Here is a 47,797-nt window from a genome sequence, read left to right as displayed (position 1 = left end):
TTTGATTCCTCCGAGGAATTTTTTATTTCCTACCTGGGAAATAAAAATTCTCCACGTGGAGATTTCGAAATATCCACGTGGAAATCACTTTTCCCCGACATAGCCTCGTTTCGATATGTAGTCGGGCTTAAATTATTGTAACGAGTCGACGTTACATTTCCTCAGCCAGGGCTGACGCATTGTGCTACGACATTGCCCCCCTAATATCTAACCACTAATCTCTCAAAACTCTCCGCAGGAACTGGCTCCGCCGAGAGGAGTGCCGAGACCATGGTGAGGTAGCGTGGTGGATGCCCCTCCTGGCCCCACACCATTGGGATGCCAGCCAGTCGCTCTGTAGTGCCACTCAGGTCGAAGCCCCACGACTCGAGCGACGAACGCATCTGGTCGGGATGACGGCAAGGATCGCCGGCACTGCGTGTGCAGGCTTGTGGCTGGCAGAGCCGACAGCGACCAGCCGTAAAGAGCCGACTCCCCGCATGCTGTCGCTCTAGCTGATAGAGGAGCGGATCAATCAGATCCCGCACGGCACCCATCAGGCGAAAGCAGTAGTCCCCCACCTCATCAGGCAGACACGCCGCCCACGACTGTTTGTCAGGCGTGACACGATGCACGAGGATATGCGCATAGCGGTAGCGTTCCAGAGCCTCACGCACATCAAAGGCAAAGGGCGGGCAAGACCAATTGGTCAAGTACGTAGGACAATGCTCGCACAGGGCGAAGAAGCGATCTGGGTCGAAGTACTCCGCCATATAGTCCGCTAGAGGGAGCTGACGAAGCGTCCCCTCGATGTGATAAGTTGGCTCAGCGATGCTACCCATTGGTCTGCGACACCTCAATGCCATCCTTATATAGGTGTCTCTTGATGCTGCGCTTGGGAGACTTGATGAAGGGAGTCCTCTGCAGGACGAACTTAGTCACCATCTCGTAGGAGCCTAGCTTAGCATTGAGCTGCTTACGCTGATCTTTGATCTGCTCCCACGCCTCTTCGATAGTTATCCCCGCCTGCTTGGCTGCCAGTTCGTCGGGATAGACGAGTGCCTCGAGACGTCCACTCTTCTGATAGACCAGACTCTCCGCTACAAAGTGGAGGTTATTGAGCTTCGCCTCGATCTCTTCGGGGTAGATGTTTTGACCATTAGCCCCTAGGATCATCGTCTTGGAGCGACCGAGGATAAAGAGATTGCCCCGCTTGTCCAGACGCCCTAGGTCGCCCGTACGCATCCAGCCGTCTGAGGTGAAGAGGTGCTTATTGATCTCGGGGAGCTTGTTGTAGCCGAGGCAGACGTTGTCACCGCGTACCTGTATCTCACCAACGCCTGGAGCTAAGGGCTGGTCAAAGTCTTCTGGCACCTCGATGCGTATCTCCATGTGTGGCAGGGCGCGACCCGCAGAGAGTGGCGCCCAGCGGCGATGGTTGCTGTAAGAGATGAGCGGAGCGCACTCGGTCATGCCGTAGCCGACGGTGAGCGGGAAGCCGATACGATGTAGGAAGGCGGCGACCTCCGTAGAGAGTGGTGCCCCGCCGACGATCACCTCGCGGAAGTTACCCCCGAGCCCATCGGTGAGCTTCTTGCGGATCACTCGATAGACCAGCTTGCGTAGGAGCGGAATACGTAGGAATGTCTTGATGGTGGAGCGCTCTATGACAGGCACGATAGACTGCTTGTAGATTTTCTCCAAGATGAGCGGCACGGAGATGATCAGCACGGGGCGTATCTCGGCAAAGGCTTTCATCAAGATCTTTGGCGAAGGCACCTTGCCTAGTATATGCGTGTGGACGCCTATGTAAAGGGCTGCGAGCATGTTGAAGGCGCAACTGTACGTGTGTGCCAGCGGGAGGAAGCAGATGATCTGCTCGCCGCTATACATAAGGTCGAGCTTCTGCGCATAGAGGGCATTGCCCGCCAGATTGCCCGCAGTGATCAGTACCCCCTTGCTAAAGCCAGTCGTCCCTGAGGTGTAGTTGATCACGACCAATTCATCATTGCCCACCTCGGGATAGACAATGTCGGTACGACGAAATCCCTTGGGGTAAAAGCGTGCCACAAAGGGGGCGAAGGGGAGAAGCCGCTTGTAGTCGTAGGGCATGCCCGAGCGAGCATAGCGCCACGTGATCTTCTTGATGTCAAAGATAGTCTGCACCATCGGGAGATCCTCCTCAGGATTGAGCTTCGCCAAGATGAGGTCATCTATAAAGAGGAGCTTCGCCTCGCTATGATTGATGATTGTCTTGGCGTCCTCGACGTTGAAGTCCTGCAATATCGGGACGATCACAGCACCGTAAGTGATCGTGGCCATGAAGATGACGCACCAGTGGACCGAGTCGGCGCCCATCAGGGCGATGCGGTCGCCGCGCTGTATGCCGATCTCCTTATATACGTAGTGTAGGTGCGCTATCTGTAGTGCTAAGTCGCGATAAGATATGGTGTAGCCAGTGGCATAGTCCGAGAGAGCCGGCTGTCGGAAGTGCTCTCTGAAGCTCGCCTCGTAGGCTTTGATGAGATTGTCTGGATACATAGGTGCTACCTCCTGTTGTGGTTAAGCGTGTGGCGCAAAGTTACGAAATAGAACCCTAACCTAAGACTGTTGCAAAAGTCAACAGTCTCACCTAAGTTTCACCACAGATGAAAATAAAGTACCCGATACGTGCTAGAACTCTAGCAAGTATCGGGTACTCTGTATTGTGTACGCCTAGGCGATGTGGCACTCGTAGGCGAGGCTCATCAGCCGGCGTACAGAGATTACTCAGGCCGTTCGTTAGTCAAGTACTACCTTGTAACTCTTGCCTGCGATGCTGAGAATATAGGCTCCTGCAGGGAGTGCCTCACGGGAGATCTGTACCATCGGAGAGCGCAGAGAGTTGACCCTCGTCAGGAGCTGTCCCTGAGCATCAAAGAGCGTCACTGCCGTGCGTGGTGCCAGTCCCTCTACTCGTATAGCCGTCGGCGTACAGGTGATCTGTAGCTCGTCTGAGCCTGTTGGGGTAGCCACATGCGTAGGCGTTGAGCCCTCGTACTCGACAGGTGCGAGCATGAAGTCCTCTGGGTCAGCTCCATTGACATCGTAGGGTGTCCAGCCCATCTCCTTGAGCTTAGCAACCTGTAGGGTGTTGCACACATTGCCCTTTGGCGACTTAGTATTTACGATGTAGAGGGCTCCCCATAGCTCGTCGCCCTCGCCTTCGGGCATCTTCTTGCACTGTGGCATCTTATCTATGATCTGCTGCATAGCCTGCTCTGAGATGTTGTTCTCATAGATAGAGAGGAAGTGCAGTTCCTCAAGCGTAGAGAGGTCTAGTGAGGTGATCTCGTTGAGATGCAGCGTAAGCTCCTCTAGGATTGTATTTTTGCTCAGATCTAGCTTGGTTAGCTTGTTTTGCTCGACCTCTAGGATCTCTAGATTGGCCAGAGGGGTCACGTCTATCTCGTTGAGTTCGTTTTCGTAGATGCTTAGGTAGGTGAGGTTTGGCGTCTTGCTGAGGTCTATCTTAGTGAGATTGTTCGCTCCGATAGATAGCTCCTCTAGGTCTGGCGTAGGTGTGAGATCGATCTCTGAGAGCTGTGCCTTGCATAGGTAGAGGGATGCGAGTGCTGGTGTGAGGCTCAAGTCTACAGAGGGGATCATCGTAAAGGAGAAGTCTAGCTCCTCCATATCCTCACATCGATCCCGCTTGACGCTTCTGAGCTGCTTGTTAAACGATGCTACAAGCACCTTCAGAGTCTCAAAGCCTGAGAGGTCAAGCTCCTGAAGTGGTGTGTACTGTATGGTGAGGACCTCGCAGATGTTATTCTCTGGGGTTGGGAAGGTCACATCCTCCAGCTCTTCACACTCATAGATCCTGATAAACTTGAGTGTCGCTGTCTTAGATAGGTCTATCTTAATAGGAGCCGTATGTGTGTACGAATTTTCGAATCGAATAGCTTCGATCTCGCCATAGATATGTACCTCCCGGGTGTTTTCATCTAGGGCGAAGGTCTGCACCTCAGGCCCCATATAGTAAATGTCTGTATAGTCCTCTGGGCGTGCAGAGTCTCGTCCTAGTCGCTCGTTGTTTTGGCAGACACCATCGCCATTGATGTCGATCCAAGCGTTACCAGCTGGAGCAAAGGCACCGATGTTGATTTCCTTGTCTTTAGTCTCTGCGACCTCTATCGTGATGCTCTCGCCAGTCGTCGGGGCATCCGTAGTCTGAGCGCGTAGCTCAGGAGCAGCGGCAAGCGTCACGAGTGCTGCTGATAGAAATAGGGTATTCAGTCGTTTCATAAGTTATAGTGTTATATGAGTATAGTTAGTCGTGTAGTTAGTTAGCCATGGGCAATAGCCGATAGCTGTAAGAGGCTCCCGTGAGCGGGGAGACTATCTGTATCAGTAGTATGGAGCCTAGCGATGACTGCGGTATCTGATAGTGACCAGATGCAGAGACCACGCCCAGAGCTATGAGCTCACCTTGAGGCGTGTAGACGGCGATCTGATGATGCGCCATCTCGGGCATCTCTAGGAGCCCCTCGCTACTCACCCGCAGCTGGTGTGGCTGCGTGGGGAGTGGTGCCTGTATAGCTGTGTGCGCTCCTAGCGGATCGGTAAACTGTATATAGGAACCACGGAAGAGATACGGGTTGCTGAGATCGGGGCCAAAGAGTGCCAGCGTCTTACCATCTTGGCTAATGTAAGGCCATCCGAACACTATCTCACCATGATCATCTAAAGAGTAAAACTCTTCCATCGGTATCCCAGTGCGTTGCTTGATCCAGAGAGCGAAGTTCTCCTTTTCGCCACTCTTGGGGTCTATGCGATAGCAATGGTAGAAAGACTTCGCCTCCTCGATACAGAGTAGCGAGCCATCGTCAAGAGCTTCCGTCGCGGTGTAGCCCTCATACTTAGTCAGCACCTCACCACGCTGCTCTCGTAGATCCCAGTAGCCAGGCATCAAGACCTGATCTATGGCACCACTCTCCTGGTCTAGTACCAGCTGCCGAGCGGCAAAGAGGATACGCTGTGTCGAGGGCGAGTAGTAGCACCTCGTCGGGTCAAGCATAGGCTTCTTGCTGTAGGCAAGCAACGCATTCTCCCAGGCATCGTAAGCTCTCTCCCACGCCTGATCACTATCGTAGTCATCACGCTTAGGCTGAGGGCCAGGCTTCCTCTTATCTAGATTGAAGAAGAGAGACTCACCGGGGAAGGTATAGTCCGTAGCCACACTCTGCCCCTCTGGGATCGTCCACTGGATGAGTCGTGGGTAGTAGCTATCTGAGTTGACCTGTCGCCCTATCAGAGTCATCCCATCGGGCGAGAGAGCCAGCACAGAGGTGCCCTCAGGCTTTCCTCCGAGTGCATCTTCGGCAGGTGTAGGTAGCGGTGTGATTGCAAAGTCTCCCTGCGCCGTACGATTGGCCACAAAGGGACGCATATCTTTCTTCAGCGGATCTTGGGGCTTCATATTGCCCACCATACGATCCACCCGCTGTGAGACACCCGTGATCTCTATCATAGGGTAGTCGCTATCAGGAGAGGTGATGGCGACCTCCTGCCCCGTGTGAGAGATGCAGACCGTCGTCGTCCTATCCTTTTGATATACGATGTCCCCCTCATCGGAGACATACTTGATGTCTATCTCAGTGCCGGCATTGCTCTTTTGCCAGATGCACTTCTTTAGCTCAGTGTCATACACATAGGCTGCCTGATTATAGTAGTAGGCAGCCCATATATAGCGGCCACTGGGAGATACTCCTCTGACATACGCCTTGGTCTCTAGCGAGCCATCGACAGTCAGGTCCTGTGGAGGTGTTTTGACACCCTTATAGGCAGTCTGGGCTGAGAGACTCAGCGCAGAGGTCACGAGGAGTACGCCCCAGAGTAGCGAGCAGATAACCCGCTGCTGTAGTAATCTAGTCGTTTGCATATTTAGGGATTACGCTGGTGAGGAGCTTAAGACTCCTTGGGGAAGAGGTACATCTGATAGACGTAGTCATCCTGTCCTAGTCTAACGAGCGTCACGCGACAACGGTCTCCGTGGGCGTTGTAGACGTCTATGACGTTCTCGTCTGAAACGGTATAGTTCTTGTCAAAGCCATTCTTAGCCAAGTACTGCTTGAATTCTTGCGAACGCAGGTCTCGCTCACTAGAGAGGCAGAGGAGCTGAGTTATAATCAGACCAAAACCATCGGCCTCCTTGCTAGGTGCAACATAGAAAGCGTACTCAAGGTTCGTCTTCTGAACATTTGACTCCTCAGTGCGGAAGAAGAGGTGCGTATCCTTGGGCGACTCGTTTTGTCGATAGGTGCGTAGTGCGAGCTTCTCCTCAAAGGCCTTAAACTGCTCGATATCTTTGGTTCGTAAAGCGTCTAGAGAGGGGAAGTCTTTGACGTCAGAGAGTATCCCATGCTTTGCTTGCACTAGAGGATTGGTGTTAATTCGCTTAGCAAACTCCATAAACATGACTGTGCCGAGCTTTTCATTAGGCATATCCATCATCGAGACAGTCACACTAGGGTTACTTTTGAGCGTAGCACGCAGACCCTTCTTGACATCTCCGAGGTAGTTGCTCACCTCGGCCTCCTGTACTTCACCAAAGCCAAGCTGGTAGAGCATCGCCTTGGTGCGCTTGCAGTCAGTGACTGACTCCTTGCTATAGGCGAGGATTAGGTCAGCGTCATCGGCAATGCTTATACCATAGACCACAGCAGGAATGGTGGTCAGCCCCTCTCCGTAGAAGCCCGATGGACGATAGTCCACCTCTTGCTGGGTACGTCCTAGCTTTTGCTCGTACGCGATCACCTCAGCGTCTTCTATCTTTTCATAATCATTGAGAGGTATCCCGAACTTGAGCATCGGGAGCTCTTGAGGTACTTGTATAGGAGCCTCTTTGACAGTCACGGGGACGCTCTTTGTAGCCTCACCAGCCTGTACGATCACAGCGGTCTCTCCGACAGCGACACCGGTCACAAGCCCCTGAGCATCAACGGTTGCGATCGCGGGGTTCTTACTTTGATAAGTTACAGCGACCTCCTTAGGAGAGACCACTACAGAGAGCTGCTCGCTCTTACCCACGATCAGGGAAAGACTCTCGGGCGAGACCGTAATGGTGGTCTGCTTCGGCTCTGGCTTTGGAGGTGTGGGTGTAGGAGAACTACAAGCACTGATAAGTAGCGTCACGACAAGGGTGACGAGTAAAAGAGGTTGGTTTGATTTCATATAGTTTGTTGTTATTCAAATATGTAATTATCTGCCCGCTAAATTACTTCTTTTCTCTCAATCTGCGGAGGGTTTCCACGCATTTTCTAGACTCATTTTGTTTTTAGAGCGGCCAGAGGGCAGACCGGATGAACTATAAACAGCTTCCTCGTATGGCTCGAGATGCTTTCGCTTTAGGAGAAAACGATCTCCACGTGGCTATTTTCAAATATCCACGTCGGGAATAAAAAATCCCCACGTAGGCGAGAAATAAAACTTCGGAAGAATCAAATGAAACTTCGGAGGAATCAAATGAAACTTCGGAAGAATTTTTCCTTTCCTACGTGGAGAATAAAAAACATCCACGTGGAAATTTGAGATTTTCCCGTGGATATCATCTTGCAGAGTCGTCTGACGATGAAGCCCCCCGCCCCCTGTCGTAAGGGCGAGGGGTAGTCGCCGAGAGGTTAGTCTCTAAGGGTGCAGAGATGGAGGAGCTTGTAGAGGGCGAAGAGGCGTAGCGAGGGGTGACGTGAGGTGAGTTGTCGCCGCAAGAGGGGCTTGAAGAGCGGAGCTAATGCGCCGAGCAGCGGTACGAGCCTAGCGCGCTCTAGCCGCAGGTAGAGCTGGAGGAGACGTATCGGATAGGGTGCGAGCAAGGCACGATGTCGGTAGAGGTTCTCCACATAACGCTCGGTGGTGTCGAGGAATTGGTCGCTGCTCTCCTTGAGCGCATGGATGACGGGGTTGTCAATATGCATGATGGCGATACCCCGCTCGGCTAGTCGATAGCCGAAGTAAGCGTCTTCGTAACCCATACCCATCTGCGTGGGGAAGCCCTCCTCCAGAAAGATGCGACGAGGGATCATGAAGCTCATACTGACGAAGGCATCTGCCGGTGCCTGCTGTCGCTCGGCGAGGCTACGTGTCTCGACCTTGTGTCCATACTTATAGCGCAAGAGCCTGTCTCTGGAGGGTCGCTCGGTGGGATAGCAAAAGCCCCCTACCACTACCCTATCGCTATGGGCTGCTTGTAAGTAGTCCACGACGAAGCGGGCAGAGGCGGGCATCGTGTCTGAGTCGATGATGAGTAGCTGCTCGCCCTGGGCTTGCTGCGCTAGATAGTTGCGCATACGTCCCGCACCAAGATGTGTCGTGGGGCGGACAAGCCGTATGAGTCCCTCCTGCTGGAGGGTATCGTAGAGCTGAGCGTAGTGGGAGTCGGAGGAGTCGTCCCCGAGGATGATCTCGCCCTCTATGTGCGCCAGCTGCAACTGCCGATGCAGGGTCTCTACAAGTGGACGGCAGTCGTAGTTGCGCGTGGGGATCAGTATGGATATTTGCTTTGCTGGCATGAGAGAGCTAGAGGGAGATAGTTTCGTTAAGTAAGCGTGAGGCTCTCCACGAAAGTACTCATTTCAGGCAGTATAGCCCCCCACCAGTCGTGGCGTGCCTACGTCTAGTGCGCCACGACTACACGCCGGCTCCCCAGTACTGTGGTGAGGATGTATGTGCCACTGGGTAGATGTGCCAGGCTGAGCTGGAGCTGACCGCTGGCGGGTGTGACAGCTTGTAGCAGTCGCTCCCCCTGCAGCGTGTAGAGCGTCACGGGACTTGCGGCAGGTAGCCCGACCACTGTGAGCTGATCACGTACGGGCATAGGATAGAGCGTCCACTCCTCCTGCGAGGTTGGGGCATCGACCGCTAGGTAAGCGTTGCCACTCTGGTCGGTGACCGTCCAGCCACGCCGAGCTGCTAGCTTTACCTGCTCTGCTGTACAGACGTTGCCCTCTAGATCAGGTCTGGAGGTGTCGATGAGTGCTATGGTACCACGAGTGGTAGCGGAGCGATCGGGGAGGGACTGGAGCATCTCAGTCATTGCCTCGCCTTTTATCATGCTGTGGCATATAGATATATGCTGTAAGAGCGGGGAGGCGTGTGAGAAGTCAGCCTCGACGATTCCCGTGGAGTCGTACTTCTGATCGAAGTCTAGTGCAGTGAAAGCTCCGATGATAGCGGTTCTTCCCTGATCGACAGCTCCGTAGATATTATAGACTCCATCTTCGTGCGACAGGCTCATCAGTGTGATACCATAGAGGCGGATCATCTCGGGAGCCGCTACATCTACCATAAGAGAGTATGAGTAGTCAGATACCTTCTCAAAGGAGACGTAATGCTCCTCATCAATAGCTGGCGAGAGCTGGTCTACCGTAACTAGGGGTAGAGTTAACTCATACTCCTTCTCTCCGTAGTAGAACTGACCACCACGCTCTATGACATCAGATAGGCGTACTAGGAGGGAGTAGCCTTGTCCTTTGGACATTGGCATTGATCCCCAAGAAGATGGATCTATACTATACTCGACCGACCCATTAGCCTCTAGATCCTGAAAGACATTCTGACCTTTATCCCGCACATAGACCTCTCCATTCGCATGATGTAGGAGTGCCCAGTCCAGCACTAGATAGCTTCTCTCCTGATCACCATGATTGGTTATCTCGAAGTCTATAGCGGTCATCCCAGGGGCATACTCTATAGCACCCATCATGGATCGCCTAGCGAGGCACTTGATCGTGGAGAACTGGTCCACGGGAGCTGTCGACGGGAGTACCTCCAGACGCTTCGGAGAGCGTAAAGCGTAGCCACTATTGGAGCCGTCGACATTTAGATAGGTTCCCTTGAGGATGATATTGCCCTTGGTGCCGGCTGGGAGCGGCAGCTTGGAGATCTTTAGTGGCACCTGTTGCTGCTCCTGCGGGGTCATCAGAGCTGCAAGGGAGCCGATAGGGGTAAGATCGCCCTTCATATCCTCAAAGTAGCAGGTCCATGTGGAGTAGTACTCCTCTTTGCTAAGGTTGTCGATAGCAAGCGCGAGAGAGCTCTTGCTATAGCCTCGCAAGTTAGGATCTATAACATCTGTCAAAGCAAGCTGTGGCTCCAAGTTTGGCAATGGATAGCTAGCCTTGCCCTCAGCATCGAAGGTGACGAGCACCTCGGAGATACCTCCGTTGCAGTGCCGTACAGGGATCATCTTGCCGTCATTGCCCTCGTAAGCAAGGGTCACGACGTAGCTCGCACTCCGTGTGGGGAGTCCCAGGTCAGGTAGGTTAACGGATGGAATCTTGGATATATTCTTTTGAGAGTAGACATAGGAGCCCTGAAACTCTAGCTCTTGCTCATCACTAGCAGCCCCGTAGTAAGTCTGTGCGTCCTCCTTTGTAGGCGTTATGGAGAGACAGAACTTCGTCTTGTACCTCACTGCTGAGGTTAGCTCGAGGACCACGTTTCGGAGCTCGATGGTTGCATTGTCCTCACACGACACCTCTAGGGAGATGGCCGATATATTCTCACTGACGGTGCGCTCAGAGGAGCCATCACGGTCTGGCTCTATACCGACCATGATCTCCTGATAGTCATTGTACCCATCGTACGAAGTGCCACCACCAGTACCTAGCACATCGGGATTGATCGCATAGAGGAGGAAGTAGCCATTGGCTATGCCATCCCATCCGAGATTGATGTGGAAGTAGCCGTTTGGCTTATATCCATCACAGACGAAGGCGTGACCGACCGTACTACTAGCACCAGCGTAGTAGATGGGGCGTTCCTCGTTGAGCTCCTTGGCTATGATGTCCATCCAGTCCGCCATCTTGTAGTTCATACGACTGAGTAGCTGGATATTCTTCTTGTACTTAAAGTACTTCTGCAGACCCTCCTTGGGGTACTGAGAGTAGGTGCCACTACCCTGCGGGCTATACTGCATTTGTGATATGACCCCTACATGATAGCATAAAGTAGAGAGTGCCTGAGTGACGGCATGAGAGGAACCGTTTCTATTAGGCTGTCCAGGCATACGTGTCCAGTCGTAGGTATACTGTGAGAAGTCTACACGATGGTTGGTACCATCCCGCTCGGTATAGGAGCAGATGCCCTCGCCCTGATTAGGCCACTGGTGGTAGCGGATGATCTGTGCGAGTGCCGTCGCTACGCAACCCACGACAGATCGACCACCCTCCTTATTGGGACAAAGCGTATTGAAGGGATAGTCTTGCCCCCACTGAATATCGCCCAGGAGCGGAGCTACCCCCTCAGGGCGTAGCTGTGAGGTGCGTGGCATCACTACGGGCTCGCCACGCTCTACCAAGGCGTGCAGTGCTGCACGCACCTGAGCGAGAAACGACGCAATATGCTCTGGCTGCTCCTCGTCTGGAATAAAAGCGCCCTCGTCAGCATAAGCGATCACCTCAGGCAGAAGATCATCGCCCGAGATCATCACATAGCCTCGCTCGCTACCTATATTATATACGTAATAGGCGGAGGCGAGCGTCTGCACGACTGGAGCTGTCGTCTGGTGACGTACGACCACCCCACCAGCGTCAGTGGCTGGAGCTGACACGAGCGTCAGCAATGGCGTGGCAGCAGAGCGTAGCGCAGCCAGCTCGCTACGGCTCAAGTGCTGTATGGTATACTGCTCGGCTATGAGGCGAGCCTGCTGCTCTGTGCGCGGCTTAGCCCATAGTGTGCTCACACTTAGGATCAGTGCTAGGGCTAGGAAGGAGAAAAAGCGTTGGGTCATATCATTGTGGCATTTGTCCAGAAGACAAATGTAATACAATTTTGCTACACAGCAGCTTACCCGATCTCCTCAAGAGCTAACGCATAGCGCTGAGGCAGCCAGTACTAGACAGCTCTGATATCTTTAGGCAGAAAGGGCATTTCAGCCCTTTACAAAGGTGCCAATTGCCAAAGTCTGAGCCAGGGGCATTTGCTTTTGTCAAAATAATTGCGTTACTTTGCAGTCTGATTGCAGACCCACACCATGATGATGCTAATGGATGGGGCTGTGTCGATCTCAGAAACATCGTAGAAGTATAAAAGAAATACCACACCGTCATGTCTAAGATATGTCAGATCACCGGTAAGAAGGCTATGGTGGGCAACAATGTATCCCACTCAAAGCGTCGCACGAAGCGCACCTTTGACGTTAACCTCTTCCGCAAGAAGTTTTACTGGCCCGAGGAGGATCGCTGGATCTCCCTCAAGGTTTCAGCAGCTGGGCTCAGGCTCATCAATCGCGTAGGACTCAACGAGGCTCTGCGCCGTGCTAGCGATGCGGGCTACCTAAGCATCAAGAGCAAATAAACCACTCACTCCTTTAATCACACTCATTTACTATGTCTAAGAAAGGTAAAGGCGATCGAGTACAGGTAATACTCGAGTGCACAGAGCACAAAGAGAGTGGCATGCCAGGCACCTCTCGCTACGTCACTACAAAGAATAGAAAGAATACCACACAGCGTCTAGAGCTTAAGAAGTACAACCCTATACTTAAGCGCTACACACTACACCGTGAGATTAAGTAATCATCTCTCCCCTTCCTACTAACAAAATAAGAACTAAGTACAATGGCTAAAAAATCGGTCGCAACCTTTAGAACGGGCGATGGTCGCTCATACTCAAAGGTTATCAAGATGGTCAAGTCGCCTAAGACTGGTGCTTATACCTTCCAAGAGGAGATGGTACCAAATGACCACGTACAGGACTTCCTCAAGAAGTAACCTGAACAAGCTTATATAGAGACGCTACCATAGAGACGGGGGCTACAGAAGCACTCCATCTCTGCTCGGTGAGCGCACACCATACGGAGAGCATCGATACGACTAGTCGTGTCGGTGCTCTCTTGCTGTATATCCAAAGCACGCGCCACTCATACCGCCTCCCCCATAACCTAGACTCCGCAGATCGTTTTGTCGAGAAGAGCATCTGGGCAAATACAACATCGACTCGCTACAATAATTTAGAACCGACTACATATCTATACGGTGCCATGTCGGGGAAAAGTGATTTCCACGTGGATATTTCGAAATCTCCACGTGGATATTTTTTATTTCCCAGGTAGGAAAGAAAAAATTCCTCGGAGGAATCAAATGAAACTTCGGAGGAAATGAATCACGCCCACGTGGAAAATAAAAAATATCCACGTGGAGATTTGAGATTTCCCACGTGGATATTCGAGAAAGGAGGGAATCGGACGGATTTCCCCGTAAAGATATGTAAATAGAGACTAGAGGTTAGAAGTTAGAAATTAGAGATCCGATCACTCTGATGGTTCCGATGGCTCCGATAGCTAACAGCCAATAGCTAACAGCTAACAGCCAATCCATGGGTGGCACATTATATATAGTGACCTCATTGATGCCTCGCTTGTCGCTCATGTGTAGCCCCTGACGGAGCGATTACAATGAGACTGTTGCAAAAGTCAACAGTCTCACAATCTTGCTTGCAAGATTGTCCTGACTTTGCAGAAAGGATGAAGCGCAAGGCACTGAGGGTGAGGTCTGAAGGGAGCATACCTCCGTATGTGACCGAAGCCGAATCCCGAAAGCAACATAGCGATTCGCCTTTGTGCAACAGTCTTATAATGCGTCAGCCCTGCGCTCATAAGGTCTCTAATCTCTAAATTCGTACCTTTGTAGTCTGGGGTACAGGCTTATCAGCAGGTGGTCACACATGATCTGTGGATGGGTCGTGACGCTAGGGGAACGAAAACATACATTACGGAGTCAGGTGCACTGCTGGTGATGGTGCTTAAACTGACTCTCAGAGAAGAACGACTATGGAAAACGATCTTCACGGTAATAGTCTGAAGGCTGTCGGGACCTTTCTTTCAGCCTACGCGACACACATGATGGGCTGTGGCGTACACACCTCTCGTGTCGTGCGCTGTACGCAACGCATAGGCGAGAGCTACGGCTATACCGTTGTGACGATGATGGTGCAGAAAGGGGTCCTGATCAAGCTGTATGACCCTAAGAGCAATACACACTTTGCTATCGAGGAGGTGATACCTCCGCTACCGATCAGCTTCGAGCACAACGCTCGTTTGAGTGCCTTGAGCTGGGAGGTCGTCGATGAGCATCTGACGCTAGACGAGCTACGTGAGCGGTATGAGCAGATACTGGCTGCGCCACGTACCCATCCGCTGTTTGTATTGATCTTGGTTGGGCTGGCCAACGCCTCATTTTGTCGGCTCTTCGGAGGCGATCTGCCAGCTATGGGTATCGTCTTTTGGGCTACGGTCGTGGGGTTCATCTGCAAGCAGAAGTTGATCCAGGAGCATGTAAACCACTATATAGCCTTTATGGTGTCAGCCTTTGTGGCGTCGCTCTGCACGAGCATCTCTCTGATCTTCAATACAGACAGTGAGATCGCTCTGACGACGAGCGTACTCTACCTAGTGCCTGGAGTGCCACTCATCAATGGTGTGATAGACATCGTGGAGGGGTACATACAGACGGGCTTCTCCAGGCTTGTGGAGGCTTTCTTGTTGATAGGTTGTATCGGGTGGGGCTTTTCGATCACGCTCTTTATCTTTAGGAGTAGCTTGCTATGATGCTACTGGTCGACATACTTTTAGATGGTCTCTTTGCGGCGATGGCGGCGATGGGCTTTGGTGCGATCTCAGACCCTCCGCTGAGGGCTTACCGCAGTATTGCTATCCTGGCTACTGTGGGGCATGCACTACGCTTCGTCTTGATGACGGTGTGTGGGATCAATATCGCTATCGGCTCGCTCTGCGCCTCGCTGACGATAGGCTTTGGAGCGCTCTGGCTGGGGAAGCGGATACAGACGCCGATCACCGTACTCTCGATACCGGCTCTCCTACCGATGATCCCAGGGAAGTATGCGTACAATATGTTCTTTGCGCAGATCATGTTCCTCCAAAATCTAGATAATGTGGCGGGACAGCAGAGGTATATGGAGATGTTTTTCTTCAATAGCATCGTAGCCATCACGGTCATCTTCGTCCTAGCAGCGGGGGCTACACTGCCTATCCTACTCTTCCCTAAGCGGACCTTCTCTCTAACACGTAAGAAATAATAGGCGCTGAACTCTATGAATACCTTTTGGAATACAATCGCCCAGTACAATGTGGCGACCTGGCCGATACAGATACTCCTAGTCATCTCTGCCGTTGTGGTTCTGTACCTCTTAGTAAAGCAGCCATCACGTAGCAGCACGATCATTGCTAAGTCCTATCTGATACTCCTATATATATGGATCGCTGTGGCATACTACGCCATCTACTGTGCTGAGCGTAGCTACTCTATCCTACTCAGCATATACTGGGGCATACTGGCTCTGGCATGGGTTAAGGATCTCGTAGAGGATGATACACAGTTTGCCCTACGAGATAAGTTCAAGCCCTTTGGTGTCTTCGTGCTCATACTGCCACTGATGTACCCCCTAGCTTCGATTATGCGGGGACTATCCTTCCCCTATATCACAACGCCGGTGATGCCCTGCACGGTGGCTATCTATACGATCGGGCTACTGCTACTCTTCACAAGTCGGGTCAATATCTTTATCGTCCTACTCCTCCTCAACTGGGCTATGGTGGGCGTGACAAAGACTTGGTTCTTCGGAATACCAGAGGACTTCATCCTAGTACTCACGGCGATACCAGCTCTCTACATCTTCTTCCGAGAGTACTTCGCTCTAGACCTACATCAAGACTCGAAGCCACAGGCGAAGTATATCAACGCGCTCCTAATCTTAGTTTGCATAGGGGTTTGCATCGCACTCTGCTGGGCTCTCTTTGCGCAAATCTCTCAAGACTTATGAGATCTCCTCTGCAACTAGGTTGCGGCATCTCTGATTTTTTACTACTTTTGCTAAGTCCTCTCCTAAGAGGGCAGGGGACTACATCTAATAGATAAAGCATCTACAAACAAACACTCTATAGCTATGACACAGCACAACATTGATCTCTCCCAGTATGGCATCAAAGAGCCTGCTGAGATCATCTACAACCCCTCGTACGATCAACTCTACGAGGCTGAGCTACAACCAGACCTAACAGGCTATGACCGCGGACAACTCACCGAGCTGGGTGCCGTCAACGTGATGACGGGCGTCTACACGGGTCGCTCGCCAAAGGACAAGTTCTTCGTCCTCGATGACACCACCCGCGACACCATTTGGTGGACCACCCCCGAGTACCCCAACGACAACAAGCCTACCAGCCAGGAGACTTGGCGAGAGCTTAAGAAGATTGCCACCGAGGAGCTCTCGGGCAAGAAGCTCTACGTCGTCGACGCCTTCTGCGGGGCTAACCCCGACACGCGCCTCAAGATCCGCTTTATCATGGAGGTCGCTTGGCAGGCTCACTTCGTCACCAATATGTTTATCCGCCCCACCAAGGAGGAGCTGGCAAACTTTGGCAAGCCCGACTTTGTCGTCATGAACGCTTCGAAAGCTAAGGTGACCAACTACAAAGAGCTCGGGCTGAACTCCGAGACGGCTGTCGTCTTTAACCTAACAGAGAAGATACAGCTCATCCTCAACACCTGGTACGGTGGTGAGATGAAGAAGGGTATGTTCTCCTATATGAACTACCTCAACCCGCTCCGTGGCAATGCCTCGATGCACTGCTCGGCCAATACGAACCAAGATGAGACAGAGACCGCTATCTTCTTCGGGCTCTCTGGCACGGGCAAGACGACCCTCAGCACCGACCCCAAGCGCAAGCTGATCGGCGACGACGAGCATGGCTGGGATGACAATGGTATCTTTAACTACGAGGGAGGCTGCTACGCTAAGGTGATCAACCTGAGCAAAGAGTCCGAGCCTGATATCTACAACGCTATCCGCCGTGATGCACTCCTAGAGAATGTAACGGTAGATGCCAATGGTAAGATCGATTTCTCTGACAAGTCTGTCACGGAGAATACACGTGTCTCCTACCCTATCTACCACATTGACAACATTGTCAAGCCAGTCTCTAAGGCAGGTCATGCCAACAAGGTGATCTTCCTCTCGGCAGACGCTTTCGGTGTCCTACCTCCTGTCTCGATCCTCGATCCTGAGCAGACGCAGTACTACTTCCTCTCAGGTTTCACGGCCAAGCTAGCTGGTACAGAGCGTGGCGTCACGGAGCCTACGCCTACCTTCTCGGCATGCTTTGGTGCAGCTTTCCTCTCGCTCCACCCGACCAAGTACGGTCAGGAGCTGGTCAAGCGCATGAAGGCTGTCGGCGCTAAGGCTTACCTCGTCAATACGGGCTGGAACGGCACGGGCAAGCGTATCTCGATCAAGGATACCCGTGGCATCATCGATGCGATCCTTGACGGCTCGATCGATAAGGCTCCGACGAAGACGCTACCCCACTTCAACTTCGCCATCCCGACGGAGCTACCAGGCGTAGACCCCGCTATCCTCGATCCACGAGACACTTATGCCGATCCCGCTGAGTGGGAGACGAAGGCTCAGGATCTGGCTAAGCGATTCATCAAGAACTTCGAGAAGTTTGCCACCAACGAGCATGGCAAGAAGCTCCAGAAGGCTGGCCCTAAGCTCTAATCAAGCCGACTAATTAAGAGAAAGCAGAGGTTTCACTACCCGTGAGTGAGACCTCTGCTTTTCTCTTTTTTTGTGGCGAATACTACTTGCATCATCTCTCTAGTTTTTGTTAACTTTGGGGCATACAAGCAAACAGTACTATGAAGCACTACAAAATGATCCTAGCTACTCTTTTTGTAGCTTTAATCGCCTTCTCTAGTCTTACAGCTCAGCAAGAGAAGAGCCAAAGTCAGCCAAAGACCACAGAACATTTGAAGTTTATGGGAATCCCCATTGATGGATCTCCTAAGTCCTTTGCAAATCAGCTAAAGAGTAAAGGATTTACATTTAACAGCTCTTCTACCCCCGATATTATCTGGATGACAGGAACATTTGCTGGGATTTCAGACTCCAACGTACTCATATATAAATCGCCATCCTCAGCCAATGTGTATAAAGTACGTGTTGTCTTTCCAGGGCAAGATAGTTGGACTCAAATTGAGATCAGATATAACAGATTCAAAGATTGGCTCTCTCAAAAATACTTGCTGACTGAAAGTAAAGAGGAATTCCAAGGTTATTCTCCAGAGAGAGATAGTAGTAAGATGACAAAACTCATTTTAGGCGATTGTAGCTATTGGAGTGTATATGGAGCCGGAACTCCAGACGGCACTTTCTTGGGGTCAGTCTCTTTAGATCTTATGAGTATTTCTGGAGAAAACAAAGGATATGTCCGAATCGAATATGAAGACTACCTAAATGGAGAGAATGCTGAGCAAGGGATTATAGATGACTTATAGAAAGCAGTAGACAAACGGGCTTCGCATTTCCATACTAGAAATGAAACTCTATCCTAGTCACGAGCGCGCTCTTGTGACTTTGAAGTTAAGTATGTATATTTGCGAAATGAAGGGGTGCAGGTGCGACACGGATGTTTTTGCAGGCAACCCACACTAGGCAGAAGACTATTCATTCTCTATATAATTGAACTATGATAATAGGCGTACCTAAAGAAATCATGCACGATGAGGCTCGCGTCGCAGCGAGCCCCGAGGCAGTGAAGCAGTATGTCGCTGATGGACACACTGTACTATTTGAGCGTGGAGCTGGCGAAGGCGCAGCATACCACGACGAGGACTATCAGGCAGCTGGCGCTGAGCTGATACAAGGACCCGAGGAGATCTACCGCCGTGCGGAGATCATCATCAAGGTCAAGGAGCCACTCTTCAACGAGCAGCTTGGCAAGCATGAGATCGACATGATGCACAAGGGGCAGTACCTGATCACCTTCATCCACCCAGCCTCTCCTGTGAACCATGATATGGTACGCAAGATGGCTGCGCAGGGCGTCGTAGGTCTCACCCTAGATGGTGTACCTCGTATCTCTCGTGCGCAGAACCTCGATGCACTTACCTCTATGAGTACTTGCGCAGGCTACAAGGGTATCCTGATGGCTGCCAACGACCTCTCCTTCTTTATGCCACAGATGTTTACCGCTGTCGGCAAGATCGACCCCGCCAAGGTGCTCGTCATCGGTGTCGGTGTAGCTGGTCTACAGGCACTCGCTACGGCTCGTCGTCTAGGCTGTATCACTTACGCAGCTGATATACGTCCCGCAGCTTCTGAGCAGGCTACCAGTCTAGGTGCTAAGCCTATTGATCTGGGCATCCCCGCTGACAAGGCTGTTGCTCCTGGTGGCTACGCCCTACACCTGAGCCCCGAGCTACTAGAGCATGAGCGTCAGGTGCTAGCTGAGCATGTCAAGGACATGGACGTCATCTTCTGTAGCGCACTCGTACCCGGCAAGATCGCTCCCGTGGTCATCACCGAGGAGATGGTCAAGTCTATGAAGCCCGGCTCTGTCATCGTGGATATCGCTATCGATCAGGGTGGTAACTGCGCTATCACGACTCCAGGTGAGCGTGACATCAAGCACCACGTAGTCATCGAGGGTATCAAGAATATCCCTGGTATGTTGCCTCAGAGCGCTACCTGGATGTTCTCACAAAACATGTACAACCTCGTCAAGTACCTGGTCAAGGATGGCAAGATGCACCTCGACATGAGCGATCAGATCACCTCTTCTATCGTCGTCACGACGGAGGCTGGTGAGATCATCCACGAGGGTACCCTCGAGGCTATGGGACTCAAGAAGTAGCCTAGACTACAGGAACTTGACTTCCCCCCCTATCGTTAGAGGTTAGACGTCAGAGGATATGATCCTAAAGGGTCATACTCTGGCTTCTAACCTCTAATTTCTAAAACTCTAACCTCCAATCTCTAATTTCTAATCTCTAATCTCTCAATGAACCCACTGATCCTCGTCGCCATCTTCCTTGTGGCGACCTTCGTCGGCTACAAGCTCATCAGCAATGTGCCTAGCTTGTTGCACACCCCCCTCATGTCGGGGATGAACGCCCTGAGTGGCGTCACCATCACGGGAGCGCTCGCAGCTACTGCCACTGCTATCATAGCTCCAGACGGTAGCCTCTTCCAGCAAATATTTGGGGTTATAGCCGTCATCCTAGCCACGATTAATGTCGTCGGGGGCTTTGGCGTGACCAACCGCATGCTCCGTATGTTTACCAAAAACAAGAAAGGAGGCAAGGCATGAATACACTCATAGAGATCTCTAATCCCGTCTACTACGCCATCTGCGCGATCCTCAGCATCCTCGTGCTCGTAGGCATCGCTATGATGAGCAAGGTCAAAACTGCTGCTCGTGGCAATGCACTCAGTGCTACCGCCATGGGGCTAGGCGTCATCGTCACGCTACTCAAGCTACAGGTCGTCACCTTCCCCTGGCTCATCGGAGGCATCCTCATCGGTGGTATCATCGGCGTCCTACTCTACACACGAGTCAAGATGATACAGATGCCCCAGATGGTGGCTCTGCTCAACGGTATCGGCGGTGGTGCCTCAGCACTCGTCGGTGCTTTGACGCTCTTCCAGCTTACTGAGAGCAATGTCTACTTCACGCTGGTCACCGCTTTCCTCGCTATCATCATCGGTATGCTCACGCTCGTCGGGAGTCTCGTGGCAGCGGGCAAGCTCCATAGAGTCCTGCCACAGAAGTCGGTCGTATGGCCTTTTCACAATGTAGCGACCTCACTTACACTCGTTGTCGCCGTCTTCTTCCTACTCATCGGCACGCTCAACTACGTTGTCCCCTCAGCCCTCATTTACGCCATGATCGGCACGATGCTCTTCAGTGCGCTCTTTGGGCTTTACTTCTCCATACGTGTGGGCGGTGCTGACATGCCGATCACCATCAGCTTGCTCAACTCTCTGAGCGGTGTGGCTGGTGCTATCGCCGGTATGGCCATTGGCGACATCTTCCTCGTCGCTGTCGGTGGTGTCGTCGGTGCTTCGGGACTCCTCCTCACGCAGATCATGTGCCGTGCGATGAACCGCTCGCTCATCAACATCCTCATCCCTCACGGCAAGGCAAAAGCTCCTGCCAAGGCAACGGCTCCCGCCAAGCCTGACGCTCCAGCCCCCAAAGCTCCCGCAGCACCTCAGCCTAAGCAGGAGAGTTCTCCTATCGATCAGGCTGTTGCGATGCTCCGTGGTGCTAAGCGCGTCATCATCGTGCCAGGCTACGGTATGGCTCTTGCGCAAGCACAGCAGGAGGTCAAGCAGCTAGCCGACAAGCTCACCAAGGGCGGTGCCGATGTTAAGTATGCGATCCACCCTGTGGCTGGTCGTATGCCGGGACACATGAACGTACTCCTCGCTGAAGCTAATGTGGACTACGATAGTCTCTACGAGATGGAAGCGATCAACGATCAGTTTGCCAATACCGATGCTGTCATCGTCATCGGTGCTAACGATGTACTCAACCCCGCTGCTCGCAATGCTGAGGGGACGCCTATCTACGGTATGCCGGTCCTCAACGTAGATCAAGCCAAGCAGGTCATCATCTGTAACTACGATCTCAAGCCTGGTTACGCTGGTGTCGAAAACCCACTCTACAGCCGTGGCGAGGGCGTAGCGCTCTGCCTAGGCGATGCTAAGGCTACGATCGATCAGATTCTCTCTGGGCTGGAGAGCTCAGCAGCGACCGCAGAGCCCGCTAGCAGCAGTTCCGCAAGCGATCCCATCTCTCAGGCAGCAGGTATGCTCCGTGGAGCTAAGCGCGTCATCATCGTGCCAGGCTACGGTATGGCACTAGCGCAAGCACAGCAGGAGGTCAAGCAGCTAGCCGACAAGCTCGCCAAGGGCGGTGCCGATGTCAAGTACGCCATCCACCCCGTGGCTGGTCGTATGCCGGGACACATGAACGTACTCCTTGCCGAGGCTAATGTGGACTACGATAGTCTCTACGAGATGGAGGCGATCAACGATCAGTTTGCCAATACCGATGCAGTCATCGTCATCGGTGCTAACGACGTGCTCAACCCCGCAGCACGCAATGCCGAGGGGACGCCTATCTATGGTATGCCAGTCCTCAACGTAGATCAAGCCAAGCAGGTGATCATCTGCAACTTCGATCTCAAGCCTGGCTACGCTGGTGTCGAGAACCCACTCTACAGCCGTGGCGAGGGCGTAGCGCTCTGTCTAGGCGATGCTAAGGCAACGCTCTCCAACCTGATGGATCGCTTGGATCATGCGGAGAGTGCCCCCGCAGCTCCCGCAGCTCCCGCAGCTTCTGCGGCTTCTGCAGCTACCAGCAGCGCAACGCCACTCCAGTCCGCTACGGAGGTACTGCACAACGCTAAGAGCGTCATCATCGTGCCGGGATACGGTATGGCACTAGCGCAAGCCCAGCAAGAGGTCAAGCATCTGGCCGACAAGCTCGCCAAGAGCGGTGCCGATGTCAAGTATGCGATCCACCCAGTGGCTGGTCGTATGCCAGGACACATGAACGTACTCCTCGCTGAGGCTAATGTGGACTACGATAGTCTTTACGAGATGGAGGCGATCAACGACCAGTTTGCCAATACCGATGCAGTTATCGTCATCGGCGCTAACGACGTTCTCAACCCCGCTGCTCGCAATGCCGAGGGGACGCCTATCTATGGTATGCCGGTCCTCAACGTAGATCAAGCCAAGCAGGTGATCATCTGCAACTACGATCTCAAGCCTGGTTACGCGGGTGTCGAGAACCCGCTCTACAGCCGTAGCGAGGGCGTGACGCTACTCATTGGCGATGCCAAGAAGACGCTCAGCGACCTGATCGACACGCTCTAGTTAGCAACCATACAGTGGCAAAGGCTCTCAGCCTTTCGCCAGTAATATAAGAAGAGACTGTCGCTCCTAGGAGTGGCAGTCTCTTGTTTTAACTAACGCTGTTTTTGAAAAAGTAAAGATTGCGGATTAAAGCGGAGGCGGGCTAAGCGTCAGGGTCTCCCTGCTGCTTCACCCAGTCAGCGTGCCGTCTGACCACCTCTAGGATGTCCATGTTAAGCACCTTGAGCTGAGCAAAGAGTTCGGGGAGCTCCTCCTCGGTTAGCACGCGATAAGCCTCATCACGTAGGAGCATCTCGGCCGTTTCGGAGACATAGAGACCGAGCCCTTTCTTCGGATAGATGAGTCCCTCGTTCTGCAGGTTCTCATAAGCTCTAAAGATCGTATTGGCATTGGTCTCCAGCTCGGCAGCCAGCTGGCGCACGCTCGGGATCTGCGTCCCGGCGGGGTACGCCCCCGAGAGGATCTTCTCCTTGATGCGCTGCTCTATCTGAGCGTAGATGACTACTTGCGGATTAAAATGTGGTGTGATCATGATTACTAGATTAGAGAGGTTACGCCTTGACCTGCTTGCGTCGTAGCGAGCGCAGGCCTAGCCAGACCATCACAAAGGCGTAGAGGTAGACTGGTATCGTCATGGCGAGGAGCGAGATGCTGAGTTCATCGCCATTGCGCAAGTAGAAGACGAGATAACGCTCTGTCTCATCAGGGCTTATAGTACCAATGTCTAGTAAATGAATCATCATACTCACGCCAAGCATCGAGACAACGAAGATCCCAAAGCCGATCCCTAGGAAGCGCAGGACTGCACGTAGGGGTTTGCGCGCCGAGATGATACAGTAGAGGTAAGTGGCATAGCCCGCCAGCTGCATACCTATCATCAGGCTGACACTCCACGCATACTGTAGCGACTCATTGTCATAGCCTAGCGGATCTGTGAGGATCTGAGGATAAAGGGCGAGTACCTGACTACCCTCCATCAGAGCCCATATAAGCATGTAGACAGTCCAGGCGATTACCCCCAAGATAGGCGTGATGATGTGCAGTACCAGCGTCAGGAGGAGGAGCGATATGTACTTCTCCGTGGCTGAGGCGGGTATCTGTAGATAGAGTGGTGAGAGCGGGGCATTGACACGCTGGTTGTAGCTGATCATCACACCGAGAGAGACCGCTAGAAGGCTACAGTATAGGCAGGCAAAGTACACGCTACGGGCGGAGAATTCACTGCCACCCGTCCCAAAGAGTAAGCTAGTTAGCACCGAGACGACCACAGGTATAGAGGCTGCGAGAAAGCCACCGATCAGGATCTGTAGCCACTGTCTATGGTGAAAGGCGAAGTCCAGCCGCAGGAGCTGGCCGAGCCGCTTGAAGCTAAAGGAGCTGCCGCCCGTCTTAGGCGCAGCGGTCGTAAAATTAGCAGATTGGTTCATAGTGATAGAGGGGCTTGTGGGGTGAGTGTATCGTTTGCTGGTTGGGACAAGTGCTGTAGTACCGCTTGGGTGTTGTACATCAGAGCGTTGAAGAAGAGCTCCATCGAGAAGCCTCCCGTCTCTGCAGCCTCTGCCGTGCGGGGCGTCATCACGACCTCTCCCCATACGGAGGGCTCGCTATAGAGCGGAGCTACGTGAGGAGCCTCGGCAGCGGTGCCGCAGTAGAAGACACTCTCAAGGCGAGCGATCGTCTCGTTGCAGATGATCTGGTTTTGGTGTAGCACGACCAGACGATCTATCATTTGCTCTAGGTCACGCACCTGGTGGGTGCTGATCAGCACGGTCTGTTCGTCAGAGATGTGCTGCACGAGGAGCTGGCGAAACTTGCTCTTTGACGGGATGTCCAGGCCATTGGTCGGTTCGTCGAGGAGCAGCAACGGCACCCGCAGAGAGAGCGCCAGCACGAGTGCTACCTTCTTCTTCTGTCCCATCGAGAGGCGGCGCAAGTTGTTGGTGGGTGGCACGTCAAAGTCCTGCAGCAGCTGACGAGCCAGTGTGGCATCATAGTTTGGGTAAAACTGCCCCGCGCCGTCGAGGTACTGGACGGCAGAGGTGGCGGGTAGCTGCACCTCCTCGGGAAGGTAGTAGAGCTCTCGGAGGAGTGGCACCGAGCGCTTTCTGCTGGAGTGCCCGAGTACGGTGAGCGAACCGCCCTTAGCTAGGAGCAGTCCTGAGAGCAGCTTGAGGAGGGTCGTCTTGCCCTCGCCGTTTTTGCCTAGGAGCCCTGTGATAGAGCCTGCGGGCAGGGTAAAGCTTACACCCCTAAAGAGCGGGTGCCGGCCATAAGAGAAGCATACCTCCTGAGCCTGAACCAGAGGCTCTGCGGTGAGGTGGGTATCTGAGTGCGAATACATAACTGTTGCGAAGTTTAGGGGTCTGACTTTACTTAGTCTCCTCTGCGGGAGAGATATAGCTGTGCAGTACGAGCACACGGTAGAGGTAGTCGTAGCGAGCGCGGAGTTCTTCGCTCTGAGCGACGAAGTGACGATTCTGCGCCTCGGCCAGTTCGTACGAAGAGGCACGTCCCGCCTCGTAGCTGATCTGCGCATAGTGCAGTGCCGTCTCGGCCGACTCGGTCGCCCGCTGGGCAGCGGCTATCTGACTGTAAGCGGCACGGGCGTTGATCTGAGCCGTGTAGAGCTGCTGTGTGAGCTCTTTGTCCACCTTGCGCAGAGCGATCTGCTGGTCGGAGTAACGGAGACGAGCCTGCGCCACATTGTCTGCCGTGCGCATCGCATCAAAGATGGGCACAGAGAGCGAAAGCCCAACGAAGTAGCGTCCGTTGTTGCGCATCTGATCCCCAAAAGGCTGGTTAAACTGCCGTAACTTCTCATTCAGGATGTAGTAATAGCCCGTGTTGTAGCCTGCGCCAAAGGAGACCTTCGGTATGTAGCCCGTCTGCTCCAGTCCGATCTGTCGCTCTGCCACTTGTAGCTGTAGCCTTGCCTGCTCCATCTCGGGACGCATCGTGCGCGCTTGCTCGAGGAGCGCATCGTCAGCCAGCGCCAGCTCGGGAGCGGGCGTAGCGCTGAGGCTCTTGACATCGGGCAAGGTGATCTGCAGAGCCGTATAGTCGGGCAACTCGATGATGAGCGCCAGCTGATGACGCGCCAGCTCCGTATCGCTACAGGCGCGGAGGTAGTTGACGCTGTCCTTAGCGAGTTGCGCCTCCACCTCAGCGAGTTTGTCACGAGACCACTTACCCGCCTGAACCAGTGCCGCCGTCTTCGTGAGCGTCTCGCGGGTTAGCTTAAGCTGTTCATCGGCCACGTGGATTAGCTCTTGGCGGAAGAGCAAGTTGTAGTACCCCTCAGCCACCTGTAGCCCGATCTGCTCCTTGGCGTATGAGAGTCCAGCGGTCGCAGCGTCTAGATTGAGACGCGCTATCTCCGTAGCCTTAGGACGAGCCATGCCGGAGAAAACGTCCCACGAGAGATTTGCCCCAAAGGAGGTGCTGCTTGAGGATTGATCGCCGATGACGCCCGTCTTGTCGGCACTACGTCCGAGGCTGACGCTCTGGCTAGCACTCGCCGAGAGCGAGGGCAGGTAACTGTGCTGCGTGGTGGCGAGCTGCTGCTCACTACCCGCTAAGCGTAGGCGTGCCTCCTCGACCGTGATGCTGTGAGCGACGGCGTGGTCGATGCACTGCTGCAGCGTCCAGCTCTGCTGCGCTGCTAGGGTAAAGCTCCCCGCGACCAGTAGGGCTAAGGGAAAGATATGACGAAGTGTAAGCATAGGATTGTCTTGTCTAAATGATTTGCGTGCGCTACAGCTGTCTGATGATCGGAGTAGGTCGGGTTCTGGCGGGTTGCTGGGGAGAGCTTTCGCTTTCCTCCGTTGGAAAGAAACTTTTCCTCCCTTGGAAAACTTATTTTCCTCCCTTGGAAATTTTATTTTCCACCCTTGGAAAGTTCTAGTTCCTCCGTTGGAACTCTTTAGTTCCTCCGTTGGAACTCTTTAGTTCCTCCCTTGGAACTTTTTAGTTCCAAGGCTGGAAAAGTTTTGGAACTCGTAACCTTCTCATCTATTGAGTGGTAGAATCAGACAGAAGTAGGGCTATAAATGATCTTCGGTCGGTTAGGCTGCTACTGGAGTGCCCTTGACCTTTTCGCCCTCCTTGAGACCACTCTTGACCTCGATGAGGCTACCATTGCTGATACCGGTCTGGATCTCACGGCGCTCCGTCTGCAGATGCTTCGGGTCAGCGTCGGAGGTGACCACCTCGACATAGACCTTGTCACCCTCAAACTGAAGTGCGCCCTCGGGGACAGCTAGGACGTTGGAGACCTGGTCAGTGATAAGCTCCGCATTGGCACTCATATCGGAGCGTATGCGGCTGTAGTCGTCGATGGTGATGGCGGCCTTGAGCTCGTACTGCGTGCCTTGCTGCTGCTGGATTGTCTTGGGCGAGATGTACTCGACGACGCCCGAGAAGGCGGAACCCTCGATCGCTCCGATGCGCACCGTGACAGGTAGTCCCGTAGCGACACGAGCGATGTCGACCTCGTCCACCTTGCCGATGAAGATCATCTCCGTCATGTCGGCGATGGTGGCGATGGTAGTACCAGCGTTGAAAGAGTTGGCCTGAATGACCGAGTTACCCTCCTTGACTGGTATGTCAAGTATCGTCCCGTCTACCGTACTGCGCACGAGTGTCGTAGAGCCCTGAGCGTTGCGCTGGCTCATGCCAGTGAGGACGATGTTGTAAGCATCCTTAGCACTCTCGAGGCGCTCCTTAGCTTGTAGGTAGTTAGCCTTGGTTGTGGCATACTCCTCCTCGGCTACAATCCCCTGCTGGTGCAGTTCGGTCGCTATCTTGTACTTCTGCTCTGCCTCGTCGAGAGCAATCTTTGCTATCTCTACCTGCGACTCTGCCTGATTGACCGAACCCATCTCGGGAACCACCTTGATACGCGCGATGATGTCGCCTGCCTTGACGAGGTCGCCAGGCTTCTTCATGATCTCGGCGATGATGCCGTTGAGCTGTGGCACGATCATCACCTCGTTGCGAGGAGCTATCTTGCCAGTGAGGATGATAGAGCGCTGGATAGAGGGGACGCGGGTCACCGTCTCTACCGAGTAGATGGTCGCCTGGGGCTGTGCCTTCTTATAGAGGAAGACGAAGGTCATGATGACGAGCAGGCCGAAGATGACCCAAAGGGAAAGTTTGAAGATACGCTTAGCTTTCATAGTTCTTTATGTTGTGTTTGTTTTTACCTATAGTTGAATGTTGGTTTACTCCTCACGAATCGCTTCGATGGAGCGAATCTCGAGTGCTTTCTTGAGTGGCAAGAGACCGCCCACCACGCCACCGATGACGATGAAGAGGAGTGCGCCAATCGCTGTGCCAAAGGGGATCAGCGGATTGACCAGCATCTCGGTTCCCATAGAAGCGGTGATCTGTGCGACGACAGACATGATCCCCACACCGAGGAGAAGACCTAGGAGCCCCGCGAGGAGGCTCAGCATGCCGCTCTCTAGGAGGATGAGTCGTACGATGTCTTTGCGCTGCGCACCGAGTGCACGGCGTATGCCGATCTCGCGGGTGCGCTCCTTGACGGAGACGAGCATGATATTGCTAATGCCGATGATGCCCGAGAGGAGCGTGCCGATACCGATGAACCAGACGAAGACCTCGACACCCCACATCATAGAGTTTTGGGCGGTGAAGATCTCTGAGATGTTGAACTCACCTATGGCGCTCTCATCGTCTGGTGCTATGTCGTGGGTAGAGCGGATGTAGGCTTTGATGCGGTCGTTGATCGCTTTGCTATCCTTACCATCGCCATGGAGCGAGTAGATAACTTGGTAGACCTCATTGCTCTGGCCGAGCGATGCGGTAAGGATCGTGTAGGGGATACGTACCTTTTGCTCTTCAGAGCCATTGATATTCATCCCTTTAGACTTGCTCTTGAGGACTCCCACGACGGTGTAGTAAGAGCCGTCAATATTGATAACCTTGCCCAATGCCTCCTCGTGCGAAGCGAAGAACTTCTGGCTCACCTCCTCACCGATGGTGCAGTTACGACGGTGCTGCTGCTCGTCGCTCTCGTTGAGCCGTCGTCCAGCTAAGAGGGTTGAGTAGACGATCTGGTCATAAGAGGCCCAGGCGGAGTAGAGCGGTGCTGTCGTACTCTTGGTGCCGTAGCTGACGGGTGTGTTCCACGAGCCTTGCTGCATAGCAGCTGTCGTCTCTATCTCGGGGAAACGCTTCTGGAGGTTGGCTATATCGCTCACTGAGAGCGACCACCAGCGATCGGTGGGGTAACCTTTGTACGGCTTACTGGTCGTGGAGCAGTAGAGCACAGTGGTATTGCTTGAGATACCATCTAGCTGCTTGCGCATGCCGTTGGAGAAACCTTGGCTCAAGCTCATCAAGATGACCAGCATCAGGATGCCCCAGAAGATACCGAAGGCGGTTGCGATGGAACGCTTGCGATTCGTTCGTAAGGAGTGAAAAGCTTCACCCCAGATGTCTCGATCAAATAGTCTCATAGTACAGTCTTTACGCTAGGGTGTTACTAATCTCTCATCGCTTCAATAGCGGATATACGTATCGCTCTACGAGCTGGCGTGTAGCCCGCCACGATCCCCGCAATGATCATCACAACGAGGATGCCCAGCGCCATCTGTGGTGAGAGGACTGGTGTGTCAAAAAGGTGGATCGTCTCGCCCATAATGGACATCTCGCCAATGTGGTAAGCGGTCACGAGATAGTCGCCCAGAGCGACGAGCCCCACGGCAATGACCAGCCCGATAGCACCCGCCACCGCCGTGATGAGGAGGCTCTCGACCATAATCATCGCTAGGATGTCACGGGGCTTGGCGCCCAATGCCTTGCGTATGCCGATCTCTTTGTATCGCTCCCGCACCGTGACCAGCATGATGTTGCTCACGCCGACGATGCCGATGAGGAGCGTACTCAACCCGACGATCCAGAGGAAGAGGTAGAAGTAGTTGACTACCTTATTATACCGCTCGTTGTTGACATAGTTTGAGTAGGAGTACATCGCCTGATCATCATCGGGCGAGAAGGAGAGTATCGAGCTGAGTGCTTTGAGGAGTTCCTTGTCGAAAGCCTCGAAATCCTTCTTGCTCCGTATCGTAGGCGCATAGATATAGCCACCATCGATACGCTGATCATTGGAATCAATCATGGTAAAGGTGCTGCTCGGCATATAGGATGCCGATTGGTTTTGCTGAGCTTCGTAGACACCCACCACGGTAAAGGAGACATTGTCGACGGAGACGCTTTTGCCAACCGCCTCCTCGTACCGATCAGTGCCAAAGAGCTTCAGCGCATCGGAGGAGCTGATGAGGAGTGTCTTCTCCTTATTATATACGTCGTTGCCATTGATGCCACGTCCCGCCAGCATCTTGACACGAGTCTCGAAGTGCCCGAAATAGTTGGCACCGATACCCTTTACCGACCCCTCGGTCACCTGTGATGCGTAGGTTATCTTATTCCAAGACCTAAGGCGGGGTGCGATGTCTTCAATAGCCGGCACCATCTCCTGCAACTGTTCGAACTGCGACTCAGCGAGGAACAGCCACCGACCGGCTGGGTAACCCTGGTAAGGGAGGTTGGTCATCCAGACGCCAAAGTATATGCCGTAGTTTGGCTCCGTGTCGCCCGCATTAGCACTCTTAGAGATACCACGGTTGAGCCCCACGCCGATGCTGAGGAGGATGACTAGAAAGATGATTCCCCACGCTACGGCAAAGCCTGTCAGGAAGGTGCGCAGGCGGTTGCGCTTGAGATTGTCTATGATCTCGGAGAAGTATTCGTGTCCTATACGCATAATGTGTGATCCTCTTTACTCAAACACCTCCTCGGGCAGACTGCTCGTCAGACCGCCCCCCTCGATCAGCCCATCCTTGATATGTATCGTGCGGTCACACATCTCGGCTACGCCAGGCTCGTGCGTCACGATAATCATCGTCAGGTGCGACTCGCGATTGATCTCTCGCAGTAGCTCCATCACCTCGATGGTGGTCTTGCTGTCCAAAGCTCCCGTCGGCTCATCGGCTAGGATGACTGAGGGCGTGGTGATGAGGGCTCGTGCGATTGCTATGCGCTGCTTCTGTCCTCCCGACATCTCGCTCGGCAGATGCTCCGCCCAGTCGGCTAGTCCCATACGGGCGAGCAACTCGGCAGCACGCTTGGTGCGCTCCTTGCGACCAACTCCCTGATAAAAGAGTGGCAGGGCAATGTTGTCCAGCGCATTCTTGAAGGGGATAAGGTTAAACGACTGGAAGACGAATCCTATTTGTCTAGAACGGATCTCGGCGGCGCGGTTCTCCGAGAGGCTATTGCTGAGTAGCTCCTCGCCTAGATGGTAGCTCCCCTCGTCGTAGCTATCGAGGAGCCCGAGGATGTTGAGGAGCGTACTCTTGCCCGAGCCCGAAGCTCCCATGATAGCGACCATCTCGCCTGGGAAGATGTCGAGGTTGATCCCCTTGAGGACATGCAGTGGCTGCGCGCCTTGGTAGGTCTTGTGCAGATTGCGTAGCGATATGACAGGTTTAGCATTCATAAGCTTGTTTGCTTAGCGTTTGTCTTTGGTAGTACACTGCAAAGGTAGTACAAATATTTGAATCTGCAATAGGAAAAACGCATCAGTGTACAATTCGAACCAAACAGTACTGTCAAACAATCGCCAAATCACCTACAAGAAAGAGGCGGAAAAGCAGAAGACAAGCGCAATCCAGCCTATCTAAAGAGACTCCCCGCAGGGATATCGCACGACGAGCGGACGCCCACAAACAATAGCCACGTGGAAAGTTCGGACTCTCTACGTGGCTGCTTTTTATTTTCCACGTGGCGACGAAATAATTCTTCCGAACTTTGATTTCATTCCTCCGAAGTTTCATTTCATTCCTCCGAAGTTTTATTTCGTCCCCACGTGGGGCATTTTCTTTTCCCTCATGGGGGGGTGGGAATCCCTCCGTGGGGATTGTTTCGTCCCTCCCTTGGGACCGTTTCGTCCCTCCGTAGGGATTTGGAAATCCCTCCCTTGGGATTTTTTCGTCCCAACGCGGGTGGGAGATTTTCGTCCCATCGGTATGGGACGACCCTTCCGAGCTATTTACCATATTATATACGTAGCCTAGTCGACACGTGTGCCCCTACGTGTAACCCTTTGGTAGGGACGCTCGGGTGTGTCTAGCGGGAAGGCGTCCGTTGTCGAACTAGCCTGACGCAGTAACCTTTTACGGGGACGGACGCACAGACCGTACGTCCCTACAGGAGTCGTATCGCTGTACTACAACGGACGCCCTCCCTCTAGACACGAACCGTACGTCCCCCCAAGGTGATGTCCCTTCCGCCAGACACTATATTAATAATGTATCCGATCCGTGTGTCGCTAGTCGGAATAGTTTTAATACCTTTGTAGCGAGTAAACGAGTATACGACCTTAGATATGGATGATTCGTCCGCCCATAGTACCCTTGAGGAGCCTCCAGCGAGTCAGATGCTGGTAGCGGGTCCCTGCAGTGCAGAGAGTCGCGAGCAACTGCTTGAGATAGCTCAAGGACTAAAGGCGCAAGGTGTCACACATTTTCGGGCTGCCTTGTGGAAGCCTCGTACCCGTCCGGGATCCTTCGAGGGTGTCGGAGTGGAGGGGCTTCCGTGGCTCCAAGAGGTGCAGGCCTCTACGGGTCTCAAGGTGGGTACCGAGGTGTGCCTGCCTGAACAGGTCGAAGCGGTGCGCACTGCAGGCGTTGACTTCGTATGGATCGGTGCTCGCACGGTGAGCAATCCCTTTATGGTAGAGGCGATTGCCGAGCAACTAGAGGGAGCAACGCAGACCGTCCTGGTCAAGAATCCGATCAGTCCCGACGCACCCCTATGGATGGGTGCCCTAGAGCGTATCAAGAGCCGAGGCGTCGCCCAGGTGATCGCTATCCTGAGAGGCTGTACGCCTGTCTACACCAAGCAGCTACGCAATAGTCCTCACTGGGAGATGATCGCCCAGCTACGCGCGCTCTACCACAAGCGTTATGGCGCGGGGGAACACCTGCCCATCTTACTTGATCCGAGTCACATAGCAGGACGAGCTGACCTCCTAGAGGCGGTCTGCCGCACGGGGCTACTCTACCCTATCGATGGCTTTATGATCGAGTGTCACTGCGACCCTGAGCATGCTTGGACAGATGCACGTCAGCAGATCACGCCTGAGCAGCTACGTCAGCTACTCAAGTCGCTACAGCACCCCAGCGACGACCACGAAGCGATGCTCCGCCCGATGCGCTATCAACTGCGAGATCTAGACGCTGCACTCGTAGAGCTACTAGCGGAGCGCTGCAAGCTCACGCAAACCATAGGACGCTATAAGACGGCCAACCATCTAGGCCTCTATCAAGCTGAGCAACGAGCAGCTGTAGAGGCTCACTATATAGAGCTAGCGACTCAGTATGGACTAGATCCGCACTGGGCGGCGCAGCTATACAACCTGATCCACGACTACTCCCTACGAGGACAAGAAGCGGTGGATCATGAAGATGACAATAACTTTTAGACGCTAGACTACCAATAATAAGCAATGAAAAACAAAGCGATCATCAGCATAGGCAGTAATGAGCATCGCACGGCCAACGTTAAGGAGGTTATGGAGATACTCACGAAGCACTTCCCCACGATACGCTTTTCGACGCCTCAGCTCACGGAGCCTATGGATATGCCCGAGGATGCTAAGGCTTTTCTCAATCTGATCGCGCTCTTTGAGACCGAACTAGATAGAGAGACGCTAGAGGCTAAGCTCAAGAAGCTCGAGACTAAGCTCGGACGAGATCACGATGACGATGAGGAGGGTATCATACCGATGGATCTAGACATCATCGAGTGGAATGATGAGGTCTACAAGCCGCAGGATATGGTCCGCCCCTATGTCGTCGCAGGACTAGAAGAGCTAGATGAGTTGTAGAATTAGAGATTAGAAGTTAGAGATTAGAAATTAGAGGTTAGACTTTGGTTCTAACCCTTCCTAGCTTCTCTCCCCTCTAATCTCTAACCTCTAACTTCTAATCTCTAACCTCTAAGCCATGCCTACCCATCACAGAGATGATCAGGAGCTCATGCGCTACCTCCTCCGGACAGCAGACCAGCTGGGGGTGGCGAGCTATGTAGTGCCTTATCGGGAGCTACTCGAGCGACTCATACGTGAGGGGCAGTATGGAGCTAATGCAGGAGAGGACGATCGGGAGACCTTTATGGAGCAAGCTGAGATGGCTCAGCTGCTCTGCGACGAGATAGGGCTGGGTGTCGTCTCGATCTCGGCAGTCCTACTAGAGCCTCCATACATCCGCGGGACGATCACAGCGCAAGAGGTCGAGGAGCTTTGTCCGCCTGGCACACTCCCCCTCATAGAGCGTCTGGCACAGACGCATGAGTTGTATCACCGCTACGACCTACGTCAGGCCGATCAGGGAGAGGAGTTTCTCCTGACCATCGCCGAGGATATACGTGTCGTCTTGATACTTCTTGTGGAGTGCCTCAATAAGTTGGTCTACGCCAAGGAGCGCATGGACGAGAGCAGTAGAGTGATGCTCGCTCAGGTGGCGCAGGTGCTCTTCGTGCCGACAGCTCACCGCCTAGGGCTTTACAAGATCAAGAGCCAGATGGAGGACTTGATCTTTAAGTACACCGACCCCGAGCATTACTACGAGATCAAGGGGCTGATGGGGCAGACGATCGTGGCACGCCAAGAATATATGGAGGCGTTCGTGGCACCTATTCGGGCCAAACTTGAAGAACTACCCCTTCGCTGGCCCTACACAATCAAGTCGAGGAGCAAGACTTTTACCTCGATTATGAACAAGATGCGCAACAAAGGGGTCTCCTTTGAGGAGATCCACGACCTCTCAGCCATGCGCATCATCATCGATGCTCCGCCCGAGGAGGAGTACGAGGCGTGCTGGCTCGTTTACTCGATCGTGACGGATCTATACACACCCAATACGAAGCGCCTCCGCGACTGGATCTCGCAGCCTAAGGCAAACGGCTATGAGTCGCTACAGATCACCGTACAGGGGCCTGAGGGCAAGAGCGTAGAGATACAGATCCGCACCACCCGCATGGATCGCGTCGCTGAGAGCGGTATGGCTGCGCACTGGCGCTACAAGGGCGTCACAGGAGAGGCTAGCCTCGACTCGCAGCTCACCAGTATGCGGCAGGTGATCGAAGACTTGGCGGGAGATAAGGAGAAGGCTAATGCACAGCTCTCCCTCCGAGTCGAGTCGAGAGATATTTTTGTCTTTACCCCTACAGGGCAGATGATACGCCTGCCGAAGGGGGCTACGGTCCTAGACTTTGCCTTTGCGATACACTCTAATGTGGGGCTGATGGCGCAAAGCGCACAGGTCAATGGCAAGCGCGCTAAGCTGAGAGACAAGCTGAAGAATGGCGATGTGGTCAACATCACCACGGCAAAGAACCAGCGTCCCTCCGTAGACTGGCTCCAGTCGGTCACCACACGCAAGGCTAAGAACAAGATACGCCAAGCGATACGTGACCAGCAGGAGAGCGGACTGCAAGCGGGCAAGGAGCTACTCGAGAGGCGCTTTAAGAATAGACATCTCGTCTACCAAGAGTCTATCTTCACCACCCTCCTACGCAAGATGGGGTACAAGGGGAATATGGATTTCTTCATAGACCTCTCTGAGGAGCGGATCAATGTGCCGAACTTCCTCGATCAGTATGCGGAGCTTTGTGCCGAGGCGGAGGCTCGTGCTGCCGAGAGCAGACGGGTGGCTCCGACACCGACTGCGATCAAGTCGACAGAGGCTCCCGACGGACGGGAGATTGTGGTCTCTACGGCAGACTTCAAGGGGCTAGAGTACACACTAGCTAGCTGCTGCAACCCTAAGATGGGCGACGAAATCTTTGCCTACCCCTCCAAGTCGGGACTTAAGATACACACCCGCAACTGCCCCAACGCCATCGACATCTTAGGACGTCACGGAGACCGCGTCCTACCAGCGCGCTGGCGCGGTATGGAGAGTTCTACGGTGGTGGCAACGCTCTATGTGACGGCTCTCCATGACGCTGTCGCGATAGGACGCGTCATCTCTACGCTGCATCAAGCGGACGACTGCACGCTGCTCAACGAAGAGCAGCAACTCGACGGGGGGCTTTGGCACGGAACCTTTACCTTTAGAGAGGGGGAGCGACAAGCGCTCTTTGCCCTACAAGCGCAACTACAAAGTATCAAAGGGGTGCAGCAAGTGCGCCTCGAGCAGTAGCCAGCACAGCAATCACCGACAGTTAGACCCCGAAGAAATAGAGCAGTGCATGGCGTAGCATCTCATAAGGAGCAAAGAGGTCGTAGCTGTAATGGCGACGAACTGACCACACTGGTGGAGGAGCGAATGAATCGCTGCTCCCCTTTTGCCTGCTTTCGCCTACCTAGCGAGGGGCGTACGGTGCATGAGATTGGGCTTCATCACCCAGCTCGGGTCGTGGAGACTACTGCTGAAGCACTGAGGGGTCAGGAACATTTGGCTGGTTTCTTGATAGCACCCTTTGCCGTGACGGCTGAGACGCCAATGCTCTGGATTGAAGAGGATCAGGAAGCGAGGGTTCTGCAGCTCACGGAGAGCAACGAGAAGGCACTCGAAGACTTTCCTCCTGTGGCTACGATACCGCAAGCGTTGCCCGATAGTTATCGTACGACCTTCGATCGCTTTATGGAGCATCTAGAGGAAGGGGTGGCGGAGAAGCTGGTCTTGGCGCATCGTGTCGAGCTGCCCAGCATCGCTACGGAACAAGTGGTTGCCGCCTTTGACAAAGCCTTGACGCACTATCCGCGTGCCTTCGTGTCGCTCTGCTACACGCCTCAGACGGGGCTGTGGCTCTGTGCTACACCAGAGATGCTCCTCAGAGGTGATGGCACGCGCTGGCAGACGGTGGCACTGGCTGGGACGATGCCTCGGCAACGAGATGGCGAGCCGCCCCTCTGGAGTGAGAAAAATCGACGGGAGCATCGCTACGTGCAGCGCTTCATCGGAGAGCTACTAGAGCAGGAGGGAATCCCCTACCGAGCCCTTGCGGTCGAGACGACAACGACCGGCGCATTACAACATCTGCAGGCGCGCTTTGCATTGCAGCTTCCCGACGGCTATGCGCCGATCACCTTGGCGGAGCGTCTTCACCCTACACCAGCGATCTGTGGCACGCCTCAGCGAGTGGCGCAGCGTGTGATCCTCGAGGAGGAGTCCTCGGGGCGTTCTTATTATTCAGGCTTCCTAGGGTGGTATGAACCTGAGCGGTGCGTCGATCTCTTTGTCCAGATACGCTGTCTGCAGTTGCTCCCCGAGGAGGCACTACGACTCTATGCGGGGGGCGGCATCGTGCGTGGGTCCAGTCTAGCGAGCGAGTGGCAGGAGGTGCTACATAAGCTCTCGGCAATACATAGTCTTATAAGGTAAAGGAAGAGCGTGATGATACCGATGGAAGATCCTGTGATCAGCGAACTAATCGCTCTGCTTCAGGCACATGGTGTACGTGATGTGGTGCTCTGCCCGGGTAGTCGCAATGCGCCACTTGTCTATGCGCTCAGCCATCAGCTTGCGGGAGCGACCTGCCATTCGATCATCGATGAGCGCAGTGCAGGCTTCTATGCGCTTGGCTTGGCCCTCGCTACGCATAGAGCGGTCGTGGTGTGCTGTACCTCTGGCACGGCCGTGGCAAACCTTCACCCAGCTGTCGCAGAGGCTTACTATCAAGGGGTGCCGCTGATTGTTCTGTCGGCCGATAGACCCGAGCGTTGGATCGGACAGTGGGCTGGACAAACGCTACCTCAGCCAGGACTCTTCGGCTCACTGGTGCGCAAAGCGGTGCATCTGCCAGAGCCTCACACCGAGGAGGAGCGGTGGTACTGCAACCGTCTGATCAACGAAGCACTCCTCGCAGCACAGGCTCCGCTCCCGGGCCCCGTGCAGATCAACGTACCTATTAGCGACCCGGGCGTCTCCTTGCTACCGCCAACTTCAGCAAAGCACGCCCCTGAGTCCAGCGATAGACGACCCATTGGGATGCAGCCAGGACGTCGGATCTGGCAGCACTATCCGTGTCGTATCGATGCGCAAGCGGTTGAGCCCTTGCTAAGCCGAATCGCCACGTTCGAGCGTAAGATGATATTGGTGGGACAGGAGAGTTGGTCTGCTGCGACTAGCACGGGGGAGACTTTTCCACAAAGCTTGCGGGAGCAATTCCTCTGTATCGGCGAGTCGCTATCGAATAGCCCCGTATCGATCTGTTCGCTCGATGCGTTCCTAGCGTCACTCAGCGAGGCGGATCGACGAGCGCTACAGCCCGACCTGCTAATCACCCTCGGCGGACATATTGTCTCCAATAAGATGAAGCAGTACCTGCGCAGCTACCCGCCACGGGAGACGTGGCATCTGTCGCCTGATCCCACGGTGGTAGACCTCTTCTGCAGTCTCACCGAGCAGATCATCGCACCTGTAGAGCCATTTCTTGAGACAATGGCGCAGAGCTTGGCGGACTGTGCTAGCTCTCCCTATGCACGTCAATGGCGGGAGCGTATTGATCGACTACCATCTCCGACACCACGCTACAGTTCTCTGGCCGTGGTGGGGAGCCTCCTAAGTCATCTGCCCGAAGAGCCTTGCGTGCTACACCTGGCTAACAGTTCGTCGGTGCGCTATGCGGAGCTTTTTCGCAAGCCTCGCCGGCTCCTCACGCTTTGCAACCGAGGCACCAGTGGCATAGAGGGTTCGCTCTCGAGCGCCTTAGGCTTCGCCCGCCAGAGAGCCGAGGAGCGGCACTTCATCGTCATCGGCGACCTGAGCTTCTTCTACGATCTCAATGCACTGGGGCTGCCCGAGGTGGGAAGCAATGTGCGGGTGCTACTACTCAACAACCAGAGAGGGAGCATCTTCCAGAGCCTGCCGACCTTAGAGATGGACCGCCTCTCGCAACGCTACATCACCGCCGAGCATCAGCTAAGAGCGCAGGGCTGGGCGGAGAGCTGTGGCTGGGAGTACCTGTCGGTGCAAGAGGCGAGCGAACTGGAAGAGACGATGGCTTACTTCGTCGGTCCTGCCGAGCGTCCACGTCTCCTCGAGGCTTTCGTCTCCTCAGAGGATGAGATCGCCGAACTACAGACCTATTTCAAGCAAATACAACCAAGAGAAGAGTTATGAGTGAAAAGAACCAACGGGTATGGAAGCCCCTCAAAGCGTACGAAGATATCCTCTTCGACTACTACAATGGTATCGCGCGCATCACAATCAATCGTGAGCGCTACCGCAACGCTTTTACGCCGACCACAACGGCCGAGATGAGCGACGCTCTGCGCATCTGCCGTGAGGATCAGAGTATCAACGTGGTGGTCCTGACGGGTGCTGGCGACAAGGCGTTTTGCTCTGGTGGAGATCAAAACGTCAAGGGGCGGGGTGGCTACATTGGCAAGGACGGCGTACCTCGTCTGAGCGTCCTCGATGTGCAGAAGCAGATCCGTAGCATCCCCAAGCCGGTCATCGCTGCGGTCAATGGTTACGCGATCGGTGGCGGACATGTCCTCCACGTGGTGTGCGACCTCTCGATCGCTTCGGAGAATGCGATCTTCGGGCAGACGGGACCCCGTGTAGGCAGCTTCGATGCGGGCTTCGGCTCCTCGTACCTAGCTCGTGTCGTGGGGCAAAAGAAGGCGCGTGAGATATGGTTCCTCTGTCGCCAATACTCTGCTCAGGAGGCTCTCGATATGGGACTGGTCAACAAAGTGGTGCCTCTAGACCAACTAGAAGATGAGTACGTGCAGTGGGCCGAGGAGATGATGCTACTGAGCCCGCTAGCCCTGCGTATGATTAAGGCGGGACTCAATGCGGAGCTGGATGGTCAGGCCGGTATCCAAGAACTGGCAGGCGATGCGACGCTACTCTACTACCTCACGGACGAAGCACAGGAGGGCAAGAACGCTTTCCTGGAGAAGCGCAAGCCCAACTTCGAGCAGTACCCTAAGTTCCCCTAATAGTCGATGTCACCACAAGAGAGCATCCTCCACCTCCCCACGCTACTACCTCAGATAGCTGAGCGGGTGACCATAAGCGTGGAGCCGTACACCCTGTGCTTTCGTCGCCCCGCCAAGACCTCCCGTGGCGAGTACGAGACGAAGCGGGTCTACTACCTACGTCTCCAGAGCCTCGAGCAGCCAACTCATGTGGGTTATGGCGAGTGCGCCCCGATGCCTCAGCTCAGCTGCGATGATCTGCCCGACTACCAGGTGGTGCTGGAGAAGCTGGCGGGGCAGCTGGCGCAGGCTCCCGATCAGTTTGACGTAACCACGCTACGCCCCTACCCTTCCATAGCTTTTGGCTTAGCCACGGCGATCAATAGCTTCCTCGCTGCTTGTCGTAATAGCGAAGAGGAGACGGCGCCTTCCTTTTGTGACACCTCTTTCACGCGTGGTGAGATGGGCATCCCGATCAATGGGTTGATCTGGATGGGCGACAAAGCCTATATGTACGAGCAGATTCAAGCTAAGCTAGCGCAGGGATTCCGTTGCTTGAAGCTTAAGATCGGCGGAATAGACTTTTCCGAAGAACTAGAGCTACTCCGCTACGTGCGGCAGCACTTCTCGCCCGAGGAGATGGAGCTGCGGGTGGATGCCAACGGAGCTTTTGCCCCAGAGGTAGCTCTAGAGCGACTCAAGCGACTGAGCGACTTTCACCTACACTCCATCGAGCAACCGATACCTGCGAGCAATCAGTGGGACGACCTAGCGAAGCTCACGGCAGCATCGCCACTCCCCATAGCACTCGACGAGGAACTGATAGGGATCCACACCCGAGAGCGCAAAGCGCAACTACTAGATGAGGGCAAGCCACACTATATCATCCTCAAGCCGTCGCTCCATAGCGGAGTCGATGAGTGGATCGAGCTGGCCGAGGAGCGCGGCATCGGCTGGTGGGCGACCTCAGCACTGGAGTCGAACGTAGGGCTCAGTGCCATCGCTCAGTGGGTCAGCCAGTACCCGATCGTCCGCCCTCAAGGACTTGGCACAGGAGCGCTCTATCTCAACAACAAGCCCTCCACGCTACGACTCATCGGCGATCAGATGTTTTTCAGAGATTAGAAATTGGCTGTTGGCTTTTGGCCGTTAGCTTTTAGCCAACAACTAATAGCCAACAGCTAAAAGCCAAAAGCCAACAGCTAACAGTCAGCATGTCCGAGCACCTATATATAGATAGCGCACGAGTAGATGCGGAGAGCCTAGAGCCATTCGCTCGAGGGCTAACGTCCGAGCGCAGAGCGGTGCTACAGCCACTCCTCGCCTTTCTCAGAGAGTGGTGGGGCAACGAGGAGTATATGGTCGTTCAAACCTCTGGCTCAACGGGTACCCCTAAGCGGACCAGACTGACGAAGTGCGCTATGCGACGGAGCGGACTCAGGAGCAACCGCTACTTTCAGATCGAAGCTGGCAAGCGGCTCCTCCTAGCGATGGATCTGCGCTACATAGGTGCTAAGATGATGGTGGTGCGCGCTCTGCTCGCCGGAGCCGAGCTGATGGTGGTACCACCTTCGAGCCACCCGCTGGCGACACTCAGCGCAGCACCGCACTTCGTCTCGCTTGTTCCCCTCCAACTACACCACACACTGGAGGTACCCGCGGAGCGCAAACTACTCAGCCAAGCAGAGCAACTAATCATCGGAGGCGGAGCCATTCATCCCGCTGTGGAGGCGCAGCTCAGCACGCTACCCGTAGCAGCTTACGCCACCTACGGCATGACCGAGACCATCTCGCACATCGCCCTGCGACGGCTCAATGGTCCCCACGCCTCTCCCCTCTTCTATCCCCTCGAGGGGGTGCATCTCTCCCAAGGCTCCGAAAGCGAACTCATCATCGAGGATCGCCTGCTCTATCCCGAAGGGCCTACACTCAAGACCCATGACCTCGTCGAGCTGCAACCTGATGGGGGCTTTACCATAGAGGGCCGAGCCGACAACATCATCAATAGTGGCGGCGTCAAGATCAGTCCCGAGCCGATCGAGCGCAAGCTCTCTGCGGCACTAGACGTACCGCTCGCCATCAGCTGGGTAGCCGATGCGGCACTAGGACAAAAGCTCGTACTCGTACTGGAAGGCGACAGCCTCCCCGAAGGTTTGGCGAAGAGGCTAAACGAAACGTGCGAACAACTCCTACCTCCCTACCACCGCCCGAAAGAGATCCGCTGCGTAGCGCAGCTACCGCACAACGACAACGGCAAGCTCGACCGTCGCGCCCTCCAGCAGCTCCTCAGCTCCACCGCCGGTATGTGACCAAAGCCGAATCCCGAAAGCAACACAGCGATTCGTCTTTATGCAACAGTCTCGTAAGACTCACCACTTGTTCCAGTGGATCACCTCGTCGGGACTCTTGCGCTTCTTCTCACGGGTCGGTTGCTCCGAGTAACCAATGAGGATGTCTAGGACCACCTGACGCTTGTCTGGTATGCCCAGCTCTTTGCGCACGGCGGCATCGTTGATCCAGCCCAATATGCAGCTCCCGACGCCCTCCGCCTGAGCTGCGAGGACGATGTGTGCCACGAGGATGCCTAGATCTATAGGTCGGTAGTCCACCTTCATCACGCGGCTACCCATGCGGGCTACCCAGCGCCCACGCTCCGCCACGATCAGTAGGTGTACAGGCGCCTCGAGGGCAAACTTATTCATATTGGTCACCCCCTTGATGACCGCCTGCCCTACACGCTGCGCAGCCTCTGGCTCGGCAACTGCTACGATACTCCAGGGCTGCTGATTGGTCGCAGAGGGAGCCAATAGGGCGTTGTTCAGGATGCGCTCCAGCACCTCCTGCGGTACAGGGCGGTCAGCAAATCTGCGATCGCTCTGACGCTCCCGATAGAGAGCGTATAGATCTTCAGGGTTCATAGTTACAAGGGTTTAGTCAAACGAACGTAGGCGAGCGATGTACTTGCCCAAGATGTCAAACTCGAGGTTGACCACGCTCCCCACCTTAAAGTAACCGAAGTTAGTATGCTCCAGTGTGTAAGGGATGATCGCCACCTCGAAGGAGTTTTCCTGCGAATTGCAGACGGTGAGGCTCACGCCGTTGACCGTCACGGAGCCCTTCTCGACCGTCATATAGCCCTGGCGCATCATCTCACGATCCACCTCATAGGCAAAGGTAAAGTAGTGACTGCCCTCCATCTCACGAATAGCCGTGCAGCGAGCCGTCTGATCCACATGTCCCTGCACGATGTGACCATCTAGACGGCCACCGAGCATCATACTGCGCTCCACATTGACATAGTCGCCCACCTGTAGGAGTCCTAGATTACTGCGGTCTAGCGTCTCCTGAATGGCAGTCACCGTGTAGCCCCCCTCCTCAAGCGAGACGACGGTGAGGCAGACGCCATTGTGAGCGATGCTCTGATCTATCTGTAGCTCTGCGGCAAAGTTGCAGGCGAGTGTGATGTGCAGGTTGCTTCCTTCGCGGGTTAGGCGGCGCACCTGCGCCATACCTTCTACTATTCCACTAAACATATATCTATTCGGTTTGCTCTATTGATTGGTTACTTCGCAAAGATACGAAATCATTGCTGTCTCGTAAAGGCTTATCGCTAAACCAGCGGTCGTAGTAGTGGCACCTTGCGAAGCAAAGCTGTGACACCTAATGAGATGAGCGCAATGAGAAGGATGCGTAGCGGGAGGCTTACGACTAAACAAGCGGTCAGTGCAGGGAGAAAAAGTTCGAAAAGCTTGAAGACTACCTGCAGCACCGCAAAGTGTACCAGATAGATCCCCATCACATAGGGATAGAGCGTACTTGCCGAGACGAAGAGACGTGCCGTGGGGCACCATCGGTAGCAAAGGGCAAAGAGCGAGACCACCTTGAGTACGACCAGCGGAAAGAAGTTGACACCCACCCGTCCTAACAATTGGTAAGGCAGGTAAATGAGCAGTGCTCCGTGTAGTAGCATACTTCCGATGAAGAGTGCGACGAGCCAACCTTTGCCCGGCAACCGACTAATGGTGCGAGAGATCAGGTAGCCCGCTAGGTAGTAAGGGAGGTACTGCACCCACCAGAGCAGGCAGATCTGCTGGATGCCATACGAGCGGTAGTAGAGGTCTACAGCAAGCGCAACGAGATAGCTCCCGAGGGTTAAGATTAGCAGTCCTCGATTGCCTCCATAGGTGGGACTATCGCTACGCTCGATTCGCTCACAGAGCCAGCGCAGCATAGGGGTGACCACGTATAGCCCCGCAAGCATCACGAGGTACCACAAGTGATACCACTGGAAGGCGAGCCACGCCTGCTCCTTCGCACAGTGCCAGAGGTAGTAGACCACAGACCAGACGACGAGTGGCAAGAGTATCTTGCGCCCTACACTACACTTGTAGAAGTGTGCCAAGCTCCCAATCTGCCGCGTAGGTGATAACATGAAGGTTCCGCTCAGCATCACAAAGAGCGGCACGGCCCCCACCGAGAGCGCATACCACGGAGCAGCCTGACAACGCTCCGACAGCGAAGACTCTCCGATAAAGTATCCCCCAGCCGTGTGGATGCCGATCACCATCACGACCGAAAGAAGCCGCAAGAGGTCCAGACCTTGGTGGCGTAGCGTCTGCTCTGACATCCCGCGTAGCCTTAGTTGCGCAGCGCAAGCAGCATCCGCAGGAACGTGTCGAAGAGCACCATCTTCGTCAGCACATTGCCACGTATCTCTCGCATCGCCTCCTCGAGGAGCCGATAGCAGCCGCCCATAGCCTTATTGTTGACCCGTAGCTCACCCATACGCACCTCGCCACGGAGCGTACGATGCCACTGCCGCCCCACCAGCTGCATCAGTAGTTTGAGAAAAGCTACCGCCCCCTCGCGCCCCGCCTTGTCCACCTCCTCGCTGAGTAGCTTCAGGCGCAATATGTCAGCTCGTAATGTCGCATCGTACCACTGCTGCGCCAGTTCTTGTAGTTTGTCTTGCGAGGCAGAGCTGTCGAGTAGCCGTAGAGCATCGCTCAGATTGCCGTCCACTAGGGGGATCATCGCCTCAAGTGCGTCAGTCGCCAACTCAGGGTGTAGAGCTGTCAAGGCCTCTCTCATCTCCTCCTCCGTCATCGGGGGGAGTTCGAAGCGCTGCACACGGCTCAGGATCGTGTCTAGGAGACGATCCGAGTGCGCCGAAACTAGGATAAAGAGCGTCTCTGCGGGAGGCTCTTCGAGCGACTTAAGGAGTTTATTGGCCGCTGCATCATTCATACGCTCAGGCTGGTAGATGATGATCGTGCGCCAGCCTCCTTCGGTGGTCGTGACTGAGAGACGTGACAGAAGACTATTGATCTCATTTACGTAAATGACTGGCTGACTATTGCCCGCCTCCAGTACTTCGAGCCAGTCCTGATCAGTGATGTAGGGCGACCGCTCGAGGAACGTGCGCCACTCGTCGAAGTATCGCTCCGTGGGGATCTCGTCTTGCGCCGCTTTGATCACTGGATAGACGAAGATGACGTCAGGATGCGCACTGGCTGCGACCTTCTTGCAGGAGGCGCACTCGCCACAAGAGTCCTCGTCCGTAGGAGACTGACACTGTATGTACTGCGCCCAGGCCCACGCTAGGTGAAGCCCTGGGTAGCCCTCCTGTATCTCCAGTAGCACAGCGTGAGGCATCTGACCCGATCGAGTCAGGTGGACGAACTGCTGCTTGAGGGCTCGGTATCCATATATATCAGCAAACTGCATGACTGCGCTTTCTTCTCTAGTTTGGTAAAAGGGTTAACGAATAGTACTCCATCACACGCCTCAGCTCACGAAATGACCACACGCTGACCGCTGAACTCAGCAAACGCTTTGCGAATCTCTTGCCACGTGGATAGCTCCTGGAGGAGTGGCTGGTAGGTTGCGTAGTCTGCCTCTGGGTGCTCCTGCTGCAGCGTCTGTATCTGCTTCGAGATCTGCTGACAGTGCTCCTCAGCGTACGCTAGTTTGTAGGTGTATAGCACCTTAAAGGTCATCTCACGTACCCACTCATCGGGTACTTCCTCTTCATCATCATCGTTATTTGGCATCTGTAGCTCCTCGCGAGCCTTGCGAGAGAGTCTGTATGGGGTTGCGTAGAGATCCACCGCTAGTGCTGCCACCTGCGGGACCTCCGAATTGCAAAGGAAAGAGCCACAGCGATGCTTCGACTCGCCATCTTCCGAGTCGCTCAGCACCTCCAGCATCATCTTGTTGCTATCGTTGAGAATGCGCTTGACAAGCGGATGCTCGATGACTATATCATCCTGCTTGAGCTCCTGATAGACAAAGTTAGCCACAGCGACCTGTATCACCATAGGCTCTGCCCCCTCACCAGCCTCCTCATCCTGCACAGAGATCTTTAGCTTTCGCTCTCCGTAACGCACTACTAGGCGGATCAGGTCCAGTGCCTCATTGCTCATCGGCGCATCTAGAGGCGAGACCTCTTGCGGGATCTCCTCGGGAGCGTCCTCTTCGGGTGTCTCTGCCGCTGGAGGAGCATACTGATAGACCCGCCCACTGCTAAAGCGCTCCCGCTTGATCTGCTGCAAGAGTAGATCCTCCGCTACGCCGTACATCTGAGACATCTGCTGTATGTAAACGACCCGCTCGAGGCTGTCGGGGATCGTGGCAATGCTCTGCAAGATATCTCGCATCAGCTGCGTCTTGAGCTGCGGATCACTGGCCATCTGCTGAGCGTAGAGCTGCGACTTGAAGGTCAGGAAGTCCTGCGCATGGGCCGCAAAGTACTCCTCCACCTCTGTACGACTACGCTTAGAGACAAACTCATCGGGGTCCTCTCCATCGGGTAGCACCAAGAGCTTGATCTGCATCCCCTCAGCGAGGAGCATATCGATCGAGCGCAGTGCCGCCTTGACACCCGCCTCGTCACCGTCAAAGAGCACCAGCACATTGCGCGAGAAGCGTCGCAAGAGCTGTATCTGGTTCTCCGTGAGTGCCGTACCAGAGGTCGCCACCACATTCTCTATACCTACCTGGTGCATAGCGATCACATCGAGATAGCCCTCGACGATGATGCTTTGATCCAGACGTGCTATGTCACGCTTCGCCTGATAGAGTCCGTATAGCTCACGGCTCTTGTCGTAGATGATGCTCTCGGGCGAATTGATATACTTGGCGATCTTGTCCGCCTTGCGCATCGTACGCCCACCGAAGCCGACGATCCGCCCCCCTACATTATATATAGGGAAGATAACCCGCTCGTGATAGCGGTCAGCACTCGGGCGCCCTTCGCTCGGAGCGTATAGCAGGCCCGTCGCCACGAAGCTATCCATGTCGTAGCCGTGCTCCTCGACATACTTAGCCAGAGCACGGCGATCACCGGGCGAGTAGCCCAGCCCAAAGGTCTGTATCGCCTCCGACCGGACGCCACGCTGAGTGAAGTAAGGCAAGGCTATGTCTAGTCCCTCCTCACTGCTGAGGAGCTGCTCGGTAAAGAACTTCGCTGCCACCTCGTTGGCGAGGTAAAGTGCCTCACGCTCACTCTGACGCTGCTGCTCCTCCTCGGTCATCTCCCGCTCTGGCACGGGGATATTATACTTTTGAGCGAGGTAGCGGAGTGCCTCGACGAAGGAGCAGTTCTGTATCTTCATAATGAAGGATACAGGCGTGCCACCGGCACCACAGGCGAAGCACTTGCAGATATTCTTAGACGGAGTGACGATAAAGGAGGGGTGACGATCCTTGTGAAATGGACACAGCCCCACATAGCCCGACCCCTTGCGCCGTAGATGCACGAAGTCCTGCACCACATCATCAATGCGTGCCGTATCTATGATCAGCTGTTTGGTCTGTTCGTCAATCATCCGTCTACTTCTCTTGCTCTGCAAATGTACTCATTTCACGTCAATAGCGGGGCTGACTCATTACAATAATTTAGACCCGGCTACACATCGAAACGGCGCAGTGTCGGGAAAAACTGATTTCCACGTGGATATTTCGAAATTCCCACGTGGGAATTTTTTATTTCCCAGGTAGGAAAGAAAAAATTCCTCGGAGGAATCAAATGAAACTTCGGAGGAAATGTTTGACGCCCACGTGGGAAATAAAAAATATCCACGTGGAGATTTGAGATTTTCCACGTGGATATTCGAGAAAGGAGGG

The 47,797-nt window shown here is 54.3% G+C and carries 39 protein-coding genes; 19 read left to right on the top strand and 20 right to left on the bottom strand.

Features of this window, described 5'->3' with window-relative positions; genetic code table 11:
* Window positions 1-200: 200 nt before the first annotated feature.
* The 7 genes from RDM37_RS03935 to RDM37_RS03905 form a co-directional block, all read right to left on the bottom strand.
* Entirely contained in the window at window positions 201-845 is a 645-nt protein-coding gene (locus tag RDM37_RS03935; protein ID WP_308555180.1) for a DUF2284 domain-containing protein, read from the bottom strand.
* Window positions 814-2,520, bottom strand: a complete 1,707-nt coding sequence (locus RDM37_RS03930) for an AMP-binding protein (protein WP_308555177.1) — start codon at window positions 2,518-2,520, stop codon at window positions 814-816. Before RDM37_RS03930 ends, RDM37_RS03935 begins: the two co-directional genes overlap by 32 nt.
* Before the next feature lie 240 nt (window positions 2,521-2,760).
* Complete coding sequence (locus tag RDM37_RS03925) at window positions 2,761-4,266, bottom strand: hypothetical protein (RefSeq protein ID WP_308555175.1); 1,506 nt, start codon at window positions 4,264-4,266, stop codon at window positions 2,761-2,763.
* Window positions 4,267-4,303: 37 nt separating this feature from the next.
* Window positions 4,304-5,902: a hypothetical protein gene (locus RDM37_RS03920; RefSeq protein ID WP_308555173.1), complete on the bottom strand. Its 1,599-nt coding sequence runs from the start codon at window positions 5,900-5,902 to the stop codon at window positions 4,304-4,306.
* Window positions 5,903-5,928: 26 nt separating this feature from the next.
* The gene (locus tag RDM37_RS03915) at window positions 5,929-7,194 is read right to left on the bottom strand and encodes an Ig-like domain-containing protein (RefSeq protein WP_308555171.1); all 1,266 of its coding nucleotides are present in this window, start codon (window positions 7,192-7,194) and stop codon (window positions 5,929-5,931) included.
* A gap of 446 nt (window positions 7,195-7,640) precedes the next feature.
* Entirely contained in the window at window positions 7,641-8,528 is an 888-nt protein-coding gene (locus RDM37_RS03910) for a glycosyltransferase (protein ID WP_308555169.1), read from the bottom strand.
* A gap of 104 nt (window positions 8,529-8,632) precedes the next feature.
* Window positions 8,633-11,749 carry a thiol protease/hemagglutinin PrtT gene (locus RDM37_RS03905; RefSeq protein WP_308555167.1) on the bottom strand — a complete coding sequence of 1,039 codons (3,117 nt, stop codon included), beginning with the start codon at window positions 11,747-11,749 and terminating at the stop codon, window positions 8,633-8,635.
* Between the two features lie 317 nt (window positions 11,750-12,066).
* On the opposite strand from RDM37_RS03905, the gene rpmB reads away from it, so the two are divergent.
* The 11 genes from rpmB to RDM37_RS03850 all read left to right on the top strand — a co-directional run bounded on the left by rpmB (window position 12,067) and on the right by RDM37_RS03850 (window position 22,707).
* Window positions 12,067-12,315 (top strand): 50S ribosomal protein L28, encoded by a 249-nt coding sequence (gene rpmB / locus RDM37_RS03900; protein WP_004331861.1) that lies wholly within the window; start codon window positions 12,067-12,069, stop codon window positions 12,313-12,315.
* A gap of 32 nt (window positions 12,316-12,347) precedes the next feature.
* Complete coding sequence (rpmG, locus tag RDM37_RS03895) at window positions 12,348-12,536, top strand: 50S ribosomal protein L33 (protein ID WP_007366007.1); 189 nt, start codon at window positions 12,348-12,350, stop codon at window positions 12,534-12,536.
* A 42-nt stretch (window positions 12,537-12,578) separates the two neighbouring features.
* On the top strand, window positions 12,579-12,731 hold the full coding sequence (locus RDM37_RS03890) for a DUF4295 domain-containing protein (RefSeq protein ID WP_004331849.1): 153 nt from the start codon (window positions 12,579-12,581) through the stop codon (window positions 12,729-12,731).
* 1,058 nt (window positions 12,732-13,789) lie between these two features.
* Window positions 13,790-14,566, top strand: coding sequence for a threonine/serine exporter family protein (locus RDM37_RS03885; protein WP_299366745.1), 777 nt, complete (start codon window positions 13,790-13,792; stop codon window positions 14,564-14,566).
* Entirely contained in the window at window positions 14,566-15,054 is a 489-nt protein-coding gene (locus RDM37_RS03880; protein ID WP_308555182.1) for a threonine/serine exporter family protein, read from the top strand. Before RDM37_RS03885 ends, RDM37_RS03880 begins: the two co-directional genes overlap by 1 nt.
* A gap of 15 nt (window positions 15,055-15,069) precedes the next feature.
* A complete protein-coding gene (locus tag RDM37_RS03875) occupies window positions 15,070-15,798 on the top strand; it encodes a DUF6064 family protein (RefSeq protein ID WP_308555165.1) in 729 nt (242 codons plus the stop codon).
* 123 nt (window positions 15,799-15,921) lie between these two features.
* Window positions 15,922-17,535: a phosphoenolpyruvate carboxykinase (ATP) gene (pckA, locus tag RDM37_RS03870; RefSeq protein WP_308555163.1), complete on the top strand. Its 1,614-nt coding sequence runs from the start codon at window positions 15,922-15,924 to the stop codon at window positions 17,533-17,535.
* A gap of 140 nt (window positions 17,536-17,675) precedes the next feature.
* Complete coding sequence (locus RDM37_RS03865) at window positions 17,676-18,314, top strand: hypothetical protein (protein ID WP_308555162.1); 639 nt, start codon at window positions 17,676-17,678, stop codon at window positions 18,312-18,314.
* A gap of 191 nt (window positions 18,315-18,505) precedes the next feature.
* Window positions 18,506-19,672: an NAD(P) transhydrogenase subunit alpha gene (locus RDM37_RS03860; RefSeq protein ID WP_308555160.1), complete on the top strand. Its 1,167-nt coding sequence runs from the start codon at window positions 18,506-18,508 to the stop codon at window positions 19,670-19,672.
* 147 nt (window positions 19,673-19,819) lie between these two features.
* Window positions 19,820-20,128 (top strand): NAD(P) transhydrogenase subunit alpha, encoded by a 309-nt coding sequence (locus RDM37_RS03855; protein WP_004331037.1) that lies wholly within the window; start codon window positions 19,820-19,822, stop codon window positions 20,126-20,128.
* Window positions 20,125-22,707 carry an NAD(P)(+) transhydrogenase (Re/Si-specific) subunit beta gene (locus tag RDM37_RS03850; RefSeq protein ID WP_308555158.1) on the top strand — a complete coding sequence of 861 codons (2,583 nt, stop codon included), beginning with the start codon at window positions 20,125-20,127 and terminating at the stop codon, window positions 22,705-22,707. The genes RDM37_RS03855 and RDM37_RS03850 overlap by 4 nt, the downstream gene beginning before the upstream one ends.
* A 142-nt stretch (window positions 22,708-22,849) precedes the next feature.
* Here RDM37_RS03850 and RDM37_RS03845 read toward each other — a convergent pair whose 3' ends face one another.
* The 8 genes from RDM37_RS03845 to RDM37_RS03810 form a co-directional block, all read right to left on the bottom strand.
* The gene (locus tag RDM37_RS03845; RefSeq protein ID WP_308555156.1) at window positions 22,850-23,239 is read right to left on the bottom strand and encodes a GntR family transcriptional regulator; all 390 of its coding nucleotides are present in this window, start codon (window positions 23,237-23,239) and stop codon (window positions 22,850-22,852) included.
* 19 nt (window positions 23,240-23,258) lie between these two features.
* Window positions 23,259-24,134, bottom strand: a complete 876-nt coding sequence (locus tag RDM37_RS03840; RefSeq protein WP_308555154.1) for a hypothetical protein — start codon at window positions 24,132-24,134, stop codon at window positions 23,259-23,261.
* Entirely contained in the window at window positions 24,131-25,048 is a 918-nt protein-coding gene (locus tag RDM37_RS03835; protein WP_308555152.1) for an ATP-binding cassette domain-containing protein, read from the bottom strand. The genes RDM37_RS03840 and RDM37_RS03835 overlap by 4 nt, the downstream gene beginning before the upstream one ends.
* Before the next feature lie 28 nt (window positions 25,049-25,076).
* Entirely contained in the window at window positions 25,077-26,429 is a 1,353-nt protein-coding gene (locus tag RDM37_RS03830) for a TolC family protein (protein WP_308555150.1), read from the bottom strand.
* A 342-nt stretch (window positions 26,430-26,771) separates the two neighbouring features.
* Window positions 26,772-27,884, bottom strand: coding sequence for an efflux RND transporter periplasmic adaptor subunit (locus RDM37_RS03825; RefSeq protein ID WP_308555148.1), 1,113 nt, complete (start codon window positions 27,882-27,884; stop codon window positions 26,772-26,774).
* 45 nt (window positions 27,885-27,929) lie between these two features.
* Entirely contained in the window at window positions 27,930-29,189 is a 1,260-nt protein-coding gene (locus RDM37_RS03820; protein WP_308555146.1) for an ABC transporter permease, read from the bottom strand.
* Window positions 29,190-29,215: 26 nt separating this feature from the next.
* Window positions 29,216-30,496 (bottom strand): ABC transporter permease, encoded by a 1,281-nt coding sequence (locus tag RDM37_RS03815; protein WP_308555144.1) that lies wholly within the window; start codon window positions 30,494-30,496, stop codon window positions 29,216-29,218.
* 15 nt (window positions 30,497-30,511) lie between these two features.
* Window positions 30,512-31,231, bottom strand: coding sequence for an ABC transporter ATP-binding protein (locus tag RDM37_RS03810; RefSeq protein WP_004330419.1), 720 nt, complete (start codon window positions 31,229-31,231; stop codon window positions 30,512-30,514).
* An 888-nt stretch (window positions 31,232-32,119) separates the two neighbouring features.
* Between RDM37_RS03810 and RDM37_RS03805 the strand changes: the two genes are divergently transcribed.
* The 8 genes from RDM37_RS03805 (at window position 32,120) to RDM37_RS03770 (ending at window position 41,979) form a co-directional block, all read left to right on the top strand.
* Complete coding sequence (locus tag RDM37_RS03805; protein ID WP_308555142.1) at window positions 32,120-33,217, top strand: chorismate mutase; 1,098 nt, start codon at window positions 32,120-32,122, stop codon at window positions 33,215-33,217.
* Between the two features lie 24 nt (window positions 33,218-33,241).
* Window positions 33,242-33,622 carry a 2-amino-4-hydroxy-6-hydroxymethyldihydropteridine diphosphokinase gene (locus tag RDM37_RS03800; RefSeq protein ID WP_004330425.1) on the top strand — a complete coding sequence of 127 codons (381 nt, stop codon included), beginning with the start codon at window positions 33,242-33,244 and terminating at the stop codon, window positions 33,620-33,622.
* A 118-nt stretch (window positions 33,623-33,740) separates the two neighbouring features.
* Window positions 33,741-35,939, top strand: a complete 2,199-nt coding sequence (locus RDM37_RS03795; protein WP_308555140.1) for a TGS domain-containing protein — start codon at window positions 33,741-33,743, stop codon at window positions 35,937-35,939.
* 45 nt (window positions 35,940-35,984) lie between these two features.
* Complete coding sequence (locus RDM37_RS03790; protein ID WP_308555138.1) at window positions 35,985-37,124, top strand: chorismate-binding protein; 1,140 nt, start codon at window positions 35,985-35,987, stop codon at window positions 37,122-37,124.
* Window positions 37,125-37,157: 33 nt separating this feature from the next.
* Window positions 37,158-38,864 carry a 2-succinyl-5-enolpyruvyl-6-hydroxy-3-cyclohexene-1-carboxylic-acid synthase gene (gene menD / locus RDM37_RS03785; RefSeq protein WP_308555135.1) on the top strand — a complete coding sequence of 569 codons (1,707 nt, stop codon included), beginning with the start codon at window positions 37,158-37,160 and terminating at the stop codon, window positions 38,862-38,864.
* Window positions 38,861-39,691, top strand: coding sequence for a 1,4-dihydroxy-2-naphthoyl-CoA synthase (gene menB / locus RDM37_RS03780; RefSeq protein WP_007365282.1), 831 nt, complete (start codon window positions 38,861-38,863; stop codon window positions 39,689-39,691). The genes menD and menB overlap by 4 nt, the downstream gene beginning before the upstream one ends.
* A 6-nt stretch (window positions 39,692-39,697) precedes the next feature.
* Window positions 39,698-40,795: an o-succinylbenzoate synthase gene (locus tag RDM37_RS03775; RefSeq protein WP_308555133.1), complete on the top strand. Its 1,098-nt coding sequence runs from the start codon at window positions 39,698-39,700 to the stop codon at window positions 40,793-40,795.
* Between the two features lie 89 nt (window positions 40,796-40,884).
* Window positions 40,885-41,979: an AMP-binding protein gene (locus RDM37_RS03770; RefSeq protein WP_308555131.1), complete on the top strand. Its 1,095-nt coding sequence runs from the start codon at window positions 40,885-40,887 to the stop codon at window positions 41,977-41,979.
* 60 nt (window positions 41,980-42,039) lie between these two features.
* Here the strand turns inward: RDM37_RS03770 and RDM37_RS03765 are convergent, their stop codons facing one another.
* The 5 genes from RDM37_RS03765 to dnaG all read right to left on the bottom strand — a co-directional run bounded on the left by RDM37_RS03765 (window position 42,040) and on the right by dnaG (window position 47,499).
* Window positions 42,040-42,588 carry a nitroreductase family protein gene (locus RDM37_RS03765; RefSeq protein WP_308555129.1) on the bottom strand — a complete coding sequence of 183 codons (549 nt, stop codon included), beginning with the start codon at window positions 42,586-42,588 and terminating at the stop codon, window positions 42,040-42,042.
* 12 nt (window positions 42,589-42,600) lie between these two features.
* On the bottom strand, window positions 42,601-43,203 hold the full coding sequence (locus RDM37_RS03760; protein ID WP_308555127.1) for a riboflavin synthase: 603 nt from the start codon (window positions 43,201-43,203) through the stop codon (window positions 42,601-42,603).
* Window positions 43,204-43,280: 77 nt separating this feature from the next.
* The gene (locus tag RDM37_RS03755; RefSeq protein ID WP_308555125.1) at window positions 43,281-44,297 is read right to left on the bottom strand and encodes an acyltransferase family protein; all 1,017 of its coding nucleotides are present in this window, start codon (window positions 44,295-44,297) and stop codon (window positions 43,281-43,283) included.
* A gap of 11 nt (window positions 44,298-44,308) precedes the next feature.
* Window positions 44,309-45,397, bottom strand: a complete 1,089-nt coding sequence (locus tag RDM37_RS03750) for a DNA polymerase III subunit delta' (RefSeq protein ID WP_308555123.1) — start codon at window positions 45,395-45,397, stop codon at window positions 44,309-44,311.
* Window positions 45,398-45,462: 65 nt separating this feature from the next.
* Window positions 45,463-47,499 carry a DNA primase gene (gene dnaG, locus RDM37_RS03745; protein ID WP_308555121.1) on the bottom strand — a complete coding sequence of 679 codons (2,037 nt, stop codon included), beginning with the start codon at window positions 47,497-47,499 and terminating at the stop codon, window positions 45,463-45,465.
* Between the last annotated feature and the right edge of the window lie 298 nt (window positions 47,500-47,797).

Origin of the sequence: uncultured Porphyromonas sp. (assembly GCF_902489635.1) — a bacterium.
Lineage (GTDB): Bacteria > Bacteroidota > Bacteroidia > Bacteroidales > Porphyromonadaceae > Porphyromonas.
This window is presented reverse-complemented; position numbering and strand designations above follow the sequence as displayed.

Excerpts from the sequence above, each read along its gene's own strand:
- RDM37_RS03925 (WP_308555175.1), bottom strand. The coding sequence starts at position 4,266 with ATGAAACGACTGAATACCCTATTTCTATCAGCAGCACTCGTGACGCTT.
- RDM37_RS03800 (WP_004330425.1), top strand. The coding sequence starts at position 33,242 with ATGAAAAACAAAGCGATCATCAGCATAGGCAGTAATGAGCATCGCACG.
- RDM37_RS03750 (WP_308555123.1), bottom strand. The coding sequence starts at position 45,397 with ATGCAGTTTGCTGATATATATGGATACCGAGCCCTCAAGCAGCAGTTC.
- pckA (WP_308555163.1), top strand. The coding sequence starts at position 15,922 with ATGACACAGCACAACATTGATCTCTCCCAGTATGGCATCAAAGAGCCT.
- RDM37_RS03915 (WP_308555171.1), bottom strand. The coding sequence starts at position 7,194 with ATGAAATCAAACCAACCTCTTTTACTCGTCACCCTTGTCGTGACGCTA.
- RDM37_RS03850 (WP_308555158.1), top strand. The coding sequence starts at position 20,125 with ATGAATACACTCATAGAGATCTCTAATCCCGTCTACTACGCCATCTGC.
- RDM37_RS03860 (WP_308555160.1), top strand. The coding sequence starts at position 18,506 with ATGATAATAGGCGTACCTAAAGAAATCATGCACGATGAGGCTCGCGTC.
- RDM37_RS03830 (WP_308555150.1), bottom strand. The coding sequence starts at position 26,429 with ATGCTTACACTTCGTCATATCTTTCCCTTAGCCCTACTGGTCGCGGGG.
- RDM37_RS03905 (WP_308555167.1), bottom strand. The coding sequence starts at position 11,749 with ATGACCCAACGCTTTTTCTCCTTCCTAGCCCTAGCACTGATCCTAAGT.
- RDM37_RS03795 (WP_308555140.1), top strand. The coding sequence starts at position 33,741 with ATGCCTACCCATCACAGAGATGATCAGGAGCTCATGCGCTACCTCCTC.
- RDM37_RS03855 (WP_004331037.1), top strand. The coding sequence starts at position 19,820 with ATGAACCCACTGATCCTCGTCGCCATCTTCCTTGTGGCGACCTTCGTC.
- RDM37_RS03805 (WP_308555142.1), top strand. The coding sequence starts at position 32,120 with ATGGATGATTCGTCCGCCCATAGTACCCTTGAGGAGCCTCCAGCGAGT.
- RDM37_RS03865 (WP_308555162.1), top strand. The coding sequence starts at position 17,676 with ATGAAGCACTACAAAATGATCCTAGCTACTCTTTTTGTAGCTTTAATC.
- RDM37_RS03820 (WP_308555146.1), bottom strand. The coding sequence starts at position 29,189 with ATGAGACTATTTGATCGAGACATCTGGGGTGAAGCTTTTCACTCCTTA.
- RDM37_RS03835 (WP_308555152.1), bottom strand. The coding sequence starts at position 25,048 with ATGTATTCGCACTCAGATACCCACCTCACCGCAGAGCCTCTGGTTCAG.
- RDM37_RS03840 (WP_308555154.1), bottom strand. The coding sequence starts at position 24,134 with ATGAACCAATCTGCTAATTTTACGACCGCTGCGCCTAAGACGGGCGGC.
- RDM37_RS03930 (WP_308555177.1), bottom strand. The coding sequence starts at position 2,520 with ATGTATCCAGACAATCTCATCAAAGCCTACGAGGCGAGCTTCAGAGAG.
- RDM37_RS03935 (WP_308555180.1), bottom strand. The coding sequence starts at position 845 with ATGGCATTGAGGTGTCGCAGACCAATGGGTAGCATCGCTGAGCCAACT.
- rpmG (WP_007366007.1), top strand. The coding sequence starts at position 12,348 with ATGTCTAAGAAAGGTAAAGGCGATCGAGTACAGGTAATACTCGAGTGC.
- RDM37_RS03890 (WP_004331849.1), top strand. The coding sequence starts at position 12,579 with ATGGCTAAAAAATCGGTCGCAACCTTTAGAACGGGCGATGGTCGCTCA.
- RDM37_RS03845 (WP_308555156.1), bottom strand. The coding sequence starts at position 23,239 with ATGATCACACCACATTTTAATCCGCAAGTAGTCATCTACGCTCAGATA.
- menB (WP_007365282.1), top strand. The coding sequence starts at position 38,861 with ATGAGTGAAAAGAACCAACGGGTATGGAAGCCCCTCAAAGCGTACGAA.
- RDM37_RS03920 (WP_308555173.1), bottom strand. The coding sequence starts at position 5,902 with ATGCAAACGACTAGATTACTACAGCAGCGGGTTATCTGCTCGCTACTC.
- RDM37_RS03825 (WP_308555148.1), bottom strand. The coding sequence starts at position 27,884 with ATGAAAGCTAAGCGTATCTTCAAACTTTCCCTTTGGGTCATCTTCGGC.
- RDM37_RS03765 (WP_308555129.1), bottom strand. The coding sequence starts at position 42,588 with ATGAACCCTGAAGATCTATACGCTCTCTATCGGGAGCGTCAGAGCGAT.
- dnaG (WP_308555121.1), bottom strand. The coding sequence starts at position 47,499 with ATGATTGACGAACAGACCAAACAGCTGATCATAGATACGGCACGCATT.
- RDM37_RS03910 (WP_308555169.1), bottom strand. The coding sequence starts at position 8,528 with ATGCCAGCAAAGCAAATATCCATACTGATCCCCACGCGCAACTACGAC.
- RDM37_RS03810 (WP_004330419.1), bottom strand. The coding sequence starts at position 31,231 with ATGAATGCTAAACCTGTCATATCGCTACGCAATCTGCACAAGACCTAC.
- RDM37_RS03755 (WP_308555125.1), bottom strand. The coding sequence starts at position 44,297 with ATGTCAGAGCAGACGCTACGCCACCAAGGTCTGGACCTCTTGCGGCTT.
- RDM37_RS03775 (WP_308555133.1), top strand. The coding sequence starts at position 39,698 with ATGTCACCACAAGAGAGCATCCTCCACCTCCCCACGCTACTACCTCAG.
- RDM37_RS03885 (WP_299366745.1), top strand. The coding sequence starts at position 13,790 with ATGGAAAACGATCTTCACGGTAATAGTCTGAAGGCTGTCGGGACCTTT.
- RDM37_RS03875 (WP_308555165.1), top strand. The coding sequence starts at position 15,070 with ATGAATACCTTTTGGAATACAATCGCCCAGTACAATGTGGCGACCTGG.
- RDM37_RS03770 (WP_308555131.1), top strand. The coding sequence starts at position 40,885 with ATGTCCGAGCACCTATATATAGATAGCGCACGAGTAGATGCGGAGAGC.
- RDM37_RS03880 (WP_308555182.1), top strand. The coding sequence starts at position 14,566 with ATGCTACTGGTCGACATACTTTTAGATGGTCTCTTTGCGGCGATGGCG.
- rpmB (WP_004331861.1), top strand. The coding sequence starts at position 12,067 with ATGTCTAAGATATGTCAGATCACCGGTAAGAAGGCTATGGTGGGCAAC.
- RDM37_RS03760 (WP_308555127.1), bottom strand. The coding sequence starts at position 43,203 with ATGTTTAGTGGAATAGTAGAAGGTATGGCGCAGGTGCGCCGCCTAACC.
- RDM37_RS03815 (WP_308555144.1), bottom strand. The coding sequence starts at position 30,496 with ATGCGTATAGGACACGAATACTTCTCCGAGATCATAGACAATCTCAAG.